The following is a 57,671-nucleotide window of genomic DNA, read 5'->3' on the forward strand; positions in this document are numbered from 1 at the left end:
AGTTACGGGACAGCTCTTAGGAACGGATCCCCAGCCGCTTCGGTGAGAAGGAGATACGTCCGTGGCTGAGACCTGGAACGGCGAGCTTCTGGCAGACGCGAAGCCCACCAGCCAGGACATCCATTACCGGATCCACGACGCGGACGCCGGTCAGCTGCTGGGGGTCGGCACCGGCCCCGGCGGATCGCTGGGAACTCTGGTGGCACACTGCCGGCGCGTGGAAGACGCCTACCCAAAGCGCCACCTGGTAGTCCGGACCTATGGCGACCCGGCTGGGCCGGGGTTCGGCCGCCCTGCCGGACCACGAGCTATTGCTGTCTTCGTCGGCATGTTCAATGCCGTGCAGCAGAGGGGTCCCCTTCGTGTTCGTGGGGTCTTTTTGTCTGGTGCTGCTGTGGGGTTGGGGTGAAGTCGTAGCGTGCGGTTGTCTGCGGCAGGTAGAGGGCTGTGAAGGCGCGTAGAGATTTGTCCGTGGGCCGACTGGGGCATTGTGCTGCCGTGATGTGGGGGCAGTGTGTCAAGCCGAGGGGGAGATATGAGTGGCGGTCCTGTGGTCAGGTGCCGGTGTGGCCATCTGTGGACGGTTCATCTGGAAGGCCGTTGCGACAGCGAGGAGGGTCATGGCCTGTGTGACTGCCGGGGCTTCTATCCCGGTGACTGGCGGCCCAACAGGAGTGATATCTGCCGTGGGTGCGGGCATGGCGCGTCGCAGCATTCCGGGACGCGTTGTGAGGCCGTCGTCGGTCATGACACGGTGACCGAACGGCACGTCGGTCTTGAAGGTGACACGTGGACCACCGAGCATCCCGTAAAAGTCAGTTGTTCTTGCCAGAGTTTTTGGTGAGTGCGAGGCTCGCCCGGTCTGCGGGGGGCGAGCGCCTGGGACGCCTTCGTGCGCGCACCGTTTTGCCGGTGTTGTCGGCGCGGGCTTTGGTGTACGGGGTCGGTCTGTGGGTCTCCGCTCCTGGCGGTCGAAGGCGCGTGGGGGTCTCGCTGTTGGCTTTATTCACGGGTTGTGAAGTCAGTTGTTCACGGGTTTGGGAGGCGCTTAGATCCACGGTCGGGTGATGTTCACGAGTTTTGAAGTCACCGGGGTGCTTGCCAGGGCAGCATCGGGATGCTCCTGGTGAAAGGGCCTGGTCATGCCGCAGATGTCGAAGGTCGAGCTGTACGCGGCGATCCGCCGGGACCACCGGGGCGGCATGAAGATCCGGGAGATCGAGCGCAAGTACAACGTGTCGTGGCGGACGGTTCGCAAAGCTGTCGACTCGGTCTGGCCCGAGCCGAGGAAGCAGCTGCCGCCGCGGCCGACTGCCCTGGATCCGTACAAGTCGGTGATCGACGGGATGCTTCTGGCGGATCTGGACGCACCGCGGAAGCAGCGGCACACGATCACGCGGATCTTCCACCGCCTGGTCGAGGAACACGCCGCGGACGTCTCCTACCAGATGGTCCGGCGCTACGTCTCCGACCGGAAACCGCAGATCCTCGTAGAGTCGGGGAAGGCGCCGGTCGAAGCGTTCGTGCCGCAGACCCACCAGCCCGGCACGGAGGCCGAGGTCGACTTCGGCGACGTGACCATCCGGCTCGCCGGCGAGCTTGTGACCTGCCATTTGTTCTCCTTCCGCCTGTCCTACTCGGGCAAGGCCGTCCATCGCGTCTTCGCGTCCTGCGGCCAGGAGGCGTTCTTCGAAGGGCACGTGCACGCGCTTCGGACGCTGGGCGGGGTGCCGCGGAGCAAGGTCCGCTACGACAATCTAAAGGCCGCCGTCGCCCGGGTGCTGGGGTTGAGCCGGGCGAGGGTGGAGGCCGATCGGTGGATCGCGTTCCGGTCGCACTTCGGGATCGAGAGCTTCTACTGCCGCCCTGGCATCGAGGGCGCCCACGAGAAGGGCGGAGTGGAAGGGCAGATCGGCTACTTCCGCCGCAACCACTTCACCCCAGTGCCCGAGGTCGACTCGCTGGCCGAGCTGAACGAGCTCGTCGAGCAGTGGGACCTGCGTGACGGGCGTCGCCGGATCGGTTCGCGGCCGCGGACGATCGACGAGTACTTCCAGGTCGAGCGTCCGCTGCTGATGCCGCTACCCGAGGAGCCGTTCGAGACGGGCAGGCTCTTCACTCCGCGGGTCGACCGCTACAGCCAGATCGCGGTCCGCACGAACCGGTACTCGGTGCCGGTCCGGCTGATCGGCAAGCGGGTCAGGGTCGTGCTTCACGCGTCTCACCTGGTGGTTTACGACCGGAACGTGGAAGTGGCCCGGCACGAGCGTTTGATCGCGAAGGGTGGCTGCCACCTGGATCTGGACCACTACCTGGAGGCCCTGATCCGCAAGCCGGGAGCCTTCCCCGGCGCGACGGCGCTTGAACAGGCTCGCTCGGCCGGCAAGTTCACCCCGATCCACGACGCCTGGTGGGCCGCGGCGGTCAAGGCCCACGGAGACACCGCCGGCACCAGAGCCCTGATCGAAGTGTTGCTGCTGGGCCGCCACGTCTCGCACGAGCACCTGGTCGCCGGCCTCGCGATGGCTTTGCGGGCCGGGGCTCTGACGCCGGACGCGGTCGCGCTGGAGGCCCGCAAGGTCGCCCAGACCGAGGAGGAACCCGCCGGGCATCCTTCGCCGGCGGACGCAGGCGGCGCGGCCACCGTGACGTTTCTGCACGAGTGGCGGCTCGCGCATCTTCCCCCGGACACCAGCCCCTGCCCCCGGTGACCCACTACGACCAACTGCTCCGACGCCGTCGCGCCAGCGGCGGTGAACACCGCGAGGGAGAAGCACAGTGACCCTGCCCCGCCAGCGAGGACTGACCGAGCAGGCCGCCACCACGGCCATCGACACCGCCTGCCGCCTGCTGCGGCTCCCCTCGATCAGAAACGAGTTCGCCGACATCGCCGACCGGGCGCTGAAAGACCAGATGACCTACCGCGGCTTCCTCGCCGAGCTGCTGATGGCCGAGTGCGACGACCGGTCCCGGCGCCGTTCGGAACGTCGGATCAAAGCGGCTGGCTTCCCCCGGGACAAGTCCCTGCGGACCTTCGACTTCGACGCGAACCCCAACATCGACGCCGCCACCATTCACACGCTCGCCAGCTGCGAATGGATCAAGAAGAGCCAGCCGCTCTGCCTGATCGGCGACTCCGGGACCGGCAAATCTCACATGCTGATCGCGCTCGGCACCGAGGCCGCGATGGCCGGCTACCGGGTCAAGTACGTGCTGGCCACGAAGCTGGTCAACGAGCTCGTCGAGGCCGCCGACGAGAAGCAGCTGAGTAAGACGATCGCCCGCTACGGCCGCGTCGACCTGCTCTGCATCGACGAGCTCGGCTACATGGAACTCGACCGTCGCGGCGCCGAACTCCTCTTCCAGGTCCTGACCGAACGCGAGGAGAAGAACAGCGTCGCCATCGCCTCCAACGAGTCCTTCGGCGGCTGGACCAAGACGTTCACCGACCCCCGCCTCTGCGCGGCCATCGTCGACCGCCTCACTTTCAACGGCACCATCATCGAGACCGGCACCGACTCCTACCGCCTCGCCAGCACCCGCGCTCGCGCCGAAGAGACGGCCAAGGCCGGCTGACCGCTGCGGGCACCTGCTCGACGGATCTCCGCCCTCCGGGCGGAGATCCGTCACCGCTGAGGTCACTTTCGCCGAACGGCTACAACCGCGCGGAAGCTTCGGGCCAGAGGGCCATGTCAAAGCCTTCGTCCACGACACCCTCCTCATACCACCCGCGGCCGCCCAGCCAGGTCTCAAGCCACTCTGCGAGGCTCCCCGCATCCACGAACCACGCCCCGGACAGGTCCTGCCCGCTGATCGCGTTCGGCTCGAAGAGGAGAACGGTTCCCTCCTCACTGCGGCAGTCGACACACGCGAACATGGCACAACCCCAGTCCAGCACCGGTATGACGCCCTTGGGCCACGACCACCAGGTGTCCGCATCCGCGGGCGGGATCCGCGCCAGATAACCGTCGACCATGCCCTCCTCGCCGTCCAGATCCGGGCCACATGTCAGAGGCAGTAGCGAATCCATGGGGCCGAACCCGCCGTTACCCACTTCCAGGTACAGCGCGGCAAGAAGCGGGTGCAGACGGAACCCGAGCCTCCTCTCGGCCTCGTCCAAAGCCTCCGCTGAGACCGGGGGCTGCAGCCCATGGCCCTCGGCCGCCTTGGCCGCGACTCGTTCAACCAACTGCTCGAAGTTGTTCACGGCGACATGCTCGCCTACGGCTCCGACAGACTCGCCGCCAGGCCGACCGGTGGACTTCACGCAATCCGGTCAGAGCCAGTTTCAATGATCCTCTTCCCCGCCGGGTGACGTCATATCTGGTGAACATCCACCGCACTCAAGATCACCAACTGCTGCCCAAAGTACTGACCAATCGCTGCTACTTCACGTGAACGAAGCCACTGCCCTTCGCCGAGTTCCTCGGACTGGGCCACACGCTCAATCCCACCGACCGCACCCGCCGCCCGGCCGACATGACCGAACCCGTCACCCACATCATGCACAAGGCCCGCACCCAGCTCGTCCTCGTCAACGGCCTCGACCGCCTCGCCGACAACGAGATCCACAGCGCCTTCGACTACTTCGAAACACTCCAGGACCGCACCCGCGCCACCTTCGTCTACTGCGGCACCGGCGCCGCCGACATCGTCCACGAAGCCCGCTACGGACGGCGCCGCAAGAACCTCCCCAAAGCCGTCAAGGGCACCGTGCGTCCCGATACCCAGCCCGTCCTGTGGGCCGGCGCCATCGACTACGGCGACGACTGGCACTCCGTCGTCAAGGGCTTCGACGACGACCTGCGCCTGTACGACCACACTCCCGGCACCATCGTGAAAATGTCCCGCTACCTCCATAAACGCACCGGCGGCTATATCAATACCCTCAGCGACCTCATCTGCACCGCCGCACAAGACGCCATCGAAACCGGCACTGAAACCATCACCCGCCCCCTCCTCGACACCATCCACACCGGACGAGGCGACACCTGGTAACGGCGCCGGCCACCCTCGGCACCAAACCGCCGGCGCCGGTAGCGGCCCTTCACGCCCTCCGGACAAAGGCCAGGCGTGCCGCTTCGGCACCGATGCAGCCGGGCGGATCCGACGCGTCTTGTGCACGTCATGCGCCGCCGCTGTCACGTCACACCCTCTTCGTCCCCATGGGCGTCACTTCACCCCGAAGCCCTCGTTGCACAGGAACGGACGTAACAGGCGCACCGCAACAAACGGGAGTATCGGCGTGGGGCCGCTGATCAGCATCACGAAGCTACGGTTTCTGCTCCGGGACGGCATCTGGCGCGAGCGGCGCCTGTCCGCACCGGTGTGCGCCGTAACCGGGCCGATCGGTTCCGGCACCTCCACCGCACTGGAATGCCTCTTCTACGTACTCGGTCTGGGCAAAGGCGACGTAGCCGAGATGCCGCCCATGACCGCCTGCAAGGAACTGCAGCTGCTGTGCACCATCAGCGGCGTGCCCTGGGTCATCACCCGCGCCCCGGCCTCAGGGAACGTCGTCTTCCGCGAGGCCCACGGCGAGGGCATCGTCAAACCGTTCCCCCTCACCAGCAGGAACGGCACGCCCTGCGCGGGCGACTTCGTACTCGAACTCCTCGGCATCCCCCACGCCCAGCGCAGCGGTGCCCGCCTCGGTCTGCCTGAGCTCATGCGCGCGATGTACCTGCAGGAAGGCACCATCTCCACACACTTGTTCGGCGGTCTGAGCACCGAGGAACGCAAGCTGGTGTTCGATGTGCTGCTCGGACTGCGCGATGAGGAACTCACACGTCTTGAGGACGCGTACACGCAAGCCGACCGCGCCCACGCCGCGCCGTCACGGCTGCTGAGCCAGCTCACCAAGCGCCGCGCCGAGCGCGGCCTGGACCATCCCGACCTCGTCCTTGCCGAACAAAGCCGCAAACAGGATGAGTTGGAAACCGCCCGCAGGACGGCCCAGGACCACCAGGAGCAGCTCAGTGACATCGCCGCACAGCGCGGCCGCCTCGAGCTGGCCGTGGGGCAGGCCCGCCAGCAGGAGAAGACCGCACGCAAGGCCGCCGAGAAGGCCCAGGAGGAGGCCGAGCAGGCAGCCACCGATCGCCGAGGCACGCGGCTTCCTGCGTGGCCTCAAACGCCGCGCCGCCCGGCGCACCCACTGCAGCGAGTGCCGGCAGGAACTTCCCGCCCGGCCCGCCGGACACTGCTGTCAGTGCGGGCAGCCCACCGCCGACAGCGAAGGCAGCACGCGCCAAAACGAGTGGGACGAGGCGCAGGCCCGCATCGACATGGCGGCCCTGACGGCCGACCAGCGGCGCGAGCGCCATACCCACGCGGTCCAGCTGGCCCGGCAGGCGAGGAGAAGACCCAGCAGGCGCAAGCCGACCTGGCCCGGCACGAACGTGACCTGTGGAAGCCGCACCAGCAGCGCACCCTCGACGCCGAGAGCCGGGTCAACTACCTCGCCGGCGAGATCGCCCAACTTCAGGAGCGGCTCAAGGAGATCCAGCTTCTGATCGATCTCACCGCCCAGATGGAACCGCTCAAACAAGCACGTGCCGAGGCCCGAGAAGCACTCGACGCCGCCCGGCGCGAACGCGACACCCGCCGCAAGGACCGCATCCTTTTGTGGTCGAAGCACCTGCTGAAACACGCACGCGCCGTTCTGCCCGACATCGACCAGGCGCATATCGACCCCGACAACTACACCACCGTGATCGGGCACAAGAGCTTCGACATCTGCAGCGTCGCCGGCGGCGAGCGCATCCTGCACAACGTGTGCGCCCTGCTCGCGCTCCAGGACGTCGCACGCGAGGTACCCGACACCCTCATCCCGTCACTGCTCATCATCGACTGCCCCGGATACGGAAGCGACACCAACGACCTCGACCGCGACACCGCCACCCGCCTGATCACCCAAATCCTCGGCCAGGCCCACGACGACCACACCCAGGTCCTGCTCGCCGCCCAATCGCTGCCCGCACAAAACTCTGCCCCTGGCGTACGCCGCATCCCCCTGACCCACGACACCCGCTTCTTCGACGACGCGCCCCACAGCACAGACCACGCCGCCTGACCGGCGGCCCCGCGACGACCCTGGCCTGCCCCCCCGGGCCGGGCCCGGCAGCGCCGAACGCACCGTGTCAACGGCAGGAAGTCAAGCCCCCGTCAGGGTGCGCAACCGGCAAGCTCACGACCGCCAAGAACGAAAACGACCAGAACCACGGGCGCGCAGGCAGGCCGCGCTCCGGCCTGCGGCAGGGGCGGGACTCGCGCGCCGGTCACCAGCGGGGAAGGGCTGTTCGGTCCTGGGCGGTGATGTGGAGCGTGTGCAGTGCCTGGGTGCGGGTCGGGCGGACGACTTCGAACCAGTCGGTGCCCTGCTGCAGATGGCGGGCGATGCCTCGGTAGTAACGCCAGCCGAATCCGACACCGATCTGCCACACCGTGTCGCTGTAGCGGCTGCCGATGACGGGATCGCCGTGGAGGTAGACGGAGTCCATGGGCCGGGCGCCAGCTTCGAGGTGGGCCAGGACGGCCGCCGCGGCGCGGCGCAGCGGGCTGGTATCGCTCCAGCGGGCGAGCGCCTTGAGGGCTACGGGATGGCTGGGGTGGGCGTCGGCCAGCTCAAGGTGCCGGACGGTGGCGGCCTGGCGGTCGACCAGGTCGGCGAGGTCGATGCGGACCGGGCGCGGGACCCAGCGGTCGATGCCGTCGAATGCCTCAATCATGTGGTCGCGCGGGGCGCGGCCCGCTGCGGGGTCGGCGGTGAGGGCCGCAAGGCGGGTGCGGGCGGCGGACACGGGTTCGCCCCGGGCCCACAGCAAGGTCAGTTCGAAGCCGTCCGCTTCGAGGGTGCTGCGTTCGCGGAAGTGGATCTGCAGGCCCCGGCTGTTGCCCTTGAGGGCACGCTTCATCGACGCGGAGGGGTCGCGGCCGTAGGACAGGGCATGGACGAATTCGGAGGTGAGACGGGTATCCGTGCGGTGCTCGACGACCAGGTCGACGTCTGAGGGGGTCAGTGCGCCGCGTGCGTAGGATCCGAAGACGAGGATCTCGTCGATGAGGTCCACAGGCCAGTTCCCCTCCTCCAGGCGGTCGAGCATGTCGTTGAGAAGCTTGGTGGCGCGCTCGCGTTTCACGCAGAAACCTCCGCTGGCTGCCTTTGGCCGCCGGTGCCGTGGATGTGCTTCAGCTGGATTGCCGCGGGGCGGCGGGGGCCCGGGAGACGATCGTGCTGAGAGGCCCGGTGTAGGTGGTGCCCAGCTCGGTCACGGTGCCAGGGAAGGGGCCCGGGCCGTGGCGCAGGGCGCTGACGTAGTTCTCAGGCAGGAGCACACGGTCGCCGACTTCGAGCGTGCCCGGCCCCTTCCAGCGGTAGCCGTAGCCGTCGACGGTGACGACCTGATCACCGTCGATCTGGAAGCGGCGGCTCTTGGCATCGAGTTCATCGCGCAGGGTTCGTATCTGCCGTTCCAGGCGTTCGATCTGTGCAGTCGCTGCGCGCTGGCTCCAGTCTCTTTCCTGTGCCCAGCCAGTCTCCAGGCCCTTCTGGTAGGCCTCCACGAGGGCTCTTTCGTGGTCGGTGGTGTGCAGTTTGCAGGCGAAGCCCGGACCGGAGAACTGCGCGCGGCAGGGAGCACCGGACTTGGTGGGGCGCCCACAGGGCCGCTGTCGTACCTCTTCGAACACCGGACTCCTCCACAGATGAAACGGGGACAGGATACGGGCGCGGAGGCGCCCTACAGCGTGGTCGGCAACGCGGTCACCGGCTCGGAGAAGGCCTGCGGGATGCAGGCAGGAACGGGGTGGCCCCCCTGGGTACAGGCAACAGTGAGGAGTTGGAGATAGCTGAGAGAGACCGGGCGCCCGGGGAGCTTGCCCGCCGCCTGTTCGAAGCGCTGAAGCGTATGGGGCTTGATATCCAGATGGCCGGCGGCGTCGTGGAGGTCGAGTCCGGCGGCTTCACGGGCCTCCCGCAGGAGGTCGGCACTGTCGTGCCAGACCTGCGGCGCCGTGGCCATGCTGTCCCGTGCAACGGCCGTACGGGCTGTAGTGAGAACAGCCTTCACCCGGTCGGCACGGGCCCCGAGCAGGAACCGGGCGAGACGGGCGGCACCGGCCTTGCGGTCGGCGCCTTCGTCCCAGGGCCGGGAAGCCTCTTCGTACACGCGATCCCGGGCCTTGGCGCAGTCCTCGCGATCGCCGGAGCCGGTGCCGTAGGCGCGGTGCCGGTCGCTGGTGCACGGCAGGGCGCTGTCCTTCGCCAAGGTCATGTCGCGGTCCCACACGTCCTCGGACTCGATATCGGCCATGACGCCTCGGACGTGCTGGCGCTCTTGCGGAGAAAGCACATCGGCGAGGGCTTCGGCGGCGGCCTGGGCCTCGGAACGGCCGGCGGGCTCAAAGCCGCCGCCCCAGGCGTGGAAGGCCTGTTCCCCCTCTGCCTTACGGAAGGCCACGTCCATGGCTTCGAACGTGTGGGGGCTCCAGGCGTGCATCATCAGGAGGATCTCCCGCACGGCTTCCTGCGAGGCAGCAGGCGCCGTCCCGTCTGCGGCCCGCCGGCCGCGCCGCGATCCGGTGCGGGCCAGCCACTGGGTGAACTCCTGCGGACGCCGGGGGTCGGAAGGATCCGCTTCCTTGAACCACCGTACCGCCCGCACCACGCAGGCGTGCGCGTGCTGGATAGCGGCGTACCAGCCGAACAGCGCCTGCCGGTAGTCATCCGTGTGCCGGTCCTCCGAGAATGTGCCGGTCTCGGCACGGCAGTGCTGGGGGCACTGGGCCGCGTCAACCCGGTACAAGGCGGCCCGCGTCTCGGGAAACATCAGCAACGCCGCATCCAGGTGCTCACGCTTGGGGCCCCGGTCGCGGCGCCGTTCCAGATCCTGTTCCAAGAAGGCGCCGAAGCGTGGCTCGTGGCGCCAGTGGGCGGCTTCCCGGCGAACCCCCAGGTCCTGCTGCCAGGCACCGGTCGCGATAACCTCCCGCAGGGCCGACGCCACACCACCGCGCAGCGCCCCGCCCAGCTCGACCAGCACCGGCAGACACAGCGGGTCATCCCCCACCGCCGACATCACCAGATCCACATCATCGCGCCGGTGACCAAAACGCTGAAACACAAGTACCCCCTCAACACAACAGCCCCTGCTGACAGCGCAGACGCCCTCACCATCCTGCCCGAGCGCTACGACAGCCGGCCCGTTCTTCCCGGCAAACGAAACCGCCAAAGCCCCCCTCACCCACGACTCTCAGAACCTGCAGCACCCCGGGCCGACCACATGATCAATTACGCCCAGACTGCAATCCCTCTGAGGCGACACACCCCACCGCAGCCGTGGTAGCAGCGAACGGTCCCTCACTCACCACCATGCCGCCCCCTCCTCGCACCGCCACGCCACACCCGAACGCGCCGATCATAGAGCCCGGTCCGTCAGGCAGACCCTCGTATGCTCATCGGCCAAGACGGCCGTACCGGCGGTCTCGCCCATGCCGACGGCACCGTCCGCCCCGTGCAGGACGCCGTCCGCGGCCTCAGGTGGAGGCCCTGCTGGCGGCCAGGTAACGGGCCGCGTACACACGGGCTGCAGCACGAGCATGGGGAGCGTGCAGGACAGCTGTGTGGGAGGCAAAGAAGTCGGGACGCTCGGCCGTGGTCAACACCAGGCCGTCGCCTTGAAGGCGGTGCTCCGTCATGCCGGAGAAGACCCCGTCGGGGACGGGAACACGGGCCCAGGGGTTGTGCAGGACGTGGAAGCCCTCACTGAAAGTCTCGTGCTCCTCAGGGCTGTAGTCACTTACGACGTAGACGCGTTCGACTGGGCGGTCCGCGTTCGGATCAGGATCCGGCAGAGTGCCGTAACGCAGCAGGGCGACATCGTCGGGACCGTAGCCCCGTTCGGTGCCCATCCGGTGGAACTTCGCGACGGTGGCGCTGTTGGAGAAGACCACCGCCGACAGGTGCGCGGCCTCGGGCCGGGCAAACAAACCGCTGGGGATGACGGTGTCGCCATGCCGGTGCTCCGTGATCTCCTCACTGGTCAGTACAAGAACACCGTGCCCGTCACGAGCGGCCACGTCACGGCGCCCGTACAGGTAACTGGCCAACGGTCCGACGGTATGGAACAGAGCGCTGAGATGGTGGAAGGACTCCAGAGCGATCACAAACGGCCGCCCTTCGACATGAGGTTGCTGCCAGTAGGAGCGTCCCTGGGCATCCCTCTTCTCGAGCTTGCGCCGCAACGCCTTGGCGCACTGCAGCACGAACTCGGCCTCGGCATCCTCCAGATCCTCGGGAACAGGAGGGTGGGGATCCTGGGGCGTCAGCTCGAGACCGGCGGCGAATGCCGACTGGGCGGGATTGCTGGTAGTGGCCTCGACAGCCACGGGGTGAAGCCCTCCGATGAGGAAGTCGGGCGCACCACCGGTACGCTCCAGGACGTGCCCCTGTTCCTGGAACGCGGCGAACAGAGCCAGTTCCAGGACCCGAGGAGAAAAACCACCCGTCTGGAACTCACGGACGAAGCTGCGATCGGCACCGTGGAAGGCCGCGAAAGTCTCGTCCATCAACCGCCGAGTGGCCTGATGGACGTGCTCATCACGCACAACGCGGAAGCGCGGGTCCATGACCTCGTCAGACACCTTGCGGACACGTTCGAACAAACTGTGGGGCATAACCGCCTCTCTACACCAGCCCCGACCACAGTCATCTCACGGCCTCCTCAAAGGAAACGCAGGCACGTCTCACCCATTGCAGCACCACAGCTCACAGCCCTGCACCACACCCCACCACCCACTCCTCAGCAAGACACACCAAGTCAGATCACCTTCTCAACCGCTGCAGCACCGCAGCTCAACGCCTCAGAAGTCAGCCCCAACCTGCAATCAAACTGAGACAACACACCCGGGCGCCACTGCCTTGGCCGCGGCGAGTGCGGCGGAGGGGTCGCCAGCGGAGTTCTCGGCGGAGATCAGATGGAGCTGGACGGTGGTGGGGCTGAACCCTCCGCCGTGGTCCCGCAGCACGGCGGCCGATCCGAGTTCCCGGGCGATGGCGGCGGCCTCACCGGTCAGCTCCCGCATGCCGGCCGCGTCGCCGGTCTTCGCGGCGGTGTAGGCGGCGGACTGGATCAGCAGGCCCCGCTGGGCCGCCAGTGCCGGCTCACTGCCGCGCAGGGCGGGGTGGTCGGCGGCGGTCAGGGCGATGAACAGTGCCTGCTCGTGCCAGTCGGCCTTGCGGGCGAGGACCGCGAGCTGCCGCGCGGCCTCCGCGACCAGCAGCGGTTCGCCGGTGGCTTCGGCGGTCTGGCGGGCGCGGTCGGCGGCCATCCAGCCGAGCTGCTGCTCGTCCAGCTTGATCAGCATGCGCGTGGCCAGCAGATAGCTGTGGGCCAGCAGCCCGTCCTCCTCGCCGCCCTGGCCGCCGGCCCGAGCGTGGGTCGCGCAGATCAGCCGGGGCAGCCGTACGGCCAGGCTCCCGTATGCGCAGGCGTGGAAGTCGGTGAAGGCGCGGACCAGGTCGGTGCGCAGGACCGCCGTCGGCGGTACGGCGGTGGCGGTGTGCAGGCCGAGCATGGCGTCCCGCACGCGCGCCACCAGGACCTCGCCGCCGGCGGCGTCCTCGTCGGGTGTCTTGCCGGTGGGCAGGATGGGGGCGCCGATGGCCGCGGCGGCCGTGACCGCGAGGTTGGCGAGTAACTTCCTGCGCCGCACCGGGTCCTCCCCGTCTTCTCGACGAGCCGTCCCCGCCACCCTAGGACGTGGCAGCCGCGGGTAGGCCGCAGTTGGCCCGATCGAGCGCCCATGGCGGACCTCGGGCGGGACGGTCAGGCCCAGGACCTGCGGCGGGATGCCGAGCGCGTCGGCGAAGCGTCGCAGCACGGTGACGTCGGTCAGCGGCGAGACGCCACGCTCGTACCGCGAGACCTGGGCCGCGGAGTAGTCGGCCAGCTCCCCGAGCCGGGCCAGGGTCAGGCCCTGCTTCTTGCGCGCCTGCCGGACCAACTCCCCGGGGCTACCGGCCACCGGATCCGGCTGTGCTCTGACCGCGTCCATACCCGTCCCCCGCTCGCCGGGAGTGCGCCGCCGCACACCGTACTCGCACGCGCCGGGCCCGGGCAGGGCTTTGCACGAGATGCAAACGGCTTTGCGGCCCACGCCAACGCCCCTGCCGCCACCGCTCTGGTCGCGGTGTCCTCGGAGGGCGGGCGGCCCGGACGGCGGGCCGCCGCCGCGCATCCGAAAGGGGATGTGAGCGATGAACGTACCCAAGAGGGCCGCGATGGTGGGGCTCGGCAGGCAGGCCACCAGCGACCACCTGCCCGGCCTCGCCCAGTGCCACCTTGCCGAGCTGGTCGGGATCTGCGACGTCGACGCCAGCCGGGTCGCCGCGGCGGCCGACGCGCACCAGGTGCCCGGCTTCACCACCGTCGAACATCTACTGGAGGCGGTGCGTGCGGACTTCGTCATCGCCGCGGTGCCGCACCACGCCGGCCGGAAGGTCGTCGCCGCGTGCGCCGAGGCGGGGGTGCACGTGCTCAAGGAGAAGCCGTTCGCCACGGCCCCCCACGAGGCCGCTGAGCTGGCCGCGCTGTGCGACGAGGTGGGGATCGAGCTGATGGTCACCGTCCAGCGCCGCTTCCACCCCGTCTACAACGCCGCCCTCCAGCTGCTGGAACGGATCGGCACCCCCTACCTGGTCGAGGGCCGGTACACCTTCCACTGCCCGGACCCGGCCGCCGGCTGGCGCGGCCGCGCCGAGCTCGCCGGCGGTGGATGCCTGGCGGACATGGGCTACCACCTCATCGACCTGCTGATCTGGTACCTCGGCCTGCCCGACCGTGTTCTGGCGGATACCTCGACCGCCGCCGTACCGGGCGCCGGGTACGACGCGGAGGACACCGCCTTGGTACACCTCGCCTACGACCACGGACTGTACGGCTCGCTGCTGGTCTCCCGCTCCGCCGGCCCGAAGAGCGAGCGCCTGGCCTTCACCGGCCCGCACGGCACCCTCGCCGTCGAGCGCGGCACCGCCCGCCTCCTCGCCCCCGGCGGGCAGACGGTCGAGTCGCTGCTGCGTGAGCCGGCCTGGCCCTGCCCGCCCGCCGCTCTGATCGACCGCTTCTGCCGCGTGCTGGACGGCACCGCCCCCAACCCCTCCGGCCCGGCCGCGCACCTGCCGCACACCGCGTTCCTGGCCGCCGCCTACGCCTCCGCCACCACCAACCGCCCCGCCGACCCCAAGGAGTTCCTGGCATGAACGACTCCCCGCTCGCCCTGCTCGGCGGCCGGCCCGTCGTGACGGCACCGGGCCCGCACTTCGCGTGGCCGCCGATCGAGGACGCCGACCGGCTGGAGACGGCCGTCTCGATCCCGGACCGCTCCGGCATCGTCGCGGAGCTGGAGGGCGCGCTCGCCTCCTACCTTGGAGTCCGGCACGTCGTCACGACGTGCACGGGGACGGCGGCGCTGCACTCGATGTACGAGGTCATCGTCCCGGCCCTGACCTTCCACGCCACCGCCACTCCGCTCTTCCACCTCGGCGCCCACCCCGTTCTCGCCGACGTCGACGACCGCGGCCGGCTCGACCTGGAGGACGCCACCCGGCGCATCACCGACCGGACGAAGGCCGTCGTCGCGGTGCACCTGTGGGGGCTGCCCGAGGACATGGACGCGCTGGTGTCCTTCGCCGACGAGCACGAGCTGATGCTGCTGGAGGACGGCTCCCACGCCCACGGCACCACCTGGAACCACCGGATGACCGGCACCTTCGGCACCGCGTCCGCGTTCAGCCTCAACGGCCCCAAGCCGCTCTCGGCCGGCGAGGGCGGCTTCGTCGCCACCGACGACACCGAGCTGTACTACCGCGTGCTCCTGCACGGCCAGTACAACAAGCGGTGCCGCCGCGAAATCCCCGACAGCCACCCGCTCGCCCGCTTCGCCGTCACGGGCATGGGCCTGAAGCTGCGCATCCACCCCCTCGCCGCCGCGCTCGCCCGCACTCAGCTCACTCGTCTGGAGGACTGCCTCACCGGTCGCCGGGCGGTGGCGGCCCGGATGTGCACGGCTCTGGACGGCGTCCCCGGCATCCGTGTCCCCGACCTGCCGACCGCGGCACGGCCGTCGTGGTACGCGCTGCCGCTGCACTACGAGCCGGCCGAACTCGGCGGCCTGCCGATCGAACGGTTCCTTGACGCCCTCCACGCCGAAGGCGCCACCGAAGCCGACGTCCCCGGCTCCACCTGCCCGCTGCACATCCATCCGTTGTTCCGCACCCCCGGCGCCCTGCTGCCCGGCTACGCTGACCGCCGCGGCCAGCCCGCCGACGGCTTCCCGGCGGCGGACTACGTGCACGCCACGACGCTGAAACTGCCGGTGTGGCGCGAGGGCGAAGTCCGCCTCGCCGACGCCTACACCACCGCCATCACCAAAGTCGCCACCCACGCGAAGGACCTGACGTGACCCCCTCCACCGTCACCCCCGACCTTCTGGACGACCTCGCACACACCGCCGCACGGGACGGCATCGAGAAGAGCGTCGTCGGCGCCGTCATCACCGACCCCGACGAGAAGGTGCTGCTGCTGCACCGGCCGGCCGACGACTACCTCGGCGGCCTGTGGGAGCTGCCCTCCGGCGGCGTCGGGCCCGGCGAGAGCCTGATCGAGGCCCTGCGGCGCGAGGTTGCCGAGGAGACCGGCCTGACGGTCACAGCCGTCGGCGGCTACCTGGGGCACTTTGACTACCGCTCCGGCTCCGGCCGCCGCACCCGGCAGTTCAACTTCACCACCGCCGTCACCGGGCAGACGGTCAAGCTCACCGAGCACGACGCACACCTGTGGGCCGGTGACGGCCAGCAGGGGAAGGTCTCCAGCGCCGTCCAGACCGTTCTCGACACCTGGCGCGACCAGGCAGTCTGACCGGCTCTCGAGCCCGACCGGACTCCGGCCGCCTCTCCCGAAGGAGGCGGCCGGGGCCCGCGGCCGTACGGGGCCGGCGCCATGCCCGGGGCGTACGCTGAAGCCATGGCCGGTCGAGTCCGCCGGTGCCGGTGGTGCCGGGAACCGATCCGGGCGGCAGCCCGTCCGGACGCCCTCTACTGCGGCCCGGCCTGTGCCGCCCGGGCACGACGCGACCGCCGCCGCTGGGGCGAGGGAGCCGCGATCGGGCTGCACATGATCCTCAACGGCCCGGACTCGATCGCCATACGCTGCCCCGTGTGCGGCCGCCGCTTCCTGCCGGGTCGCGGCGAGCTGCGGTTTTCTTGGACCAAGATCTACTCGTGGCGGCTTTTGCCGTCACCTTGGCTTACCCCGCTTCGCGCGCTTCACGTCCCGTCCCAAGGCGGTTCCTCCTCGCCAATCAGCCCTGGCCGACCAACGAACACCGCCACGCCGAGGGTGCGAGCCCACCACCCACACAGCCCAGACCCCAGCAAACCGCCCGTAAGACATCCGGCTGCATCTGCGCGAAGGCGAGGGACTGCTCGCCGCCCTCGTCTCCGGGACGGCCCCTGACCGGTAGGCCGGCTCGCAGAACGGCGTCGGACGCTGCCGCGCCGCCGAGGGGGACGGGGGGACCCCGGAATCCGGTGGATGCCGGGGGTCCACCGCACCCCGGCATCGGAGGCTGTCCCCATTCCTGGCGGACGGCGGCCGCCCGTACCGTCAACCCATGGAACCTCAGCATGAGTTGCACGAGTCGAGCGACGGCGGCGGCAGGCGGGGACGGACCGGGCCGTGCACCTACGTACTCGTCCACGGTACGCACAGCGCGGGAGCGTACTGGCTGCCCGTCGCGCAGGAGCTGAGCCTGCGCGGCCACCGCGTCGTCGCCGTCGACCTCCCCCTGCACGGCTCGCAGGCCTTTGTCCCGGAGTCGTACCAGCGGCAGGACCTCGCCGCCATGGCCACCGAGCCCTCACCGGTCGCGGCGCTGGGCCTGGACGACTACGAGCGGCATGTCACGCGCGTCGTGCGCCGGACGGCCGCGCACGGACCCGTCGTCCTGGCCGGTCACAGCCTGGGAGGTGCCACGGTCAGCCGCGTGAGCGACGCCGTGCCCGAAATGCTCCACCACATCTGCTACATGGCGGCCTTCTGCCCCAGCCCCGCCCTGCCGACCCCCGACGCCTGCACGGCGGCCCCGGAGAACGCGGACGCGCTCATCCCGCTCGGCCAGATCATCGGCGACCCCGACCGGCTCGGCGTCATGCGCCTCAACCCCCGTGCGGCAGACCCCGCTTACCTTGAGGCGTTGCGGGAGATGATGTGCGCGGGCTATCCGGACAACGTGTTCCGGCAGCGCCTCGGCAGCATGCAGACGGATGAGTCGACCACGGCCTACGCGGGCCGGGCCGTGGGCCGGACGGAGACCTGGGGGCGCCTGCCGCGCACCTATCTCCGCTTCGGCAAGGATCGGACGATCGCCACGAAGCTCCAGGACCGGATGATCGCGGAGGCGGATGCCCGCACGCCCCGCAACCGCTTCCACGTCCACGACTTCCCGGCCGCGCCCCACATCGGCCCGCTCGACCCCGCGCCGGTGGCGGACGCACTGGCGGCACTCGCCCCGTAGACGACGCGCCGGAAAGGGGGCGGGGAGGGGGCGCTCAGCCGCCGCGGCGCGCCCGGGACGCCCGGAGCGCCTTGCGGGCCTTGGTGAGCATAGGGGGCTTGCCGGTCTTGCGGGACGTGCCGCCGGTGCCGAGGGAGGTGCCCTTGCTGGTGCCCAGGCCGTGGAAGGGGAGGTTGGTGTTATGGGCCCGGGGTGCGGCGGGCCTGCCGTCGACCAGGGGGTTCTCCAACGCGTACACAGGCGTGGCGGACGCGGGAGCCGGTGACGGTGCCGCCCGGCCCCCGGGTGAGGACGGCTGCTTTTGGCGCTGTCGAGGAGCTCGTCCGGGGAGGCCGGTGGGGCCGACACCGTCGCCCCGGCAGGTGACCGACTGACCTTCAGTGCGTGGCGCTGTCGGGGGCCTTGGGGAGATCAGGAGGCCCCGGCGGTGCGCCATGCCGTTGGTCTGGGGATGCGCTGCCAGTCCAGGAAGCTCTGGAGCGCGGTGGATGTTCGGGGCCGGCGCTCTGCCGCCGGCGTCATGAGCTCTGCGTTGACACGCTCGATGTTGACGATGATGGCGGTCAGGACGTGCCGGACGTGGATCTTGGAGGCGTACGCCTTGTCGGCACGGACCCGTCCCGGGGCGGACGAGCCGGCCCGCCCCGGGACAGGGCAAGACAGGACAGGGCGAGACAGGACAGGGCAGAGCAGGGCAGGGCGAGGCGGGACAGGGCAGGGCGGGGCGGGGCGGGGCGGGACAGGCGAGTCTTGGTCACGGGCTTGAACTGCGGCGAGTCCCCGCGCCGGACTGCCGTGACGCCGGTGGCTCTTTCCCCTCCGGGCTCCAACGGAAGCAAGGAAAGAACGCCGTTCTGTTTTCGAATCCAAGACGCCAGGGCGCGGCAGGGCCTGCGAAACAACGAGCACTCGCCTGTCTCTGGCCCCCGGCCAGTGCCACCGAGGCTCCTGGAAGCGACGGGCGGCATTCTTGACGCACCATGTGGTGGGCCGGCCTGGATCACTGCGGGTCCGTTGGAGGGTGGCCTTTTCCTCTCCGGTCGTGGCGGCCTATTCCTCCCCCGGTCGTGCGTTGGGCAGGCGGTGGTCGTCAGGTCGTTCTTCCGTGTGCCGCGCCACAGCCCGCTCGCATGCCCGCGAAGAACGGCACCCGGGTGCGTCCATACGCAGCGAGGCCGCGGATTCCCGCTTCAACGGCAGCGCAGCGGCGGGGAGGCGGCGGAGGGGTGTCAAGTGCCGGCAGCAGTCGAGTGCCGGCAGCAGGGTGCGTGGTTTCGGTCAGTGGGTGCTGATGCGCGCGGATACGCAGGGGTCCTCGTTGCGGTAGCCGAGGCGGGTGTAGAGGCGGTCGGCGGGGGTGTTGTCGGCGAGTTGCCACAGGGTGCAGTGGCCGTACCGGCGGACGGCGTAGCGGGTCAGCCAGGTGGTGAGGGCCGCGCCGAGGCCTTGGCCGCGCCGGGAGGCGTCGGTTGCGACGGAGGCCATCAGGGGCGTGCCGCTGTCGGTCAGGCTGCTCATCGCGCCGCAGGCCACCAGGTGCCCGTCGGTGTCGCGGATGCCTGCCCAGAGGCTGACGTTGGAGGAGCCGGGTCCGGTCGAGTGGGCCGGGCTGTGTTCGCTGAGGAAGGTGAGGAGTTGGTCGTGGTGCGTCTCGTTGAGCTTGGTCACTCGTTCTTCGGCTGGGTGGTGTGGTGGTTCGTCGAGTGTCCAGCGGAAGGTCCAGGCAGTGGGGTCGGTGACCGTCAGGTGGCGGCCGAGGAGTGTATCGGCGCCTCGGGGTGCGGTGAACTCTTTTACATTGTCGGGGAGTTGGTGGGCCGCGCGGAGGGTGAGGGCGGCTGCGGCGGTGGGTTCGCCGACGCTCCACAGGTGGCCGCGCGGCTCGTCGAGCCAGGCCACCGCGCCGTCGCCGGACCAGCTGATGCGGTCGGCCGGGCCTGGCCGGGCGGCACCGAAGCGCAGCAGGGCCGCGCCGGTCTGCCGCTCCAGGCCTTGGGTGAACAGGTCCGCGGTCCGGGGAGGAAGGGTCGTCGCCTGCATCGTTCTCGGGGGAAGGGTTCCTCTGTGGGGGCGTGGGTGGGGCGGTCCGGAACGCAGCGCAGGGCGGGGCCGGGACCGTTGTGTGGTTGGGGTGTGGGGTTCTACCGGTGGCCGACGCGGGTGTGGCGGGGCGTCGGGCGGCCCGGAGTGCCCACTGTCGCATACCGCCCCCGGCGTGATGCAAATCTGTGTCCCGGGCGGCTTGCCCTGCGGGCTTGGGTCCAGCGTCGGGCGGGCGAGGAGCCAGTCGCGGGGCGGCTTGCTCTGCGGCTTTTTCGTCCGGTGCCCGGGCGGGCGAGGAGCCGGTCGCGGGGCGCCCCAAGAGGCCGTTGACTATGCGGGGCATCCCCCGGGCGACGAGCACGGCTGCCGCTGGGACTCCGTCCCGGCCCAGCCTCTTGGTGGGCCCCGGCCCCGTCCTGGCGCCACGCCCCGCCGGCCCTGTGGAACGGGCCTGTCCCAAGCCCGTTACCAGCGCGGGGTACGCGCCTCGATCCGATAGTCGAAAGCGACACCGCTGACGCTGGTTGTGCTCACCCCGCCGTCGACGGTGAGGACCGCCCCGTTGACGTAGGACGCGGCCGGAGACAGCAGCCAGCTGATCGCCTCGGCGACCTCCACCGGCTCACCCCGCCGCCCGGCAGGAGACAACCGGGTCGCCTCCTCGTACCCCGCCTCGACACCACCCGCCAGCCCCGCCTCCACCGCAAACCGCGCCATCCGCCGGTCGGCCATCTCCGTACACACCCAACCCAGACACACCACGATCGCCCGGAGGTCGGGCTCAGGTCGTGGTTGGCAGTGTGTCGGGGGTCAGGGGCGTTCGGGGCCCGTTCGGAGGGGGAAGGTGAGGGTGGCTGCCAGGGCGGCCATGGCTGTGGGGATCAGGAAGGCGCGGTCTGGGCCGTTGTTGGTGATGAGGAGGCCTACGGCGGAGGCGGCGAGGGCTCCGCCGGCCTGGCCGAGGGCGTTGAGCCAGGCGAAGGACTCGGTCATCGACTCCTCGGGTGCCACTTGTTCCATGGCGGTGAACTGGGCGGTCATCATGGGGGCCAGGGCGAGTCCGGTGACCAGGAAGAGCAGGACGAGCCACCACAGGCCGTGCAGGAGGGAGGCGATGAAGTAGCCGGAGGCCAGCAGGAGGAGGAGCAGCCGGAGGTGTTGGGCGGTCGTGCCGCGCCAGTTTCGCGATCCGTAGAGGAGGCCGCCGCATACCCCGCCGACGGAGAAGACGGCGACCAGGAGGCCGCCGAGGTCGGAGTGGCCACGGGCGCCGGCGGAGGCGAGGAGGGCGACCTCGATGCCGGAGATCGAGCCGGTGGCCAGCAGGCCGATGGGCAGCATCCATCGGACGCCGGCGGTCCTGAGGGGGCCGAGCCAGTGGCGTTCGGCCGCGGCGGTGGTCGGCCAGTCGCGGATGGTGGGTGCCGAGGCCAGTACGAGGCAGCCTCCCGCGAGCAGGACCGCGTTCACTCCCAGCGCGACGGCCGGTGTCGACAGCAGGAGAAGCAGGGTGACCAGGGACGGGCCCACGATGTAGACCATGTCGACGACCACCGATTCCATGGCGAAGGCCGCGGCCCGTAGCTCGTCCTCGGGGAGGGAGCGGCGCCACATCGTCCGCATCACCGGTGAGACCGGTGGCAGCAGGAGGCCGATGGCCAGTGCCACGGCGAGGATCAGCGGCCGGGGAAGGTGGAAGGCCAGTGCCGCGAGCAGCGCGAGGAAGCCCACCGCCTGGCCGCATCCGGCGATCAGCAGGACCCGGCGGGCTCCCCTGCGGTCGACGGCGCGTCCGCGGACCGGCCCGGAGACGCCGACGCCCACCGCGTAGCAGGCGGCGGCGGTGCCGGCCTGGGCATAGGAGCCGGTGGCCCGGGCGACGGAACTCACCAGGAGGAGGGCGGTCATTCCGCTGGGCAGCCGGGCGAGCAGGGCGGCCACCGACAGGCGCAGGGCGCCGGGTGCGGACAGCAGGTTCAGGTAGCGCCTGAGTCCGCTCGGCCCGGTGGCGGGTCCGGACTGCGATTCCTCCGGGGCGGTGGCCTCGTTGCTCGAGGACATGGTGCGGCGCCTCTCAATTCGGTGTCGTGGTCGTGCGGATGGCCGGGGGCCATCATGGCGCTGTCGTCCGGGGGACGTCCTTTGGTGTGGGGGCGAGGCGGACCAGGCAGCTGGTGCGGAGTTCGGCGCACACCGGTTCGCCGTGCGGCCGCCACCAGAGGCCGGCGTAGTCGGGCAGCATCTCGGTGACGACCACCTCCGCCGCGGGCAGCCTCATCAGGTCGGCCACCGCGTAGAGGTCGGCGAAGTCGACGAACAGCGGCTTGGGTTCCGCCGGGTGGCGGACGAACACCCGCTGGGGCAGCGCGGCGTCCCGGCGCAGGCGCTGGGCCGCCGACCAGCCGTCGTATCCGCGCAGCCCGCCCGCGAGGCGCAGCCGCCGGCGGGCCCGCTGGACGACGGTGCCGTCGACGCAGATGCGCGGGGTGTGGTCGCCGGTGTCGATCACCACCGGGTTCAGGGCCGGGACGGCCAGCGCGCGGTGGACGTCGGAGGGGATGTCCCCGCTGTACAGCCGCAGCCGGCGGCCGTCGACGTGGAGCGCGGTGCCGTCCTCGGCGATGTCCGCCTCCGACAGGGGCACGGTCTGGGTCCTGGGTTTGCTCGAGTAGCCGCCGACCTCGATGGACAGCCCCGGCATCTCCGGTACGAGGAACTTGTTGCGCCGCCGGGAGACCACCGCCGCCATGCCGTCGGGGTCGATGACCGACACGGTCCGGCGCTCGAAGTCGGCGCGCAGGCCGGCGCCGTCCGGGTGGAGCCGGGTCACGGCGCCGGCGACGTAGCTGCCGTCGTCGTGCAGTTCACTGAGCACCCAGGTCGCCTCGTCGAGCGGGCCCATCGCCATCAGATCGGGGCCGGCGACCGTGGCGAAGTGGTCGGCGGGGTCGAGCGGCGGGCAGTGGCGGTGGATGAGGGCTTCGACGTCCGACGAGGTCAACTGGGCAATGCCGGATGCCCGGGCGCGTTCGGTGACCAGGGCGGCGAGGTCGGCGGTGAGCGCGTCCCGGCGCCGGGTCACCGGGGGCAGCCGCAGGGATCCGGCGCGCGCGAGCGGTGTCCGTCGTCCGCCGGTGGCCTGCCGCAGCGCCTCCCGGGCGTCCTCCCTGGCCACCAGCGCACCCAGGTACGACAGGGGCAGCACGGCCCGCAGCGCGGAGGTGATCCCGTCGACTGTGGGTGCGCCGAGGGCGGTGCGGGCGCTCAGTGGGTGGGCGCACTCCTCGTGCAGGACGTACCGGTCGACGTAGTGCTGCCCCTCCCCCTGCCTGGTGCGCGCGCCGAGCCCGGTGACGAGCGCCTCGGCGGCTTCGAAGGCCGTACGGCGGTCCGGCCAGGGGGTCGTGCCGAAGGTCCTGACCGCCTCCGCGATCCGGTGGGCGGGGCCCGCCGCGTCGGCTTCGGCGGCCACCAGTTGCTCCAGCGGGTGCAGGGCGTGGCTGGCCACGGGGGTGCGGCGGATCACGGTGGGTCCCAGTTCGGCCAGCAGCCGGTCGGCCTCGGCCGTCGGGACTCCGGCGGCCGCGCAGGCTTGGGCGAGGGTGTGTTCGCCGTCGAGTGCCAGCCACAGGGCGAGCGCTTCCCGGCTCGCCCGGCGGAACCTGCCGTCGAGTGCGCTGGTCAGCCGGTCCTGTTCGGGCCGGAACAGTGGGTGGCGGCGCGGCCTGCGCTGCTCGGCGGGGGTGGACCGGTAGTCGAGGTCGGCGAGGAGTTCCAGCAGCCAGATCCCGGGTTCCGCGTAGGTCCGCCGGTGGTCGGGCGGGCCGAGCAGGAGGGTCCGGTCGAGAGCGGGATCGAGGTGTACGAAGTATGTGGGGCCGAAGAACGACGTCTGCTCGCAGCGCACGGACAGCCGCCGCAGGTAACGGGCCGCGGTCGCCAGTGCTTTGCGGGTCGGGCGGTCCTGGCGGACGGTTTCCTCCGTGCCGGTGAGGACGCGGGGCAGCCCGTGGTGGAAGAAGCTCTGGCTGGACAGGTACACGGCGTGCTGGAAGCGCGGGTCCCGGCAGAGTTCGGCGATCCGGTGGCCGCTTCGTGCGTGGGCCTCGGCGTACCGTTCGGTCAGTTCGTGTTCGGCGGCGGCGATCTCACCGGTCAGGGTGTTCCACCGTGCGGGGAACGCCGTGTCGAGGCCGGCGTCGGCCCAGGTGGTGAGGGCCGGCTCCGGCACCGGACGTCCGGCGGCCACCGCGCGTCGTACGGTGCGCAGCCCCGCGGCCGACTGGCCCGTAACGTGTCGTCCCAGCTCGTCGGTGAGTTCGCGCCGGGCCGTCTCCCGTGCCGCGCGCAGTTCGGCGAGCCGGTCGTCGGCCGCGACCAGCTCGGGGTCCGCGAGTCCGGCGACGCCGTCGACCGGGAAGCCGGGGGTGCGCAGCAGCGCCCAGGGCACCAGTTCCCATTCGAGGGCGCGGGCGCCGAAGGAGACCGTCCCCGCGATGTGTACGTCCTGCGGCGGGCGGCCGGGCGGGGGCGCGGCCGGGTCCGGGCCGGTGTCGCGGCCGGTCGCGGCTGCTGCTGCTGCGGTCACGCTGCCTCCACGGGGCGTCGGGTGAGCTGCATGCGCAGTTCACTGGTGTACCGGCCGCTCGCGTCGCGCAGCCAGAGCTCGTCGGGGCCCGGGTACATCTCCTCGAACCGCACGGATCGGGTCGTCCGGTGCGCGGCCAGGTGGGCCAGCAGGTCGGCGGCGAAGGGGCACGTGGTGTCGACGAGGAACGGTTTGCGTTCGCTCGCGAGGCGGGCGAAGACGAACCGTGGCAGCCCGTGCGTCCGGGCCAGCCGTCGCAGGGTCAGCAGCGGTCCGGGGCCGGGCTGGACGACCGGCAGTTCGCGGCCGTCGAGCGTCCAGCGTTCTCGCTGGTAGCAGGCGTCGCCGATGCCGACCCGGCCGAGGTGCCGGTCGGTCTCGCCGGTGAGCGGCGCGTGCAGCACGGAGGGCGGGGACAGTGCGGCGAAGGGCGGGTAGGTGGTGAGGTCGTTCAGCACGGGGTACAGCTGCCGTGGACGGCCGTGGGGGTCCAGCAGGACCGGGCGGCCCTCGCGGACCTCGACGGTGCACGCGGCGGCCGGCACGTTGTCCGTACGGGCGTCGGGGTCGCCGGCGGTGAACACCAGGCGGGGGCCGGGGAAGCGGTAGAAGCCCTTGTTGCGGCGGCTGGTGGCCAGGCCGATCACCCGGCCGTCCTGTCGCTCCAGCCATTCGGCCGCGATCCGGTCGAAGGCCGCCGGGTCGGGGTGGAAGGTGCCGAGCCAGCCGGTCAGCAGCAGATGGTGGTGGACCCGCGCGACCATCACCCGGTACTCGCCGCGGGACGCCGCCTCCGCGTCGGGTGCGGCCAGGCACACGTCGGGCAGGGCGTACCGCTCCCCCGGTTCGGGCTCGCCGAACGCCCGGGCGTCCAGCCGGACGTGCTGTCCGCCCAGGCCTGGTACGGCGACGGGTTCCATCGGGGAGAAGCGACCGCCGCTCTCGCCGTCGGGGCGGGCCAGCCGGGCGTAGTCGAGGAACCCGAGGGGCCCGGTGGCCTCCCGGACCACTTTGGCCATGCGCCGGCGGTGGTCGGCCTGGACCCGGTCGCCGAACGCGGCCGACGACTCCAGGGCGGGTTCCAGCACGCGGGTCAGGGCCTCGGCCAGGTCGGTGCCGATCTCGATCCGGAACGGCGAGGACGCTTCCTCGAACAGCACCAGGCGGTCGGCGTAGACCGCTCCCGCGCCCCGCCGGGGCGGCGCCCCTGTCGCTGCGGTGAACGCCGCCTCCAGCTCCGCCAGGGCTTCGCGCCGGGCCTCGACGTCGCCGGCCGCGGCGGCGAACCGGTCGCAGTGGGCGGCGAGTTCGTCAAGCCGGGCCGTCCAGGCGTCGCGGGCCGGTACCGGCGGCAGCGCGCTGAGGGCGGCGCGCAGGCCGGGGAGCGGATCGACCGTCTCGTTGGGCACGTCGAAAGAGCGCAGGACCGCGCCGACGGCGAGCAACGGGCGCAGCGCGTCCGCGACCGCGCGCAGGGGCAGGGCCGCGGTGCGGGCGAGCGCGGCCAGGCTCGACGGGCCGTCCTTCGCGAGTAAGTCGGTGAGGCGCGTTTGGGTGGCGTCCAGTCGGATGGCGGTGTCCGTGCCGGCGATCGTCAGCCGGTCGCCGTCGCGCACGGTCAACAGGCCCATTCGGACGGGCACATGGGGTGCCAGGGCCTTGTCGCGTGCTGCCGCCGAGGCCAGTTCGGTGACCGCCCAGTGGGTGAGGAAGGCCCGGCGTCGCCGCGGTCCGGCCGGCTCCACCCGCAGGCCCTCGCCGTCTCCGAGGCTGCCGTAGCCCATGGGGCCGAAGGCGCTGGCGGTCTCGTTCTTCGCGCAGAAACGCTGGAGGTAGCTGTAGATCTGCCGTTCGGTGCGGCGGTGTCGGGCGGTGTCGGGGACGTCGTCGCGGTCGAGGTACCCGGCCAGCATGGCGTCGTACATGCCGGGGTTGGAGGTGAAGACGGCGTCCCGGAACCGCGGGTCGCCGGCCAGGGCGCGCAGCCGCGCGCGAAGCCGCCGCCGGTCGGCGGCGTGGGCCTCGGTCAGCCGGTCCCAGGCTTCCCGCCAGCGGGCGACGGCTTCGCGCGCCGGCCGCGGGACCTTCGCGCCCCGGCCGGTTTCGAGGGCGGAGACGAGCCGGCCCGCGGCCTCGGCGCCGAGGAGGGGCGCGAGTTCGTCTTCGATCGCCAGCAGCGCGTCGCAGGCGTCCAGTACGGCGGGGGCGGCGCCGAGCGACTCGACCCAGTCGAACGGCAGCCCCGCGTGCCGGAGCACGAGGACGGGGGCGAGGGTCCAGCGGTGGTCGCCCACGGACATGTCGTTCACCTGTCTCCTTGTCGGATGGTCCGGCACTCCGCCTGGCGTGGGCGGCGGTCACCGCTCGGCCGGTTCAGTGGCGGACCAGCAGCCCGGCTCGGACCAAGGCGTCGAGCAGCCGGGTCCGGGTGGCGTCGGACGTGCCCGGCAGCGCGTCGGTCTCCGGGACGGGGTGACGGCCGATCCGCAGGCGGCCGGCCATCCGGGGGTCCAGCCGGACGACCCGGCCGAGTCTGAGGTCGACCGCGTACCACTGGGCTCCGCCGGTGGTGTCCACGGTCACCAGGCGGACCTCGGGAGCGAGGCGGATTCCCGGGGTGTTCTGGTCGGTCGACGTGCTCTGGTCGGCCGGTGCGGTCGGCCCGTCTGCTGCGCTTCGGCCGTCCGACGGACTCCGGTCATCCGATGTGCTCCGGTCGGCGGGCACGCCGTGTCCGTCCGACGGTCCTGTCGCGAGGTACGCCGCCGCCGTCCGCGCCGGGACCAGGTGTCCGGCCCTGGCCAGCCCTGGGCCGATGGTGTTCACCAGCTCGGTCACCTGCTGCGGCTCCAGGGTGCCGGGGGCCTCGAAGCGGCGGTGCCGGGCGAGGTCCGGGCCGGTCTCCGGAGACAGCCGCACGCTGATCCCGCCCCAGGCCGGGTCGTCCCAGTGGACGGGCCAGTCGAACGGTCGCAGCCCGACCACCCGGTCCACGGGGCTGTCCGGGGCGGTGAGCCGCTTCGCGGTGTCCTGGGCCCGGTCGGCGTCTACGCCCGGCGCGCCGAGCCAGAGTTCGGCGAGCACGGTGACCCCGGCCGCCCGCAGCCGGGCCGTCGCGGCCCTGACCTCGGCGGCCGGCGCCCGGGAACCGCCGCGGCCCAGCAGTACCTCCTCGTCCGCGGCGCACACCCCCAGCACGGCGGTGACACACCCGCCGTCGATCAGTTCGCCGGTCCGCTCCACCAGGTCCCGCAACCCGATCCGGCCCGCCCAGGGGCCTGGTGGTACGGCGTCGGCGGCCCGTTCGCGCCAGTGCACCGGGGCGCCGTCCCGGGTCGGCCGGCCGTCGTCGGGCAGGCCCGCGACCGACCAGTGCACCGCCGCCGGGGGCCTGGCGAACGTGGCGGAGCGGAACGGGGTGAGCCGGCCCAGGACGTGCCCGTGCGTCCGTGCGTAGCGACCTGTGATCCGGGGTCGTCCGGGCAGCCGCTCGGCCAGGGCGGCCGTGGCGGGCAGTTGCTGGTCGCGGTCCAGGACGATCCACACCTCGTCGTCGCTCCGGACGGCGGCCACGGCGGCGTCCAGCTCGGGCTGGTACGGCACGGGCCCGCGTACGGCGCGCAGTACGGCGTCGGAGTCCTCGGTGGATCCGTCGGCGAGGGCGATGTCGTCCAGCGTGACTTGGACCGTGGACCGGTCGTCCGGTCCGGTGGCGGTCCGCATCAGGAGGGCCGCCGCCCGCAGTCGTTCCAGGGGGCCGTCCGGGTCGGCCAGCGCTGCCGCCGCCGCGCGTAGCAGTGCGGCCCGCTCGGGCGCGTCGGCGGCGGTCGAGGCGCCGGTGGCGGCCGTGTCGCGCAGGACGCGGGCGACGAATCGGCGGCCGGGTTCCAGCAGTCGGTGCGCCCCGGGCCACACCGGCCGCAGGCTGGGGTCGCCGCCCGGCGGGACGATCACCGTCGTGTTCATGACGACGGCCCCGTCCCGGCCACCATGGCGATGCGGTATTCGCTGGTGAACGCGCCCGTGGAGCGGTGAAGGCTCAGTTCGTCCGGTCCGGGCAGCATCTCGGTGACGGCCAGCGGCCCGGCGGCGGCCAGGGAGCGCAGGTGCTCCTGGGCCTGCGGCACGTCGAGGTCGAGGTACATCGGCTTGGTCTCGGTGGGGCTGAGCGCGAAGACGTGCCGGGGCCAGCCGCGGCGGGCGCGTTCGGTGACGACGGCCCGGAACAGGGCAGCTCGGTCGGTCGCGCGGTCGAGTTCCGGGAGCGCGCCGGCCGGCAGGTCCCAGCGTTCCCGCTGGACCACGACGTCGCCGAGCACCAGGCGCGGGGTGTGCTCGCCGGCTGCGAGCCGGGGGAACTCCACCGGCACGGGGGCGAAGACCCGCAGGTGCGCGTGGTCCTCCTCGCCGACGTACAGTTCCAGCGGCCCGTCGGGCCCGAGCAGGACGGGCTCGCCGTCGACGAGCGCCGCCGTCAGTTCACCGGCCATCGCCCGCCGTCCGGGGCCGGTGCCGGCGCGGCCGGTGACCTCGATGAAGCGGCCCGGGTAGGCGTCGCCGACGAGGCCCTTGTGCTGGCGGCGGTGGAGCACGGTCGCGGCGCGGGCCGGGCCGCCCCACACGTCGAGCGCGGGACGTACGGCGCGGGCCAGGTGGTCGGCGTCCGGGGCGAAGTGGCCCTGCAGTCCCCAGGCGAACATGTACGGGTGGATCTCGCCCAGCACGAGCGGAGCGGCCGGATCCGCGGGGAGCATGACGTCGGGGCTGACGAAGAACCGCCCGTCGGGGGCGTCGGCCAGATCGGCCACCGCGTCGGGCGGAAGCGCCGCGACGCGTCCGTCGGAGGCGGCCAGGAAGCGGTCCAGCAGTGCCGATCGCCACCGCTCGTGCTTCTGGCGGACGGGCAGCAGCGCCCCCTCGTCGAGGCGGGCGGCGAGCAGTTCGGCGAAGCGGAGGAAGGGCAGGGAGCCGTCGTGTTCGGCGAGCAGTCCGGCGGCGATCCCGCGCAGTCCTTCGCGCCTGAGGTGACCTGCCGTCAGGCCGAGCCGGAACACCGGGTCGAGTGCCCGCTCGATCCGCCGTGCCAGCGCGGGCGGCCAGCGTACGGGCTGCCCGTCGGCCCAGCAGTCCTCGAACAAGATGAAGCGGTCGGCGTACGTACGGCCCTGGTTGCGCCGCGCGGGCACCCGGGTCACCGATTCGAAGAGCGCCTCGGCCTCCGCCAGGATCTTGGTTCGTTCGGGTACCCCGGTCTCCGCGGCGAACCGTTCCACGAGGGCGCTCAGGTCGGCCGCGGCCGTGCGGAAGGGCTGCGCCTCGGGGACGTCCGGGAGCCGGGAGACCACGTCCTGGAACGGGTGGAGGGTGGTGGAGCCGGGTTCCAGGTCCCGGCGGACCAGCAGGTTGCGTTCGAGGGCCGTGATGCGGGACTCGGTCTCCGGGTGGGCGAGCCCGGTCGCGGCGGCGAGTTCGGCGGCCGTCCTCGTCCCGTCCACGGACCGCAGCAGTGCCAGGTCCGCCGGTTCCAGGTCGACCGGGGGCCTGCCGGGCAGCGCGGCGCGCGAGCCTTCCAGGACGACGGCGGCGATGCGGCGGGGCGGCAGCCGGCGGCGCACCGCGGGTATCGCGGCGGCGGCGCGTCCCCAGGCGGCCGCGGCCCAGAAGGAGACGAACGCGCCGCGGCGGACGACTCCGGTGGGCGTCTCGGGGCCGTGGCCGACGGTCTTCGCCTCGGGGTCGACGCTGCCGAAGCAGACCGGTCCGAAGAAGCTCGTCGTCTCGTTCTTGGCGCCCAGGCGCTGGAGGAAGGCGTAGGCCCGCCGTTGCAGGGCGCGTTCGGAGGCCGTGCCGCCACCGGGTGGGGCGGGCTGCCGGTCGTGCCGGACCAGGGAGTCGAGAAAGCCGGGTGACAGCAGGAACAGGGCTTCGCGGACGTCCTGGCGGGCCGTCGCGGCGAACAGCCGCTCGGCCGTCGACTGCTCCTCCCGGAGCAGCAGTTCGTCGGCTCGTGCGGTGTCCCGGGCCGCCGCGGCCACCGCGTCCGTCCACTCCCGGTAGCCGTCGGCCAGGCCGGCCGGCCACGGGCCCTCCGGGAGCGCGCGGACGCGTCGGCGGCCGATCCGCGAGCGCAGCGCCGACAGCGCCCGGAGGCCGTCGCGGTCTCCGGCGGCCCGCAGTCGTGCCACCTCCGCCGGAACCAGGTCGTCCAGCAGCCGGGCCCGTGCCGTCTCGGCGCGTGCGGCGTGCTCCCGGGCGGCTTGCAGGGCGGACGCGGTGCCGGGGCAGTCGAGTCCGTCGAGCAGGCCGATGCCGAATCCGGCGCGGCGCAGGACGAAGGGGTCGAGCATGCGGAAGAGGGGGGCGTCCTGGGGAGCTGTCGGCGTCACGGCGTCTCCAGGTCGGCCCGGGTGAGCAGGAAGGGCCGGTTCAGCTTGGTCTTCGGCCGGGGCAACAGGGCCCGCAGCGCGGCGGGGTCGCCGTCGTCCGCCGCGTCCAGGGCCTGGCACAGCCGGTGCGCCTCGCGGAGTTGTGCGCAGCTCAGCGCCGCCGTCCGCCGTACGGCCTCGCCGTCCGGCAGCGTGCCCGCCGCCAGGGCGACGCCGGTGCGGGCGAGGGCGAGGGTGTAGGGGTCGGCGAGTGTGGTGGCGGCCGCTTCGGCGCGCTCGTACCAGGTGCGTGCCTCCTCCGGCCGGTCGAGGTCGAGGAGCATGCCGCCGATTTCCAGGGCTATCAGCTGCCGGTGCAGGTGGTCGGCCAGTTTGTGCGCGATGTCGTAGGCGGCTGTGAAGCCTTCCAGGGCCTCGGTGTGACGGCCGGCTCGCAGGTGGAGGCCCGCCGCCCGGTAGTGGTGGTGTTTGAAGAAGCTGTCGCCCCAGTCGGTGCTGATCCGGGCGAACTGGTCCCAGGTGCGGGTGGCGGCGTCGTACTTCTTGGCCATCTCTTGTAAGACGCTGATGTTGGAGATCAGGTTGATTTTCAGGTGGGTGGCGTCCGCCGAGTGCAGTCGGCCGATCAGCGCCACGGCCTGCTTCTCCTGCGCCATCGCCTGCGCGTACTCGCCGGAGCGCACATGGGCCAGGGCGCGGACGTTGCGCAGCCAGGCCCGTTCGACGCCGGCGGTGGGGGTGTCCACGGTGGAGAGCCGCTCCAGGCCGTGGTCGATGTCCGCCGTGCCGCTCTCCAGCATCCCGGCCCGCTTGACGGACAGCAGCGCCCGCAGCAGCAGCACCCGGGCCTCGGTGATCGCGTCCGGCGCCGCCTCGACGGCCCGGGTGAACTCCTCGCGCGCGCCGTCGTGGTCGAGGACGAGCGCGCGGACCATACCGAGGTAGCGCAGGGCCAGGCTGCGCAGCTGGGGCACCGATTCGATGGCTTCGGCGTGGATGCCGATCGCCGGGGTGCCGTCGCCGGGGTCGAGCGCCGTGAAGTGCTCGCGGACGCGGTCCACGGCGAGGTCCGGGTCGGCGGCCAGCCGGTCGAGGAGCGCCCGCGCGGCCAGCACCCCGCCTTCGTGGTTGCAGGCGAAGAAGCACGAGCGCATGGCGAGCAGGGCGGCCGCGGCGGCCAGGGTTGAATCGGCGCCTTCCGGCGCGGGATCCAGGGCCGTTGTCAGCAGCCGGTGTTCGTCCACTGTGACGGAGTCGGGGTCCGCCTCGGGCGGCGTGTATCCCCCCGCCTCGGGCTGTACGTGTCCCTCCGCCTCGGGCGGCGCGTGTCCGTCCGCCCCGGGTGGCACGTGTCCGTCCGCCTCGGGCGGCACGTGTCCGTCCGCCGGTCCCGCCTGCTCCCCGCCGGACGGGAAGGGCACGCCGAGCCGGGCCGCCAGCGCCGCCGTCATGCGGCGGCGGATCTCCGCGGCGGGCGGCGCATCCCAGCGGTCCAGGTCGGCGGGGGCCGGGACGACGTCATGGAGGTGCAGGCGGACCTCCGGATGACGCGCGGCGAGGGCGAGCCGTTCCAGGATGCGGGGCAGGCCGCGCAGGCTGAGCAGGTCCGTGTATCCCACGCCGCGCAGGTGCAGCGGGCGGCCGATGGCCGTCATCGCGGCGACGATGGCCTCCGCCGCCGTGTCCAGCACTCGGAACACCTGTTCCGACTCGGCGTGCAGCCGGCGTTCCGACGGCGTACCGGCGAGATCCGCGAGCAACGGTGCGTCGGGGAAGGTCCCGGGGTAGAGCCGGTTCCACTCGGGCTGCCGGGATTCCGCGGTTCCGCGGACCGCTTCTGGGGCGATCGAGGAAAGGGTGGAAATCACCGAGCGGAGCCCCGCGAAGGCAACGGGAAGGCACACTCCGAAATCTGCCGTCAGGGGTGGCGCACCATCGTCGGATTGTCTCTCGGGGGCTCCTGCGCAGACGACCAGAGCATCTACCGGCCACTGCGTCCTGGCCTCGGCGCTTGTCGCCAAGTACACGCGGGACTCCCTTCGGTTCGACGGCTGTGCCGGCCGAACGGCAAAGAGCAGAAAATTAGTTGCTTGCGTAGGGCAGCCATCGGTCGCGTGCCACCTTAGATCGCCAACTGGAAGGCCAACAAGGTCGCTTACAGGACTGACTGATTCCCTATGTACGGATCCACCGGGACCTTTCGATTCACACCGTATGCCCGCATTCCATGGCCCCTTTTCACGCCGACTCGATCTAGGAAACCCACTCCTCGACGGGGGCATTTTGCGCCAACTTCAAACCGGTACTTGCATGTTCATCTTCAGGGCATAGCGTGTGATGAGGCCCATGGCGCCAACCGGGGGATTGAGCGGGACATCCTGCATGCCCCCGGGGAGTCGACTTCTCAGGAGGCATACGTAATGGCCGAAGAAAAGACGCTCGAAGAGACCGCGGCAGCCGTTGAGGCCATCCCGGAGGATGGCGAAGAAATCGACGAGCTGGACGACATGGAGTTCCTCCTCGAAGAGATAGAGAATCGGATCGCCCCGCTCGCCTGATCACCCTCCAGTGGACACCGGAGAGTTCGGACAGGCTCAGGAATCACGGATTCGGAGCATTTCATGACGCTCGGCCCGGTACCGGATCTCTCCGCCGGGACGGAAGAACCACCGGATGCCCACTGGCGTCCCGCCCCCTTGGCGCTGCTGCGCCGTACGGGCTTCCCGGTCCGGCTGGTCGAGTGCCTCGCCGACCCCGGCGTCGGCGAGGCACTGGCCGCGCATGCCACGGCCCATTCGTCCGCCGGGGCGACCCGGAGCGAGTTCCTGGAATCCGGGTTCCCGCGCATCGTGGCCGAGCAGGAGGCGGCCGACGCCCCTCGCACGGTGTTCAAGCACCTGTACCGGGTCCGCCGCGCCGTCGAGCGCGGCACGACGCCCTCGCAGGAGTCCCGGTCGGTCACGGCCGCGCTCGGCGGCGAGGCGGCCCGGTGGATGACGCGGCTCGCGGAAGCCGCCGACGCGCTGGACCGGTGCGAGGGCCGGCTCGAGGAGGCCGCCGCGCGGGCACTGGAACACGCCAGGACGCAGGTGTGGGGGTGCGCCGCCGATCCCCGCTTCCGCGAAGCCGTCCTGCTGTCCAACCCCGGGGCCTGGGAGCGCGTCCTGCGCCGGGCGGACGGCACCGCACCGGCGGTACGCAACTCCAAGGTTCGCAGGTCGGAGTGGCTGCTGTACGCGTACCTCCAGCGCTTCTGCACCAAGAACGAATCCGTCAGCTTCTTCGGCCCGGTCGACCCGGTGCGGGTCGACCCCGAGGGGCCGTCCCTCCTACTCGAACGCAGACCGGGAACCCTCCAGGCCCACTGGCTGCGCGCATCCCACTGGGCCGCGCAGGCACTCGCCGACCGGATCGCCGCGGATCCGGAGATCGCCGAAGCGCTGCCGCTGCGCCCGGCACCCGGCTGCGCCCTCTCCCGCGACCGGCGGCACCTCCTCCTCCCGACCGGCCGGCGGATCGCGCCGCCGCCCGCGGCGGTCGCCGCACTGCACGGCGCCGAAGCCGGGCTGACCCTCGCCGAACTGACCGAGAAGACCGGCCCCGAGGCGGCCGAGGCCGCCCGCGGGCTGCTGGACCGCGGGCTGCTGCGACGCGACCTGCCCGTGCCCACCGCGGTGGACGACCCGCTGGGTTGGCTGCGCCACGCCGTGGCCGCCCTTCCGGAGACCGGGCCCGCCCTTACCCGGTGGCGCGCCGAACTCGACGCCTTCGCGGCACTGGTGGAGGTATGCGGCGACGCGGACCCGGCCGAGCGACCCGCCGCGCTGTTCACCGTCGAGCAGCGCTTCGCCGACCTCTCCGGCCACCCCGCCCGGCGGGCGGACGGAGCCATCTACGCCGACCGCCTGGTGGTCACCGAGGACTGCCGGGGCGATGTGGTGGAGGCGTCGATCGGCGGCCGGCTGCTGGACCACCTCTCGCACGGGCTGGAGCCGGTGCTGCGCCTCTGCGCGAGCTACAGCCTGACCGTCGCCGACGCGGTGCTCCGCCGCGCCGTCGCGCTCCACGCCGAGCTCGCCGCGGGCGGGACCGTCGGGCTGCTCCCCTTTCTGTCGGCCCTCGACGGCCGCGTCCCGCTGGAGGAGGTGATGGCCGATCCCGCCGTCGTGGCCTTCACCGGCCGGCTCGCCGCCCTGGTGCGCTCCCACAGCCGTGAGGGGAGGGCCGACCTCGCCCCCGGGGACCTCGCCGGGCTGCTGCGCCCACTGCCTCCGGGGCTGAGCGTCTCCCCCGACGTCATGTTCGTGGCCGACGGCGAAGGCGGCCTGGGCGACCGGCCCCGGCTCGTCATCGGCGAGATACACCACGGCACCCAGGTGTGGACGCATCTGACCGCCCTCGCCCCGGAACTGCCGCGGGTGGCGGAGGGCCTCGCCGGCCTGCTGGAGGTCGACGGGCGGGCGCCCGCCGCGCTCGTCCACCGCCGCACTCAAGGCAAGGCCTTCGAACGCGACCTGCCGGGGCCGGACATCGAGGTGCTGGGCCGGTCCGCCAAGCCGGCGGGGCAGCGGGTGCGCGCGGCCGAGATCGACGTGGTCGCGGACCCCGGCGGCGCCCTGCGGCTGCACCATCCGGACCATCCCGGCCTCTTCCTCCGGCCCCGCGATCCGAGAGCGGCCTCCAGCTGGCTCTTCGGCCCGCCGCCGGTCGTGCTGCCCCCGCTGGACCTCGGGGCGGACACACCGCGCACCCGCGTGGGGGAGGTCGTCGTCTGGCGCCGCACCCGGCTCCTTCCCAGGGCGCGGTACGCGGAGTTGCTGGCCGCGGCCGGCCCCGCGGAACTGCTCCTGGCGGCCGACCGGCTGCGCCGGGCCCACGGGCTGCCCGTCCGCGGCTTCGTCCGCGTCCCCGGCGAACGCAAGCCGTTCTGGGCCGATCTGACGGAACCGCTCGGCCTGGAGCACCTGGCCCACCTGATCCGCTCGGCCGGCGACGGCCCCGTCCGGCACACCGAGCCGCTGCCCGACACCGGCCAGTGGTGGCTCGGGGACGAGCAGGGGCGCTACAGCAGCGAACTGCGCCTGACCTACTGCACGACCCCCTCCCCCTCCCCTTCCCCCTCCGCTCCCGCTTCCCACCCGCCCGCGCAGGCCCGAAAGGCGAAGCCCCGAAAGGCGAAGCAGTGAAACAGCGTTACGACACGATCGTCATCGGCGCCGGGGTGGTCGGTGCCTCGACGGCCCGCCGGCTGGCGGCCGCCGGAGCCGACGTCTGCCTGCTGGACGCCCACCACACCGGAGGCCGTGGCTCACGGGCCGCCGCGGGGGTCGGCGTCCCCTCGGTCCGGCTCCTCGGCGACCCGGAGATGCTGGCGTTCGCCGAGGCCGGCCGCAAACAACTGCGCGCGGACCTGGAGGAGTTGACCGGCGGGGAGCCCGGGCTGCTGCGGGTCGAGGCACCCGTGCTGCGGCTGGTCCGAGACGGCCGGCACCGGGCCGAGCTGGAGTCCGCCGCCGCCGGACACCCGGACCGGCTGGGCACGTGGCTCGAGGCCGGGCGGCTCGGCGAGGCGGAGCCGCTGCTGGACACCCGGCGCCTGCACGGCGCGTACCTCGACACCGGCGGCATGGTGCTGGACGCGGACGCCTATGTGACCCGCCTCCAGCAGGCCGCCTGCGCGGGCGGCGCCGACGTCCGGCTGGGTGTCGCGGTCCACTCCGTGGAACCGGACGCGACCGGGGTACGGGTGGCCACCCAGGCCGGTCGCCTGAGCGCGGACCGGGTGGTCGTGGCGGCCGGGGCCTGGTCCGGCGCGCTGGCCGGACTGCCGCCGCTGCCGGTGGCACCGCTGCGCGGGCAGATGCTCCGGCTCGACACCCCGTCGGCCGCGCTGCGGCACGTCGTCTCGGGCTCGGTCTATGCCGCACCAGCGCCGAACGGCACCGTGGTCGTCGGCGCGACCGAGGAGCCGGAGGGCCGCACCGAGGCGGTGACCCCGGAGGGCCTGCTGGTGCTCGGCGCCTTCCTCAGCCGGACGCTACCCCGGCTCGCCGCCGCCTCGCTGCGCACCGCCTGGAGCGGACTGCGGGCGGCCACCCCCGACGGACGTCCGCTGCTCGGACCACTGCCCGGCACCGACCGGGTCGTGGTCGCCGCCGGCCACGGCGGTCAGGGCCTGCTCACCGGCGCGCTCACCGGCCACGCCGTCACCGCCCTGCTGTGCACCGGCCACGACGAATGGTGCACCGCCTTCAGCCCGGACAGGACGTTCGCCGATGAGTGAGACCTCCGCGGACCGCCGAGCCCCCGCGGCCGATCCCGTACGCCTGGCCCGCGCCTGGGTCCACCGCAACCGGCTGGGCCGCCTCGCGACCGTGGGCCGCGACGGGGCCCCGCACGCCGTTCCCGTGATCTACGCCTACGACCACCGGCGGAACCTGCTGGTCTTCATGTCGGCACCGGGCACCCGCAAGGTCCGCAACCTGCTGGCCGACCCCCGGGTCTGCGTCGTGGTCGACGACGGGCAGACCCTGCGCGGCGCCCAGGTCTCCGGAAGGGCCCGGGTCGTCGACGGCGGCCCGGAGTTCGACGGACTCCAGCGGTACCTGCTGGAGCAGGGCCGTGTCACCCACGTCCGCCCCGCTTCCGAGCAGGTCGTGGTCGTGGTCGAGCCCGACCGCTGGGTCTCCTGGGGCCTGGCGGCCGCGGGGCGGGCGAGGCCCCGGACGGCGGCCGAGGCGGGCGGCGAGACGGAGCCTGGCACCGACAAGACCGAGGCGGGCCCCGGCGAAACCGCGCCGGGCACCGGCGAGGCCGGGGAGGGCCGGTGACGACGCCGGGGGCGCGCTGGGAGCTGCACCCGCACTTCATCCTGCGCGGCACCGGTTTCCCCTTCGCCCCGCTGGACAGCGTGTCCTTCCCGGAGACCAGTGACCGGATCGACGCCCTGCTCGACGCGGAGGAGGCGCTCAAGGCCGCGGCCGACGCGGCCGTCGCCCGCCTGCGCCCGCGCGAGGCGGTCACCGACGGGCGGCTGCGCAGGCGCCTGTGGAAGTCCCTGTCCCGGCTGCGCCCGCTGCCCGAGGACGAGGAGCTCGACGGGCTGGAGGCCCCGGCGCGGTCCCTGCTCGACGCCTACCGGACGGCCCACCACCGCCGGGAGCGGGCCGAGGACGAGGCGCGGCGCGTCTTCGGGCGGGAGCTCCCCGCCCGCCGGTCCGCCCTGCACCGGCTGGCGGGCGACGAGCGGTTCCGGGAAGCCGTCTGGCTGTCCAGCCCGCAGATGTACGAGCGGGGCCTGCGCCGCTACCTCGCCACGGCCCCGGACACCCCGCGCACCGGCCCGGTACGTTCACTGGAGCGTCAGGTGGCGGGGTACCTCCAGCGCTTCTGCGCGAAGAACGAGACCGCGTCGTTCTTCGGCCCGATCAACTACGGTGACTTCGCCGAGCCCGGTGACGAGGTACCGCGGGCCGGCGGTGTCACCCGGCGCCACGCCTATGTGGCGTACTGGGTGATCCGGGCCCTGGCGGATGTGATCGCCGCGGATCCGCAGGTGCAGCCGTACCTGCGGCCCAGGCTGTCCCCGCTGGTCCGTTTCGACGCCGCCGGACCCACGCTCACCCTCCCCGACGACCGGGTGGTCGAGGCGCACGGCCCCGCCGCCGCGGTGCTCCCGCTGCTGGACGGCAAGCGCACCGTGGCCGACCTGGCCCGTGAGTCCGGCCTGGACGAGACCGACGTCCTGACCGAGCTGCGGCACCTGACCGGGCAGCGGCTGACGCTCCTCGGCGTCGACCTGCCGGTGACGGAACCGCGTGCACTGGAGGCTCTGCAGGAATGGGTCGACGCACTCCCCGGTTCCTGCTCCAGCCGGGCGCCGTGGCAGCGGCGCCTCGGCGCCCTCCACGCCCGCCAGGAGGAGTTCGCGCGGGCCGGATTCGACCGGCGCCGGGAGCTGCTGGCCGAACTCGAGGAGGAAGTCGTCCGGTTGACCGGCCATGCGGCCCGGCGGTCCGGCGGGCAGCTGTACGCCGACCGGCTGGTGGTCACGGAGGAGTGCCTGGGCGAGGCGACACCACTGCATCTGGGCGGTGAGGTCCTCGCCGCGTTCACCCGCGAGTTGGCACCGGTCCTCGATTTGCTGGCCGCCGAGGCCGTGGCCCGGCACGGCGAACTCACCGAAGCCGTCCTGGACTTCGTCCCGGCACTGCGGGACGGGCGGCGGCTGCCGCTGGTGCGCTATCTGGCACGCCCGTGGCAGCGGCTCGCCGAGCCCGAACCGGGGCCTCGGCCCTGGCGCGCCCCGATCGAGTCCCGGCTCGCGGCCGACCCGTCCGGTCCGGTCCGCCTGGAGGCGTCCGACGTGCCGGTCGACGAACGTCTCCTGCTCGGCCGGGCGTTGCTGTGCTCGCCCGATGTGATGCTGGTGGCCGACAGCCTGGAAGCGGTACGGGCCGGCGACTTCACCCTGGTCCTCGCAGAATCGCACGACACGATGCTGCTGTGGGGCTGGGCGCTGCAGTTCCTGGCGTCCCCGGAGGCCGGCCGGCAGGCGGGGGCGGAGCTGCTCTCGCGGCTCGACACCGACCACCCCCTGGCCAACATGCTGACGTCCAAGCGCGCGAAGATCGTGCCGTTCGAGTTCCCCGGACCCACCCTGGAAGCGGCCCAGCCCAGCAGCCGCCGGGACGGCGAGACGATTCCCGTCGGCGAGGTGGCGGTCGGCCGCGAGGACGGCCGGCTGCTGCTCCACGCGGGCCGGCGGGAGGGACTCCTGCTGTACAACGGGGAGTTGGAGTCCGCCGCGCACAACGTCCTGTCGCCGCCCCGGGTGCGCCCGGTCGCCTTCGGCGGGCCCGACCGGCGGCACGTGCCACGGATCACGGTGGGCCGCACCGTCGTCCAGCGGGAGTCGTGGCGGGTCGCCCGGGAGGAGCTGCACGATCCGGCGTACGACCGGCTCCCCGGTGAGGACCAGGCGTTCGCGCTGCTGTGCGCGGTGCGCCGGCTCGCCCGGACCCACCGGCTGCCCCGCTGGGTCTTCGCGAAGATACCCGGTGAGCGGAAGCCGGTGCTGCTGGACACCCAGGGACTGTTCCTGACCGAGCTGCTGCTGCACCTGAGCGAACCCGGCGCTGAACTGACCCTGTCGGAGATGCTTCCCGGTCCGGACGAGCTGTGGCTGACCGGCCCGGGCGGCGGCTACTGCGCCGAACTGCGGCTCAGCGCCGTCCGGGTGAGGGAGCCGCGGTGCTGACCCTCGACCCCGGCCTCGCGGTCCGTACCGCCGAGGCGGCCGCCGGGCGCGGCCGCCTCGCCACCGTCTTCGCCGAGGCCCAGCACCTGTACCGGGCGGTCGCCGACGGCCCGGACGTGCAGTTGTCCGTGCACAGCCGCGGCGGCACGGGACTGTCGTGCGTGTCGTCCGACGGCGTGCGCCACCGCCATCTGCCGTCGGTCGACGACGAGACGCTGCCGCTGCTGGTGGCCGCGCTGCGCGATCCCGGCCCCCCGGCCCCGCCCGGCCACGGCCGGCCATGGCGGTACGAGCACGACCTGGACGCGGCCGAACGGCTCGCGGAGCTCGTCGCGCTCGCCTCCGAGACCGTCTCGCTCGCCGAGCCCGGCGTGACCGTCGGCCGGGTCTCCGGCGAGGCCCTGGTCAGTACGGTGTTCGTCGCCCGCGAGGACGGCCTCGTGCGCGAGGACCACCGCACCAGCCTGGAACTGCGGATCTCCGCCCTGGCCCGGCGGGGCGACGCCACCGCTCGCGCCCTGCGCGTGGTCAGCGCCGAGCGGTACGGCACGGTGGACCGCGGCACGGTGCGGGCGGCCGCCCGGAGTGCCGCCGCGGCGGCGGCGCGCAACCTGGACGCCGTCGACGTTCCGGTCGGCGAGCTGCCGGTGGTGCTGGCGGCGGGCGGACCCGCGGCGCTGCTGCACGAGGTGTGCGGCCACGGCCTCGAGGCCGATGTGGCCCGGCATCCCGGCTCGGCGTACCACGGCCTGATCGACCGGAAACTCACCACGGTCCCGCTCACCCTGATCGACTCGCCGACCGCGCCGCACGGCGCCGGCCTGTACCGCGTCGACGACGAGGGCGAACCGGCCCAGGAGGTCACCTTGATCGCCGACGGAGTGCTGCGCTCGTACCTGCACGACCGGCGCACCGCCCTGAGCGGTGGCGGCCGGGCGCACGGCCACGGCAGAAGGCTGAGCTACGCGCACCCGGCGCTGCCCCGGATGAGCAGTACGTATGTCGCGCCGGGTGCCTGCCCGGCGGAGGAGGTCATCGCCTCGACCGCGCGCGGGCTGTACGTCGAGTCGATCCTCTCCGGCGAGACCGACATGAGCTCCGGCCGGTTCAGCGTCCGCGTCACCTCGGGCAGGCTGATCGAGCACGGGCGGCTGACCGCGCCCGTCCGGGAGACCACCCTGGCCGGGACCGGTTCCGAGGTGCTCGCCGGCATCGACCTGATCGGCGACGACCTGCGGTTCCTGCCGTACGGCTACCAGTGCAACAAACTCGGCCAGTTCCCGCTCACCGTCTCGGTGGGCCAGCCGACGCTGCGCGTGGCGAGGCTGGCGGTGACCGGGCCGTGAACCTCCCGGCGCACCTGACGACCACCGGTTCCTCCTACCCCGCCGACTCTCCCTCCCCCGCCGATTCCTCCTCCCCCGCCGGACGGTATCTCGACGACTGCCGCGCCCTGCTCGACGCGGTCGCCCGGGCCGGGATCGAGGTCGCGGACCTGCACGGCGTCCGGGAGTCCCTCGACGCGCTCACGGTGTCCGCCGACGGCGGCCGCGCCGAACGCGCCGGTGTGACCGTCACCACCCGCCTGCGCGTGTGGCTGGACGGCCGGCAGGCCACGGTGCTGCTCGCCGACCCCGCCGCCGCCGACCCGGAGGAGACCGCGGCGCTCGCGCGAGCCCTGGCCCGCCGGGCCACCGCCGCCCCGGGGACGGCGTCGCCCGCCGTTGTGGACGGCGCGCCGACCGTGACGGACGGCGTCCCGGCCGTGACGGACGGCGTAACGACCGTGACGGACGGCGTAACGACCGGCCTGTTGCCGGGGCCGGCGGGCACCGAGGCGCCCCTTCCCGCCCAGGACCGCCTGGCGCCGCTCGTCAGGACGCTGGCCGCGCGCCGGAGCGGCCCGGCGGCGCTGGGGACCGAACACGTGCGGACACACCGCTGCACGGTCATCGCCCGGACGCCGGAGCGGGCGGTCGGCTTCGAGCACGTCCAGCACCATGTCTGGCACTGGCGGGAGGGCCTGGGCGGCCACCGTCTCGACGGCCTCACCGCGCCCGCCTTCGCCGACCTGGACTTCGCACGGCTGGACGACAGGACCGACGAGTTCCTGGCCCTGCACACGGCCCTGCACACGGCCGTGCGGGAACCCCTCGGGCGGCAGGGCCGGATCCGGGTCCTGCTGCGCCCGGAGGTCGCCGCCCACCTGGTGCGCAGCCTCGGATTCCTGCTGTGCGCCGGCAACGTCCTGTCCGGCATGCGGCCGTTGCTGGAGCGGATCGGCCGCCGTATCGCCGCACCCGCCGTGACGCTCGTGGACGACCCCCTGCTGCCCGGCGGGAGTGAGTCCGCCCCGGTGGACGCGGAGGGCACGCCGACCGCCCGCGCCCTGCTCCTTGAGGAGGGGCGGCTGCGCGGCTTCCTCACCAACCGGGCCGGCGCCGCCGCGCTGGGTGTCACCCCGACCGGCGCCGCCCGCTGCCCCAACCTGGCCCGGCGCACCCTCGAAGGCCCGTCCAACATCCTGCTCGCCGAAGGGACGGTCTCCCCGGCCGAGCTGCGGGACCAGCTGGACGACGGCCTGGAGGCGGTCGCCGTCACGCAGCCCGGGCGCATCCGGGGCAGGCGGGGCACGTTCGTCACCGAGGTCCTCGGCTGGCGGATCCGCGGTGGCCGCCGGGTCCACCCGGTGGGGCCGGTGCGCCTGTCCCTGGGGATCTTCGAGCTGCTGCGGTCCGTCGAGGCCACCGGGAACGACGCGGTGGCCTCCTATCTCGCGACCGGGGCGAGGACGCCGAGCGTCCTGGTCGGCGGCATGGAGGTGGGGTGAACATGACCTGGCTGCTGCACAACCGGCTGGTCCTGCGGACCACGGGAGTCCCCTTCGACGTGCTCGACGACCTGCGGCTGCCGGACACCGCCGCCGCGCTCGAAGCGCTCGGGACCGTCCGGCGCGCCCTCGAACGGCACCGTGAGGCACTGCTGCGGGAACACTTCCCGGCGGCCGTGCGCTCCCTGTCCGCCGACGACTCGGCCGCCCGGCGCCGCCTGAGCCGGCAGCGCTCCGCCGTCGGGCGCGGCCGCCCGGCACCGGCCGTCGAGGAGGCCGGGCAGGGCGGGCTGGCCTCGCAACTCCTCTATTGGAACGAGCTGTTGCGCGAGGAAACCGCGGCGGCCGAGCGCGCCGCGGCACGGCACGCGGCCGAGTTCACCGACTGCCGCGCCCGCCTGCACCGGCGTGCCGCCGACCCGGCCGTACAGGAAGCGGTCCAGCTGCTCAGCCCCGATTTCCACACGGCGCTGCGACGGTACGCCGAGACCCCGCCGGCCTTCGCGGCGGACGGCTCCGGCGGGCGCGACGCCCGGAGGGTCGAGCTCCGTCTGGCCACCTATCTGCAGCGGCTGGCCGCCAAGAACGAGACCAACGGACGCTACGGCCCGGTCGACTACGGGCGGCTGCTGCCGGAGGCGGCGCCACCGCTGCTCATCCGGCGGGCCGCCGAACCGGGTCGCGTCACCGTCTTCTCCACCGCCCGGCTGGCCGGCGCGGTCGCCATGGCCGTGCGGGCGGACCCGCGGATGCGGCGGCACCTGCGGCCCCGCCGGTCGGTCACGCACCGGTTCACCGGTGACCAGGCGGTCAGCACCGTCACCGGCCGCACTCTGTCCCTCTCCGGCCCTGACGCCCGGCTGGTCGCCCTCTGCCACGGTGACCTGACGTGCGAGCGACTCGCCGAGAAGCTCGGCGAACCCTGGGCCCGGACCGCCGACCGGGTCGAGGCCCTCGTGGGGCGCGGGCTGCTGGCCGTCGCGCCGATGTTCCCGCCCGACACCGCGTACCCGCTGGCCGCCATCGCCGGCCGGTTGTCCACGCTGCCCGCCGACGACGACGCCGTACGCGCATGGCGGAAGTCCGTCGGGCGGCTGGAGACCCTGGTGGCGCGGAGCGGCGTGTCCTCCGGCGAGCCGGACGCCCGGGCGCGGAGTGAACTCGCGGCGCGGTACGAGGAGTTGTCCGGGCAGTCCGCGCGCCGAGGGGCGGGCCGGGCGTACGCGGACCGCGCGCTGGTCTTCGAGGAGGCACGCGGCCGGCTGGACCGCTTCGAACTGGGCGCCGCTCCGACCCGGGCCCTCGGCGACGGGCTGCTGCCGGTGCTGGACCTGTGGCGGACCGCCGCTCTGCTGCGCCGCTGCGATCACCAACGCCGGTGCGGGCAGCTGCTGGAGTCCCTCGGTACGGACCGCCTCCCGCTGCTGGCCTATCTGCGCGCGGCGGCCGGCCGGCGGGAGCTTCCCGCCGATGAGCCGCCTCCCACGGCCCTCCTGGACGACCGGTTGCGCGGGCTGCTCGCCGGCCGCGAGGACGACCGCCAGGTGGAGCTGGGCGCCGCCGACGTGGCGGCCATCGCGGCCGACGCCCGGGAAGCCGCCGCCCGCTCCGACCGTCGGGGCGCCGCGCTGCCGTCCTTCACCTCCGTCGACGTCCTGCTCGCGGCATCCGACGAGGCCTCCATGGCCCGCGGCGCGCACACGCTCGTCGTGGGTGAGGGGCATGCGCCGCCGCTGCTGTCCGTCTTCCCCACCGACCACTTCCGCCGCGAGCGGGAGGGCGGCGAGGATCCCATCGCGGCGCTTCTGCGCACGACCTGGTCGGACGCCGGGGTGCGGGTGGGACAGGTGGTGATCGCTAGGGACACCAAGATCTTCGCGTACCGGCTGGCCGACGTGCTGGTGGAACTGCGCCCGCACCTGGAGCGGGCGGACCTCGCCGTTCCCGCGGCGCACCTGGAGGTCCGGCGCACCTCCGAAGGCTGCCTGCTGCACGACTCGGACGGGGTGCTGTTGCTGCACCCGCAGTTGCGGCGCGGTCCCGGCTTCGACCCGCTGTCCCCGCTCACCCTTCCCGCCGTGGAGGACCATCCGCTGGTGCTCGGCGGCCACACCCCCCGGCTGACCATCGGGGGCGTCGTCTACCAGCGGGAACGATGGCAGACGGCCGGCCTGCCCTGGGACGCCTCGCTGAGCGGCTTCGGGCTGCTGCGGGCCGCGCACGAGTGGCGCGGCCGCAACCGCATGCCCGAGTACGTGTACTACCGCGTCCCGGAGGAACCCAAGCCCCTGCTGCTGGACTTCACCAGCCGGCACCTGGTCGAGGTCTTCCACCGCCACGCCGCACGTACCGCCGGGCCGGTGACGCTCACCGAGATGCTTCCCGGTCCGTCGGACCTGTGGCTGCGGTCCCCCGCGGGCCGGCACACCTTCGAGCTCCGCGTCTTCGCCGTGCACGGCGGGGGCTCGGACGCCGCGGCCGGCGGCTGGGGGATCCACCGCACGCCGGGCGGCTGATCACCCGGAGCCGGTCCGCGAGCACCGGCGGCCTGCCGTACGACGACGCGGTGACCGGCCGGCCGGAACCTCACTCGCCCCGTGCGAGCACCGCTCGTCCCCCGACTCGCGCCAGGAGGCATCCGTGAACCTGTCCGTCGCCGTACTCGCCCAGGTGCCCGCCGAGGCGGCCTGCCTGCGCGTGACGCTCCCCCGGTCGGCACGGCTGGGCGATGTCACCGTCTTCTCGCTCGGCGCCGGGCCGGAAGTGGCCGCGGTGGCCGGGGAGCACAGCACGCGGGTCGTCGACGTGCCCTGGGCGGACCACTACGGACAGGCCCTCTCGGACGTCCTCGCCGCCCTCTCCGGTACCCGGCTGCTGGTCTTCGCCGACGAGGAGCCGTCCGTGTCCGAACAGCAGCCGGGGCCGGCCTCGCAGGAGTGGACCGGGCGACCGGCCGCGGTCGGGATCGTCCACCGCACCTCCGGCACCGACCACTACCAGGAGGAGCGCGAGATCCGGCTGGCGCCGTCCGGTGACGTCCTGTCCTTCACGGATCGCGTGTACCGCAAGGCGGTCGCCGGCGGTCGGGAGCTCGACCCCGACCGGGCCCCGCTGTCCCCCTTCACCCTCGTCCACCATCCGGCCCGCTGGGAGGGCCTGGCGGTGCAGCGCGTCCGGCGCACGATCCGGGTGGTCGAAGCCGGGCTGGCCGAGGAACCGGACCGGCTCGACTACCGGTTCAGGCTCTTCCGTGCCCACTGCTCGCTGCACGACTGGGCGAACGTGGTCAGGACCGCCGAGCACTGGGCGGACCTCGCCCCCGCCGACGACGCCAACCGGCCGGTCGTCTCCTACTACCTCGCCTGCGCCGCCGTGGCCGGCCGGAACCCGGACGCCGCCCGCCGCCACGTCGGCGACGCCCTCGACCGCGCCGGGACGTTCGCGGACGCCTGGTACCTGCGGGGCGAACTCCTGATGCAGAGCGGCGACGCGGCCGGCGCCGAGCAGGCCTTCCGCACGGCGGCCGGACTGGGCACCCGCGCGCACCCGGTGGCGGTCGAGGACCTGAGCCTGGCCACCTGGCGCCCCCGCCTCGCCCTCGCCGCCCTCGCCCGGAAGGCGGGCCGCGAGGCCGAGGCCCGCGCTTGGAAGGCGGAAGCGGCGGGGCTGCGGCATCGGGGGGCGGGGCCCCGCTGACGGGTCGCGGGACATGGTGGCGCCCCGAGCTCCTTGAGCGTCCGTGTACTGAACTAAATGCGCGAGTTACGCACCGACTGCCACACGTCTCCGGCCAGCGCCCGCACCGAACGAGGGACCGAGATGCCCTCGTGTTCGCGGTACAGCATCCAGTTGTAGCGGACGAGGGAGGCCTTGTTCGAGGACAGCGACCCTGGCCGGCCGGCCCGGTACACGGCCAGTGGCTCGGTCAGTCCCCGGGCTTCGAAGCCGTCTCGGAGGATGCTCAGCCACAGGGCGTAGTCCTGGCGTTTCGGCATTTCCGGCATGAGCCGCGTGCCGAGGACCGTGCGGTCGTACATGGCCGTCAAGGCGCCGATGTAGTCGCGGCGGAGCAGCGTGCGGTAGTCCACGCGCGGCCGGGCCGGCACCACCCGCCCGTTGGGAACGAAGTCCGCGGCCTCACCGGCGTAGTCGGCGTCCATCTTGTAGTAGGACGTGTACGTCAGCGGCGCGTCGTCGGCCTTCGCGAAGGCGAGCTGGCGCTCCAGCTTCTCGGGCAGCCACATGTCGTCGGAGTCGAGGAAGGCGACGTAGTCGCCCCTGGCCCGCTCCATGGCGAGGTTGCGGGCGCGGCCTGCGCCGCCCTGCTCCGGTGCCGCCTTCGCCAGGACGCGTTCGTCCTGGCGGGCGAGGTCGCGCAGCAGGTCCATCGAGTCGTCCGTGGACGCGTCGTCGGTGATCAGCAGTTCGAGATCGGTGTGGGTCTGCGCCAGCACCGACCGGACTGCGGGGCCGAGCGTGGCCGCCGCGTTGTGTACCGGCATCACCACAGAAACCAGGGGCACGGAGATGTTCCTTGGGGTCGTCGTCATGGTTGTCGTCGCCCGCCAAGGCTACGTGGCGGGCCGATGTCCGTGGAGGGTCGGTCAGCTCCTGCGGCGGGCGTGCATGAGGAGGGCGGCGATGGTGGCCCCGTAGAGGATACGTCCGTCCATCGCGGCATCGACCGCTTCATCCACGGGCCACCACTCCACGGTAAGGCCGGTCTCCGTCGGAGTGAGCGCCTGGGCGCCGAGGGTGAGGCCGGTGGCTGTGTAGAGGTGGAGGCGGGCCACGTTGTGGGTCATCAGCGCCATCTCAGCGAGGGGGCGCCAGGTGGTGGCGGTGACGCCGGCTTCCTCGGCGAGTTCGCGGCGTGCGGCTTCCTCGGGGGTTTCACCGGGGTCGATGGCGCCGGCGGGGACGGTCAGTACGGTGCCGTGGACGTAGGTGGGCTGCCGGACGAGCGCGATACGCCCTTGGTCGTCCTCGGCCACGGTGGCGGCCCCGTCGGGCACCTCGACCACGTGAAAGGTGTCACGGGCGCCGTCGGGCCGGACGACGGCGTCCTCGTGGACGCGGAGCCGGCCGTGTTCGAGGACGGTGGTCCGGGAGGCCTGTGACCATGCGGGGATCGCCGTCAAGATGGTCTCCTCGTCAACGGGATCGCTGCCCGTACCAGGTGGCGATGGACCTCTTGTAGCCGTCGGGCATGTTCAGCCCCGGCACTTCGTCGGCCGCGAACAGGCCGACCTCCTTGTGCTCGTGGCTGACGACCGGCTTGGCGTCCGGGGTGAGTACCGTGCAGCCGTAGGTGATGATGACGACGCGGCGGCCGGGGATCGGCTCGTAGAGCCATACGCCACCGTCGATGAGCGGGCCGGCGGCCACCCGCCAGCGGGCCTCCTCCCACAGTTCCCGCTCGACGGTGGCCTCCGGGGTCCGGTCGCCCGGCTCCAAGCGGCCCCCGGGCAGCTCCCACTCGTCCCGTTCGTTGCGCAGCAGCAGGACGCGCTGCCGGCTGCCGAGGGCGACGGCTTTGACGGAGACGGGCCAGGTCGGGAGCGTGGTCATCGGTCCTGCCCTTCGGGGAGCATCGCCGGTCGACGAACACGCGGAAGGTAGCACGCCGCACGTCGCACGCCAACGCTGCGGATCCGTACAACTGGGCAGTGCCTGGTGGCTTTTTGACGAGGTAGCGGAGCCGGTTTGTCCACGCCGTAGGCAGTTGGCCTTCTGGTCGTCCGGTCCGGCGATCGTCGCCTTGACGGAGCGTCGTCGCGGGCGGGTGCGGTTGGCGCGGTCGGAGTAGGCGTTGTCGCCGTGGGCCCGGTCCGGGCGGGTGCACGGACGCACCGTCCCGGACCGGTCCAGGTGCAGAGCGTCAGCGCCTCGCCTGGCGAGCGCCGGTGATCGCTCCGTCGCGGTAGCCGCAGAAGGCCAGCTCCGGCTTGGTGTAGTGGGTCCAGGGGGCGGCGCCTACCCACCCGTCCAGCAGGCGGAACTGCTCCACCGCCTCCGTGTACCGCTCCTGCTTCGTCAGGAGGTACGCCAGGAGGTGACGGGCGTCGGCCAGCCACGGGTGGTCGGGGCGGCAGGCCGCCACGTCCATCAGCGTGGCGTTGATCATGGTGGTGAGGTGGACCGAGCGGTAGGCGACGTCCGGGGCGTCGTCGTCCAGGTGGTGGTACCAGTACTGCAGCGGGAGCATGGTCATCAGGTTGCCGGGCGGAGCCGTGCGGGCCGCCGTCCACGCGAACTCCAGGGCGAGTTCCTCGGATCCGCACCATCGCGGGAACCAGTACGACAGCGCGCCCGAGTGAGCCCCGTAGTGGTACGGGGCACGAGAGGTGATCTCCGTCCACAGCTTCCGCATCTCCTCGTGCGAGGCACCCGTGCCCTTGTACAGCGGGATCCTGGCGACGTACGGGGTCGGGTCCTCGGGCGCGGCCAGGGCGGCGGCCCGGGCGAAGTCCTCCCGTGCCTCCTCCAGCACGCGGTGGAAGCCCATGAACTGCTCGGCCGTGGTGTCCTTGGCCCAGGCGGTGCCGCGGATCTGCCAGGCCACGGCCACCTTCGCCTCGGCCTTGACGAGCGCCGCGCCCGAGTCGCCGGGGCGGGCGGCCTCCCAGGCCCGCAGCCAGGCGTCGTCCTTGGCCGCTTCTTCGGCGATGATGCCGGCCAGTGCCGAGCGCCGTTCCCAGTCGGTGCCCGTCGCCTCCAGCGCCTGGGCGGCGGGCTGCCAGTCGCCCCGCTCCAGGGCCGCCACCACGGCGATGGCCTCGTGATCGGCGAAGGACCGGTCCACGTTCTGCCGTTCCGGCGGCAGCCAGCCCTCGGCGGCCAGTCGGGCGGCGGACGGCGTGGCGCGGCGCTTCCTCCAGACCCAGATGACGACGGAGACGGCGATGACGATGAGGGACAGCAGCATGCGGGAATGAATCCGATCGGGTGTCGGTGGCAAGGGTCAGCAGTGAGGGGCGGCCGGCGAGGACGTGCGCAGGAGGTCGCGCAGCGATGCCGTGTCGGGGACGTCGTCGACGGCCGGCCGTACGGCCCGCGCCACCGCCTCCTCCGTCGTGTCGCCCGACGGCAGCAGCAGGCGGGCGGGCTCCGACCAGGACAGCTCCCACCGGGCCCGTGCCGTTTCGGCCAGGGCCAGTTCGGTGAGATCACGCAGTCCTGCGTACAGCGCCGGGCGCAGGAACTCGCGGGCGGCGCGCCCCGTCGCCCGGGCCGCCTCCGGGGACTTGGGCAGGTGGCCGGCGATCCGCCACAGCCGCCCGTCGTCGACGGAGTCGAGGAACGCCGTCAGGTCGGCGGCGGCGTCTCGTTCGCCGGCCGGTGCCTGCGTCACCTCCGCTGCCGCGAGCGCGTCCCGCAGGGGGCGGGCCCCCTCGGCGGTCAGCGCGTACATGGCCCGGTGCGTCAGCTCCGGCCAGTCCAGCCGTTCCAGGGCCATCGCCTCGGGCGTGAGCACGGCGTTCTCCAGCTCCGCGAGGACGTGCTCGGGCTCGCGGAGCAGCGCGAGCGCGGGGCGTGCGCCGGCCTCCGCGGCGCGGCGTTCGTCAGGCAGGGCTTCGATCAGGCGGATCCGGTCGGTCAGCGGTGGGTGGGTGTCGTACGGGGACGGCTCCGGCGCCGGTGGTTCGCCGCGTAGCGCGGCCAGTTCGTCCTGGCGTCCGGGAGCCGTGAGCAGGTGGCGCAGCCCGCCGAAGACCTCGCCGCGCGGCGGCAGGAGTCCGGCCCGTACGCCCAGGGTCGCGTAGCGGGACATGTAGAAGTCGTGGGCCGCGTCGAGGACGGCGGTCTCGCGCAGGGCCGAGGCCGTGGCGTCGCGGCCGGCGATCCGCGCCGCCGCCCGGTCGGCGGCGAGCTCCTGCGCCCGTGCGGCGCCGTGGCTCGCCCGCAGGTAGAACCCGGCGTAGGCGAGGAAGGGCCGGGCCATCAGGCGGTAGGTGAACCCGGCGCGGCCGGTCTCCGGCTCCGTCTCCTCGCCCGTTCGGCTGTCGTCCCCGCGCCCCTTGGCGATCGTCTTCTCCCGGCCATCCGGACCCTCGCGGCCCTCATGACCCTCGCGGCGGGTGCGTGCCTTGTCGATCCGCTTGTGCTCCCGCTCCCGGAACGTCTCCACGGTGCGCAGCAGGCTGTCGCGGCCGCGGTGGGTGATGCCGGCGAGCCGGGTGTCGGTGTTGCCGTAGTGGGCGAGTTCGTGGGCGAGCACGGCGTGCAGCTGCGGTTCGGTGAGTCCGGTCAGCAGCGGTGCTCCGATGTAGAGGCGGCGGGTGCCGGGCCGCAGGCCGAGGAACCGGGTGTCCTCACCGACGCCCGCGTTGGCGTCCCCGGTCAGAAGGATCGCGTCGGGCGCACGGGTGCCGCAGCGCTCGGCCAACGAGCGGACAGTGCACCACAGTTCCGGCTGCCTGGCTGCCGTGAGGGGCAGTCCGGCGATGTCGGCGTGCCCCGGCCCGCCGAGCGCGAGGGCACCTCGGACGACCGGTATGCCGAGCAGCACGGACAGCCCGGTCACCGGCGCGGCGACAGCGGCGGGAGCCCACACCCAGGCCGCGGCACACGCGCCGAGGAGCACGCCGAGCAGAGCCGGCGCGAGCAGATGGAACCCGGCCAGCAGGGCGAGAGCGCGTAGGGCGCGCAGAGAAGTGCCCACTGGGCGGAACCCTCCACAGACGTTCCGGCGAAATCGTTACCAGAGGGATCATATGTTCGATCAGGTGCCAGGTGGGCGAAATTCCGCGCGGCGCCTATTTGCCCCGTTCCCCGGCCTCTCCCTGTGGCCGTCCGACGCCGCACTGCGCACCGGTTCGCGGACTGTCGGCGGTGACGCCGGCGCGCGGTACCGCCCGGCCGCCGGCCCGGCGATAAACCGTGTGCGCCGTGCCCGGCCCCCGGCACCCGAGGGGCTGCGCCTGGGCGGCTTTGTCGTTAAGTCGCGAGAACGCCTGTAACTCAGCACGGAGAGCTGCTCGTCGGGGAGAGTGACGGCAATGAAGGATGACCGCGAGGCGATTCGGATCGGTGTCGCACGCAGGCCTACCGGTGCCGAGTACCCAGGCTGCGGAAGGCGGTCAAAGCGGATTCGTGGTTCCTACGTGCGGTTGCCTGCTGATTTACCCAGCGCCGTGAGGCGTGTGGCCCTCCGCCTGCGGGCCCCGCCGGTTCGCCAGCGCTGACGCCTCCTGCCGACGGCAGACCTTCGCTGGGCAGGTTCACGGGCCGACCCGCCGCTACGGTGACGCTTGGTCCCAGCAGAAGTTGAGCCGAGTCAAATTTCACCACCATTCACATGCTTTTCGTTACGGCGTGATGCTGAAACCACCGTCAGGTGTTCTCACTTGAGACCTACGCAGCCTCCTGAGCGAGTTCACCGGCAGACGCTGACGCTCCGTGAGCGTGTATCTTCCCCTCAATCTGGGTGTCAGGCACAGAGGGCAGGGCGCTGTGCGGGTCCAGGGGGAGGAAGGTGTCGCGGCCGGGGAGCCACCGGGGCCAGCCGGGGGCTCGCACCGGGGCCGAGCCCACGTCGAAGACGTCGCCGAGGCGGGTCTGGGAGTCCCTCGTCGCGGGTGAGCTGCGGGACCTCGCTCACGACCTCGGCTGGCAACTCGCAGGCATTGTAGAGATGTTCGGCGCTAAACAGACTTCCGAGAGGACCAGCTCCACACACGCCAGCGAGACCCGGTCCATGAACGGCCTCCAGCCCTCAGGCGACTGGACGACGACAGGCGGGTCGACGTCGCCCAGATCGCCCGGACGTACGCCCCAGAAGGCGCACCCCTGGTTCTCGCTGCCAAAGCACAGCACACCGAAGGGCCTCGTGCACGAAGAGTTCCGAGGGAGGCAGCATCGGGTCCTGATTCTCGAACCACTCCGAACGGCGGCCGTAGAGCAGGTATGCCTCACGCAGAGCGGTAGGCAGCGACAGACCCAGCCGGCCTTTCGTGTGCCGAAGCTCTTCCTCGCCGAAGCCATCCCCATCGACCAAGGGTGCATACCACCCGGCCGTGAAGGCCCGGATGAAGGCCCATGCCTCCCACCGGTCCGACGTGCCGTCGAGCATGGCCACAGCTGCATCGAAGTCGCCCACCATGCGGTGGAACGTATCCCGTTTCGCGCGTAACCGACTGCCGCCTGGCTTTCACCTCGCCTTCCTGCAGGAGCTGGAGGCGGCCAGACGGGACGAATACGACGTCGACCACGTTCTGGAGGCCAAGTGGGTCGTCGAAGAACAGGCATGGCGGTGGCGCGTACGTGACCTTGAGAACCGGGATCCAGGCGAGTTCTGAACCGGTGACATCAGGGAGGGCTTGGCCGCTGAGGCGTCCAGGCCCTCCCTGATGCGGACTGGCCGCTAGCTGTACTGACCGGGCACCTTGATTGAGAACAGGGGACCTGACCGGCAATCACGATACGGGGGTTGAGTGCCTGTCAGCCAGGTCCCTGGCAAGCTGACTGATGCGTGCGCGGGCCGCCTCAGGGGCGAGCACCTCGATGTGGTCACCGAACTGAAGAAGCTGACGCACCGACTCGATGTCGGGGTAGCGCACGACGACGACGCACGAGCCCTTTTCCGCGTCGGAGACATGGTGGATGCGGGTGCCGAGGATGCGCCGCGCCAGGTCGAGGCCCCTTTCCGGCAGGCGGATGGTCACGCTCACGCGATCTCGCTCCTCAGTGCGTTTCTTCAACACGGCCCATCTGGTGCGGAGGGTTTCGCCTGGTTGGAGCACGGCTGGTGCGTCTAGCTGTTCGAAGGCCGACAGGCGTTCCAGAGCGAGCAGCCGGCTGTCGCCCTGGTCATCGGCGACGAGATACCAGCGGCCTGATTTCGCCACGATCCCGTACGGGTCGACCACCCGTGTCGAGGCCTGGCTCTCGGCGCTGCGCCGGTACAGGATTCGAAGGCGTCGCCGGTGTCGCAGGGTCGAGGCCAGATCCGCTACTTCGACCGCTGCCTCGGGGGCGGCAAACCACGCGGTGCTGTCGACAAGTACAAGGTCAGCCAGCCGCAGCGGGCTCGGCGACTCAGGTGCTGCTGCCTGGCGGGCGGCGATCTTGCGCTCGGCCGACTCCCACGCCGCAGTTAGGCCCATTCGCTCACGTAATGCGCTGTCCAAGCCGGCCACGGATAGGGCCTCCAGTTCTGGTGGTTCCAGATGGGATGCGCTGAGCCGTGCACTGGGGAGCAGGACGATCCCGCCGTTCCGCCCACGTTCGGCATAAACGGGCACGCCCGCTGTCGATAGCGCCTCGACGTCCCGCAGCACAGTCCGCCGGGACACCTCAAGACGCGCGGCGAGCTCCGTGGTAGTGAGCCGCTGACGGGTCTGCAGGATGAGCAGGAGATGCAGGAGCCTTGAAGCCTTCATGCTCACCCATGTTCTCAGAAAAGGTGACAGGTTCCGTCGCGATTGCGCGATCCACTGGGTGCTGGACCGAGCAATCAACGAGTTGAGGAGCACTCCATGCCCGCACCGAACCTGTTCTTGATCGGCGTCCGCGACGCCGAGGCCGCCACCGCCTTCTACAGCGACCTGTTCGAGATCGAACCGACCTTCACCAGTCCCCACTACGTAGCCTTCGAAGCTGCCCCCGGTGTCCTGTTCGCACTGTGGACGGGCTACAGCGAGCACGCGGTCCCAGGCCTCCCCCGTACGACAGAGATCGGACTCATGGTGCCGGGGCCATCGCAGGCGATTGACGAGATCTTCACGAGGTGGGCCTCGAAGGGGGCCCACGTTGTGCAGGAGCCGCATGATGCTGTCTTCGGCCGCACGTTCGTGATTACGGACCCTGACGGCAACCTCATCCGAGTCTCCCCGGTCGACTGACCTGCATTATCCCTCCTCGCATGTCTCCAAGCTGAAGGGCCGGCCACACACCATGGCCGGCCCTTCAGCCTGTCCAGGAGCTCAGAAATGTCGCATTCGAACGCGGCCCCCACCCCGCGCCACCGGCTGAAATCCGCTCTCGTCGCTGACGACGGCTGGCCAATCAGCGAAATCGCGAGGAGTGGACGGTCCTCGCCCGTCGTCCCACCTGGCCCGTGCACTGACCGCGCGGTACGGGCCCGGCCCCATCGTCTCCCACACCCCAGGGCCCGTCGACGGAACCCCCGCCGGGCGCGGCTCGCCCTGGACATCGCCGAGGCCGTGCGCACCTGTCACTGCGACGGCTGCATCAACAGGGACGGGGCGGATATCACGAGCGCCTCCGCCGGTACGTCCAACGGCGAACTCCCGGGCCGGCGGTGACGTCATCGGCAGGTCACACTGCCGGATCCACCTCGCGGGGGGGGGAACATGGCCTGTCGTCTGGGCCCCTGAGCGGTCGCGCCAGCCGAGGTCGCTGAGCAACTCGTCGCTCGCCGCGCACTGAGGCCTGAGGCGGATTCACCACCTGAGCGATCAGGTTCGAGAGAGCATTCGCGTGCGAAGGCCCGATGCCGTTACCGGATACGGCCGCGAGAGAATCAGGCTCATAGGGATTGACCTGCAGTTGCACAACAGCCGCCCACACTGGCCCAGCCGGCGCTCGAAGCGCAAGCCGACGCTGATCCGCCAGTCCGGCGAGTACGGGGAAGCATTGGCTCAGCTGATCGCCCGGCTTCCCACCAACACCTCGGGAAGGCTCTGGACGGTCGACCCCTATAACGACACCGTCTTCAACGAACAAGAGGCTGAAGCCGCGCTCCGCGAGATCCCGGACCTCCTGGACCGCTGCACTGACGACATCCAGGCCAATGCGGTCCGCGACCTAGCGACCTATCTGCAGGACTGTGCCATCACTCCCGGCAGCTACCGGGTCTTCGACGGATACTAGACAGACCAGCGGCAGCTGCAGGAACACGCTCAGCGGGCGATCGGCTACTCGGCCGACGGCACCTACGGGTGTGTGTCGCCCGGGGTGTGCGCCGACGTTCGACCCGGGTTGGGGTTCAACTGCAGCCAGGCGTCCAAGGCAGCCCGTAGCTTGATCACCTCGCCGTGGTCGAGCGCGTCGCCGGCCGCCCCCACATGCAGCCGGACGGTCTCGGCTGTAATGCGGTAGCCGACCGGCCGCCGCGGCGATGAGGTGATCGTCTCTCCCTGGGCCAGAAGCCGGGCGTAGCCCATGGAGATCGGGGGCTTCCGTGGCTGCGCGGGGGCAGCTCGCTGGCGGGGCACGGTCCGCCGTCGTGCCGGAAGCCCGACGGTCGTGTAGAAGTCGAAGATCGCCTGTTCCAGCTCCTTCGGGCTGCCGAGAGGCATGCCGACGAACTCGTCGAGTAGCCGTGGGTCCGGTTTGGGGGCGTTAGGGCCGTAGGGGTGCGGGTGCAGAACGGGTTCGTCCCTCTCCAAACGCACGCAGGACGGAGGGATAAGAACCCGGTTGTATCCGCGGCGCAGACGGTCGGCGTGCTCAGTCCTAAAGGCGGCGACCTGCGTGTGAACCGGGTACTCACCATGGGAGACGCGCGGGGGCCGAACGCGCCCGCGTTGCCCGTGCAGTCCCTCGGCCAAGTGCAGCCGGCCGGACTGTGTCACGATCACGGTGGCCTGGCGCGTCCCAGTGCCCAGCCGGAAACCCACTACGACAGTTGCCATGTGCCCACCCACCACTTCTCAGCATGTGTGCGGGAGACGCTAGCCGAGCCGGGCAGGGATGCGCAGCGGTGCACAGGACGCCTACGCCACTGCGCTACCGCGGATAGGACGGCGCTGAGGGGTCTCGCAGCCATACCCGTCGCGACGGGTCCTTGCCGGGTGCTGGAGAGATCAGTGCGCCAATCTCAAGAGGGTGGCAAAGGCCGGCCTGGCGAAACCGGCAGGGAACAGTTGCAGGACGGTGGCCCGGTCCGGTGCTGTGATGACGTAGTACCGGGCCAGGTAGGAAAGGCCGCCCCAGCCTTCTCGGGCATGGGCGCGCATCAGGACACGGCCAGACCTCGTGCAGGCGATCCACGGAACGAGGACGAGACCGGCCAAGTCCTGTCCGTCCTCCCCTGCTGCCTCCGGGACGGTGCTTCCGTCACCTTCGATCAGCCGCACCAGGCGGGGAGTGCCGTCGTCCTGGCACTGGAGAAGCTGGCGTGTGAGGGCCTCCCTCTCGCCCCAGGTCTCCGCGAGCACGGAGATTTGGGCCTTGACCGTCTGGCTGATCGGCACCTGGTGACCGAGGATGCCCGAGACGAGCAGGCCAAGCCCCGCCTCCTGCTCGCCGATGGCCCAGCAGTCCTCGACTTCCTGGGCTTCGGTCTCCGGCAGCAGGCCGGCGAGCCGGTTCCAGGTGACGGTGTCGTCGGTCATCCGGCAGAGGCTACCGGCTGACGCCGCCACCGCCCTTCGCTCTGCTCATCGTGCTCTGTCTCACCCGGCCCGCCGGCCATCTCGGGAGGCCGGTCCGGCCACCCCCGTCTCTGCAGAGGGCCGCGGCCAGTTTGGCAAGCTCGGCGCCCACGCTGCCCCACGCTGTGTGGTCGGGGGAAGGGCACCATCCTCAACGCCCTGGCGCATGCTGCTGTCAGTTGTGGCGGTCACAAGGCCGTCGACATGCCCGAGGAACAGATTGGGGAGGCGTGCAGCGTCCCGTGCGCTGTACGGGCGAGCGGCCGAGCTGTGAGCGGCTGCTGCTGTGCCTGGTTGTTGTCGGGTTGGTCCGCTGCGAGTGGGGTGTGCAGGATCATCCTCAGCAGGGTGAGGATGTGCAGGAACGCGGCGAAGATCAGCAGGGTGGCCAGCGTGTCGTTGGCCTCGGACACGGTCCCCCTTCTCAGTCGAGGCGGCGCGTTGGTACGCCGTCGTCGTGGGGACTTCTGCGGGGCGGCGGGTTAGCCCCGCGACTGCTCGGGTGGTGTCGCCTCAGCGGGTCGGGACGTGGCCGTGCAAGAGGACCTCCCCGGAGCGGCCCGCAGGGTGTCCAGGGCTGCTTTGTGCCAGGCCAAGGACAGCTGCACCGGCTCCTCGGGCACCATCACGGTGGCGGTACCGGTCAGCG

Annotated in this window: 45 protein-coding genes and 2 pseudogenes (1 of these 47 running past the window's edge); 22 read left to right on the forward strand and 25 right to left on the reverse strand. The window is 72.1% G+C overall.

The genetic code is table 11. The features are described from left to right. The first annotated feature begins 61 nt into the window (after window positions 1-61). The 3 genes and pseudogenes from JNW98_RS11185 to istB all read left to right on the forward strand — a co-directional run bounded on the left by JNW98_RS11185 (window position 62) and on the right by istB (window position 3,576). Window positions 62-409, forward strand: a complete 348-nt coding sequence (locus JNW98_RS11185; protein ID WP_223767997.1) for a hypothetical protein — start codon at window positions 62-64, stop codon at window positions 407-409. A 742-nt stretch (window positions 410-1,151) separates the two neighbouring features. After that, window positions 1,152-2,782 (forward strand): annotated as a pseudogene (istA, locus tag JNW98_RS11190) (IS21 family transposase). Next, on the forward strand, window positions 2,779-3,576 hold the full coding sequence (gene istB / locus JNW98_RS11195; protein ID WP_223767998.1) for an IS21-like element helper ATPase IstB: 798 nt from the start codon (window positions 2,779-2,781) through the stop codon (window positions 3,574-3,576). Before istA ends, istB begins: the two are co-directional and overlap by 4 nt. Window positions 3,577-3,655: 79 nt before the next feature. On the opposite strand, the gene JNW98_RS11200 is transcribed toward istB, so the two are convergent. Next, the gene (locus JNW98_RS11200; protein ID WP_223767999.1) at window positions 3,656-4,207 is read right to left on the reverse strand and encodes an SMI1/KNR4 family protein; all 552 of its coding nucleotides are present in this window, start codon (window positions 4,205-4,207) and stop codon (window positions 3,656-3,658) included. 272 nt (window positions 4,208-4,479) lie between these two features. On the opposite strand from JNW98_RS11200, the gene JNW98_RS11205 reads away from it, so the two are divergent. Further along, window positions 4,480-4,998 carry a hypothetical protein gene (locus tag JNW98_RS11205; RefSeq protein ID WP_223768000.1) on the forward strand — a complete coding sequence of 173 codons (519 nt, stop codon included), beginning with the start codon at window positions 4,480-4,482 and terminating at the stop codon, window positions 4,996-4,998. 247 nt (window positions 4,999-5,245) lie between these two features. Beyond that, on the forward strand, window positions 5,246-7,075 hold the full coding sequence (locus JNW98_RS11210; RefSeq protein WP_223768001.1) for a PilN family protein: 1,830 nt from the start codon (window positions 5,246-5,248) through the stop codon (window positions 7,073-7,075). Window positions 7,076-7,280: 205 nt separating this feature from the next. Here JNW98_RS11210 and JNW98_RS11215 read toward each other — a convergent pair whose 3' ends face one another. From JNW98_RS11215 to JNW98_RS11235, 5 genes are all read right to left on the reverse strand, one after another. Next, window positions 7,281-8,141, reverse strand: coding sequence for a nucleotidyltransferase domain-containing protein (locus JNW98_RS11215; protein ID WP_223768002.1), 861 nt, complete (start codon window positions 8,139-8,141; stop codon window positions 7,281-7,283). A 49-nt stretch (window positions 8,142-8,190) separates the two neighbouring features. Continuing rightward, entirely contained in the window at window positions 8,191-8,565 is a 375-nt protein-coding gene (locus JNW98_RS11220; protein WP_223768003.1) for a hypothetical protein, read from the reverse strand. 176 nt (window positions 8,566-8,741) lie between these two features. Beyond that, a complete protein-coding gene (locus tag JNW98_RS11225; protein WP_223768004.1) occupies window positions 8,742-10,124 on the reverse strand; it encodes a helix-turn-helix domain-containing protein in 1,383 nt (460 codons plus the stop codon). A 412-nt stretch (window positions 10,125-10,536) separates the two neighbouring features. Then, window positions 10,537-11,664, reverse strand: a complete 1,128-nt coding sequence (locus tag JNW98_RS11230; protein WP_223768005.1) for a hypothetical protein — start codon at window positions 11,662-11,664, stop codon at window positions 10,537-10,539. A gap of 222 nt (window positions 11,665-11,886) precedes the next feature. Further along, a complete protein-coding gene (locus JNW98_RS11235) occupies window positions 11,887-13,056 on the reverse strand; it encodes a helix-turn-helix domain-containing protein (RefSeq protein ID WP_223768006.1) in 1,170 nt (389 codons plus the stop codon). 202 nt (window positions 13,057-13,258) lie between these two features. Between JNW98_RS11235 and JNW98_RS11240 the strand changes: the two genes are divergently transcribed. The 4 genes from JNW98_RS11240 to JNW98_RS11255 all read left to right on the forward strand — a co-directional run bounded on the left by JNW98_RS11240 (window position 13,259) and on the right by JNW98_RS11255 (window position 17,574). Beyond that, window positions 13,259-14,260, forward strand: a complete 1,002-nt coding sequence (locus tag JNW98_RS11240; protein ID WP_223768007.1) for a Gfo/Idh/MocA family protein — start codon at window positions 13,259-13,261, stop codon at window positions 14,258-14,260. After that, window positions 14,257-15,462, forward strand: coding sequence for a DegT/DnrJ/EryC1/StrS family aminotransferase (locus JNW98_RS11245; RefSeq protein ID WP_223768008.1), 1,206 nt, complete (start codon window positions 14,257-14,259; stop codon window positions 15,460-15,462). The genes JNW98_RS11240 and JNW98_RS11245 overlap by 4 nt, the downstream gene beginning before the upstream one ends. Beyond that, on the forward strand, window positions 15,459-15,917 hold the full coding sequence (locus JNW98_RS11250; protein WP_223768009.1) for an NUDIX hydrolase: 459 nt from the start codon (window positions 15,459-15,461) through the stop codon (window positions 15,915-15,917). The genes JNW98_RS11245 and JNW98_RS11250 overlap by 4 nt, the downstream gene beginning before the upstream one ends. Window positions 15,918-16,671: 754 nt before the next feature. Next, a complete protein-coding gene (locus JNW98_RS11255; RefSeq protein ID WP_223768010.1) occupies window positions 16,672-17,574 on the forward strand; it encodes an alpha/beta hydrolase in 903 nt (300 codons plus the stop codon). A 34-nt stretch (window positions 17,575-17,608) separates the two neighbouring features. Here the strand turns inward: JNW98_RS11255 and JNW98_RS11260 are convergent, their stop codons facing one another. The 9 genes and pseudogenes from JNW98_RS11260 to JNW98_RS11300 all read right to left on the reverse strand — a co-directional run bounded on the left by JNW98_RS11260 (window position 17,609) and on the right by JNW98_RS11300 (window position 32,459). After that, a complete protein-coding gene (locus JNW98_RS11260; protein WP_308015552.1) occupies window positions 17,609-17,812 on the reverse strand; it encodes a hypothetical protein in 204 nt (67 codons plus the stop codon). Window positions 17,813-18,852: 1,040 nt separating this feature from the next. Continuing rightward, window positions 18,853-19,614: a GNAT family N-acetyltransferase gene (locus JNW98_RS11265; RefSeq protein WP_223768011.1), complete on the reverse strand. Its 762-nt coding sequence runs from the start codon at window positions 19,612-19,614 to the stop codon at window positions 18,853-18,855. Window positions 19,615-20,082: 468 nt separating this feature from the next. Next, window positions 20,083-20,391, reverse strand: a pseudogene (locus tag JNW98_RS11270) (SDR family oxidoreductase); the annotation flags it as partial. A 36-nt stretch (window positions 20,392-20,427) separates the two neighbouring features. Then, the gene (locus tag JNW98_RS11275) at window positions 20,428-21,678 is read right to left on the reverse strand and encodes an MFS transporter (RefSeq protein ID WP_223768012.1); all 1,251 of its coding nucleotides are present in this window, start codon (window positions 21,676-21,678) and stop codon (window positions 20,428-20,430) included. Between the two features lie 52 nt (window positions 21,679-21,730). Further along, entirely contained in the window at window positions 21,731-24,205 is a 2,475-nt protein-coding gene (locus JNW98_RS11280) for a lantibiotic dehydratase family protein (RefSeq protein WP_223768013.1), read from the reverse strand. Beyond that, on the reverse strand, window positions 24,202-26,514 hold the full coding sequence (locus JNW98_RS11285; RefSeq protein ID WP_372459215.1) for a lantibiotic dehydratase family protein: 2,313 nt from the start codon (window positions 26,512-26,514) through the stop codon (window positions 24,202-24,204). The genes JNW98_RS11280 and JNW98_RS11285 overlap by 4 nt, the downstream gene beginning before the upstream one ends. A 64-nt stretch (window positions 26,515-26,578) precedes the next feature. After that, a complete protein-coding gene (locus tag JNW98_RS11290; protein ID WP_223768014.1) occupies window positions 26,579-28,171 on the reverse strand; it encodes a hypothetical protein in 1,593 nt (530 codons plus the stop codon). After that, window positions 28,168-30,591, reverse strand: coding sequence for a lantibiotic dehydratase (locus JNW98_RS11295; RefSeq protein ID WP_223768015.1), 2,424 nt, complete (start codon window positions 30,589-30,591; stop codon window positions 28,168-28,170). The genes JNW98_RS11290 and JNW98_RS11295 overlap by 4 nt, the downstream gene beginning before the upstream one ends. After that, entirely contained in the window at window positions 30,588-32,459 is a 1,872-nt protein-coding gene (locus JNW98_RS11300) for a tetratricopeptide repeat protein (RefSeq protein WP_223768016.1), read from the reverse strand. Before JNW98_RS11300 ends, JNW98_RS11295 begins: the two co-directional genes overlap by 4 nt. Window positions 32,460-33,011: 552 nt before the next feature. Here JNW98_RS11300 and JNW98_RS11305 point away from each other — a divergent pair. The 9 genes from JNW98_RS11305 to JNW98_RS11350 all read left to right on the forward strand — a co-directional run bounded on the left by JNW98_RS11305 (window position 33,012) and on the right by JNW98_RS11350 (window position 46,376). Beyond that, entirely contained in the window at window positions 33,012-33,149 is a 138-nt protein-coding gene (locus JNW98_RS11305; RefSeq protein ID WP_223768017.1) for an ammosamide/lymphostin RiPP family protein, read from the forward strand. A gap of 63 nt (window positions 33,150-33,212) precedes the next feature. Next, window positions 33,213-35,777, forward strand: coding sequence for a lantibiotic dehydratase family protein (locus JNW98_RS11310; RefSeq protein WP_223768018.1), 2,565 nt, complete (start codon window positions 33,213-33,215; stop codon window positions 35,775-35,777). After that, the gene (locus JNW98_RS11315) at window positions 35,774-36,874 is read left to right on the forward strand and encodes an NAD(P)/FAD-dependent oxidoreductase (RefSeq protein ID WP_223768019.1); all 1,101 of its coding nucleotides are present in this window, start codon (window positions 35,774-35,776) and stop codon (window positions 36,872-36,874) included. Before JNW98_RS11310 ends, JNW98_RS11315 begins: the two co-directional genes overlap by 4 nt. Beyond that, window positions 36,867-37,421: a pyridoxamine 5'-phosphate oxidase family protein gene (locus JNW98_RS11320; protein ID WP_223768020.1), complete on the forward strand. Its 555-nt coding sequence runs from the start codon at window positions 36,867-36,869 to the stop codon at window positions 37,419-37,421. The genes JNW98_RS11315 and JNW98_RS11320 overlap by 8 nt, the downstream gene beginning before the upstream one ends. Continuing rightward, the gene (locus JNW98_RS11325) at window positions 37,418-39,850 is read left to right on the forward strand and encodes a lantibiotic dehydratase (RefSeq protein WP_308015556.1); all 2,433 of its coding nucleotides are present in this window, start codon (window positions 37,418-37,420) and stop codon (window positions 39,848-39,850) included. Before JNW98_RS11320 ends, JNW98_RS11325 begins: the two co-directional genes overlap by 4 nt. Next, window positions 39,844-41,196, forward strand: a complete 1,353-nt coding sequence (locus JNW98_RS11330; protein WP_223768021.1) for a TldD/PmbA family protein — start codon at window positions 39,844-39,846, stop codon at window positions 41,194-41,196. Before JNW98_RS11325 ends, JNW98_RS11330 begins: the two co-directional genes overlap by 7 nt. Continuing rightward, window positions 41,193-42,680: a metallopeptidase TldD-related protein gene (locus JNW98_RS11340; RefSeq protein WP_308015557.1), complete on the forward strand. Its 1,488-nt coding sequence runs from the start codon at window positions 41,193-41,195 to the stop codon at window positions 42,678-42,680. The genes JNW98_RS11330 and JNW98_RS11340 overlap by 4 nt, the downstream gene beginning before the upstream one ends. After that, complete coding sequence (locus JNW98_RS11345; protein ID WP_223768022.1) at window positions 42,677-45,196, forward strand: lantibiotic dehydratase family protein; 2,520 nt, start codon at window positions 42,677-42,679, stop codon at window positions 45,194-45,196. The genes JNW98_RS11340 and JNW98_RS11345 overlap by 4 nt, the downstream gene beginning before the upstream one ends. A gap of 124 nt (window positions 45,197-45,320) precedes the next feature. Next, a complete protein-coding gene (locus tag JNW98_RS11350; protein WP_223768023.1) occupies window positions 45,321-46,376 on the forward strand; it encodes a tetratricopeptide repeat protein in 1,056 nt (351 codons plus the stop codon). A 53-nt stretch (window positions 46,377-46,429) separates the two neighbouring features. Here the strand turns inward: JNW98_RS11350 and JNW98_RS11355 are convergent, their stop codons facing one another. From JNW98_RS11355 to JNW98_RS11375, 5 genes are all read right to left on the reverse strand, one after another. Beyond that, window positions 46,430-47,203, reverse strand: a complete 774-nt coding sequence (locus JNW98_RS11355) for a glycosyltransferase family 2 protein (RefSeq protein WP_223768024.1) — start codon at window positions 47,201-47,203, stop codon at window positions 46,430-46,432. Between the two features lie 81 nt (window positions 47,204-47,284). Then, on the reverse strand, window positions 47,285-47,821 hold the full coding sequence (locus JNW98_RS11360; RefSeq protein ID WP_223768025.1) for an NUDIX hydrolase: 537 nt from the start codon (window positions 47,819-47,821) through the stop codon (window positions 47,285-47,287). A 13-nt stretch (window positions 47,822-47,834) separates the two neighbouring features. Then, entirely contained in the window at window positions 47,835-48,251 is a 417-nt protein-coding gene (locus JNW98_RS11365) for an NUDIX hydrolase (protein ID WP_223768026.1), read from the reverse strand. Window positions 48,252-48,561: 310 nt separating this feature from the next. Then, window positions 48,562-49,608, reverse strand: a complete 1,047-nt coding sequence (locus tag JNW98_RS11370; RefSeq protein WP_223768027.1) for a DUF4034 domain-containing protein — start codon at window positions 49,606-49,608, stop codon at window positions 48,562-48,564. A 36-nt stretch (window positions 49,609-49,644) separates the two neighbouring features. Then, window positions 49,645-51,345, reverse strand: a complete 1,701-nt coding sequence (locus JNW98_RS11375) for a M48 family metallopeptidase (protein WP_223768028.1) — start codon at window positions 51,343-51,345, stop codon at window positions 49,645-49,647. Between the two features lie 337 nt (window positions 51,346-51,682). On the opposite strand from JNW98_RS11375, the gene JNW98_RS36860 reads away from it, so the two are divergent. Further along, window positions 51,683-51,868 (forward strand): transposase family protein, encoded by a 186-nt coding sequence (locus tag JNW98_RS36860; protein ID WP_223768029.1) that lies wholly within the window; start codon window positions 51,683-51,685, stop codon window positions 51,866-51,868. A gap of 831 nt (window positions 51,869-52,699) precedes the next feature. Then, window positions 52,700-52,981 (forward strand): hypothetical protein, encoded by a 282-nt coding sequence (locus JNW98_RS11385; RefSeq protein ID WP_223768030.1) that lies wholly within the window; start codon window positions 52,700-52,702, stop codon window positions 52,979-52,981. A gap of 117 nt (window positions 52,982-53,098) precedes the next feature. On the opposite strand, the gene JNW98_RS11390 is transcribed toward JNW98_RS11385, so the two are convergent. After that, window positions 53,099-54,064, reverse strand: a complete 966-nt coding sequence (locus JNW98_RS11390; protein ID WP_223768052.1) for a helix-turn-helix transcriptional regulator — start codon at window positions 54,062-54,064, stop codon at window positions 53,099-53,101. A 96-nt stretch (window positions 54,065-54,160) separates the two neighbouring features. Here JNW98_RS11390 and JNW98_RS11395 point away from each other — a divergent pair, with 96 nt between their 5' ends. Together JNW98_RS11395 and JNW98_RS11400 are read left to right on the forward strand one after the other, a co-directional pair. Next, a complete protein-coding gene (locus JNW98_RS11395; RefSeq protein ID WP_223768031.1) occupies window positions 54,161-54,526 on the forward strand; it encodes a VOC family protein in 366 nt (121 codons plus the stop codon). Window positions 54,527-55,124: 598 nt separating this feature from the next. Beyond that, the gene (locus JNW98_RS11400) at window positions 55,125-55,517 is read left to right on the forward strand and encodes a hypothetical protein (protein ID WP_223768032.1); all 393 of its coding nucleotides are present in this window, start codon (window positions 55,125-55,127) and stop codon (window positions 55,515-55,517) included. Window positions 55,518-55,579: 62 nt separating this feature from the next. On the opposite strand, the gene JNW98_RS11405 is transcribed toward JNW98_RS11400, so the two are convergent. The 4 genes from JNW98_RS11405 to JNW98_RS11420 form a co-directional block, all read right to left on the reverse strand. Continuing rightward, on the reverse strand, window positions 55,580-55,945 hold the full coding sequence (locus JNW98_RS11405) for a hypothetical protein (protein ID WP_223768033.1): 366 nt from the start codon (window positions 55,943-55,945) through the stop codon (window positions 55,580-55,582). Window positions 55,946-56,452: 507 nt separating this feature from the next. Beyond that, window positions 56,453-56,983 (reverse strand): hypothetical protein, encoded by a 531-nt coding sequence (locus tag JNW98_RS11410; RefSeq protein ID WP_223768034.1) that lies wholly within the window; start codon window positions 56,981-56,983, stop codon window positions 56,453-56,455. Between the two features lie 227 nt (window positions 56,984-57,210). Continuing rightward, complete coding sequence (locus JNW98_RS11415; protein WP_223768035.1) at window positions 57,211-57,435, reverse strand: hypothetical protein; 225 nt, start codon at window positions 57,433-57,435, stop codon at window positions 57,211-57,213. A gap of 69 nt (window positions 57,436-57,504) precedes the next feature. Further along, window positions 57,505-57,671, reverse strand: partial view of a hypothetical protein gene (locus JNW98_RS11420; RefSeq protein WP_223768036.1) — the 3' portion only. It continues 100 nt past the right edge of the window; 167 of the gene's 267 nt are visible here — the last part of the coding sequence; its start codon lies beyond the right edge, outside the window; its stop codon occupies window positions 57,505-57,507.

The organism is Streptomyces huiliensis (assembly GCF_020037025.1).
GTDB lineage: Bacteria > Actinomycetota > Actinomycetes > Streptomycetales > Streptomycetaceae > Streptomyces > Streptomyces huiliensis.

Bases quoted from the DNA above. Each gene is read 5' to 3' on its own strand.
- JNW98_RS11275 (WP_223768012.1), bottom strand. From the start codon at position 21,678: ATGTCCTCGAGCAACGAGGCCACCGCCCCGGAGGAATCGCAGTCCGGA.
- JNW98_RS11390 (WP_223768052.1), bottom strand. From the start codon at position 54,064: ATGAAGGCTTCAAGGCTCCTGCATCTCCTGCTCATCCTGCAGACCCGT.
- JNW98_RS11305 (WP_223768017.1), top strand. From the start codon at position 33,012: ATGGCCGAAGAAAAGACGCTCGAAGAGACCGCGGCAGCCGTTGAGGCC.
- JNW98_RS36860 (WP_223768029.1), top strand. From the start codon at position 51,683: ATGAAGGATGACCGCGAGGCGATTCGGATCGGTGTCGCACGCAGGCCT.
- JNW98_RS11240 (WP_223768007.1), top strand. From the start codon at position 13,259: ATGAACGTACCCAAGAGGGCCGCGATGGTGGGGCTCGGCAGGCAGGCC.
- JNW98_RS11205 (WP_223768000.1), top strand. From the start codon at position 4,480: ATGACCGAACCCGTCACCCACATCATGCACAAGGCCCGCACCCAGCTC.
- JNW98_RS11405 (WP_223768033.1), bottom strand. From the start codon at position 55,945: ATGCCTCTCGGCAGCCCGAAGGAGCTGGAACAGGCGATCTTCGACTTC.
- JNW98_RS11370 (WP_223768027.1), bottom strand. From the start codon at position 49,608: ATGCTGCTGTCCCTCATCGTCATCGCCGTCTCCGTCGTCATCTGGGTC.
- JNW98_RS11310 (WP_223768018.1), top strand. From the start codon at position 33,213: ATGACGCTCGGCCCGGTACCGGATCTCTCCGCCGGGACGGAAGAACCA.
- JNW98_RS11255 (WP_223768010.1), top strand. From the start codon at position 16,672: ATGGAACCTCAGCATGAGTTGCACGAGTCGAGCGACGGCGGCGGCAGG.
- JNW98_RS11410 (WP_223768034.1), bottom strand. From the start codon at position 56,983: ATGACCGACGACACCGTCACCTGGAACCGGCTCGCCGGCCTGCTGCCG.
- JNW98_RS11320 (WP_223768020.1), top strand. From the start codon at position 36,867: ATGAGTGAGACCTCCGCGGACCGCCGAGCCCCCGCGGCCGATCCCGTA.
- JNW98_RS11395 (WP_223768031.1), top strand. From the start codon at position 54,161: ATGCCCGCACCGAACCTGTTCTTGATCGGCGTCCGCGACGCCGAGGCC.
- JNW98_RS11235 (WP_223768006.1), bottom strand. From the start codon at position 13,056: ATGGACGCGGTCAGAGCACAGCCGGATCCGGTGGCCGGTAGCCCCGGG.
- JNW98_RS11290 (WP_223768014.1), bottom strand. From the start codon at position 28,171: ATGAACACGACGGTGATCGTCCCGCCGGGCGGCGACCCCAGCCTGCGG.
- JNW98_RS11265 (WP_223768011.1), bottom strand. From the start codon at position 19,614: ATGCAGGCGACGACCCTTCCTCCCCGGACCGCGGACCTGTTCACCCAA.
- JNW98_RS11365 (WP_223768026.1), bottom strand. From the start codon at position 48,251: ATGACCACGCTCCCGACCTGGCCCGTCTCCGTCAAAGCCGTCGCCCTC.
- JNW98_RS11245 (WP_223768008.1), top strand. From the start codon at position 14,257: ATGAACGACTCCCCGCTCGCCCTGCTCGGCGGCCGGCCCGTCGTGACG.